Annotated in this window: 65 protein-coding genes, 2 pseudogenes and 2 riboswitches (2 of these 69 running past the window's edge); of the genes and pseudogenes, 53 read left to right on the forward strand and 14 right to left on the reverse strand. The window is 38.7% G+C overall.

From position 1 onward, the window contains the following. From OU989_RS10040 to OU989_RS10060, 5 genes and pseudogenes are all read left to right on the forward strand, one after another. Positions 1–443, forward strand: partial view of an arsenic transporter gene (locus tag OU989_RS10040; protein ID WP_274797315.1) — the end only. The gene continues 907 nt to the left of window position 1, outside the view; the window shows 443 of its 1350 coding nt (coding positions 908–1350); its start codon lies beyond the left edge, outside the window; its stop codon occupies positions 441–443. 13 nt (positions 444–456) lie between these two features. Beyond that, positions 457–1134, forward strand: a complete 678-nt coding sequence (locus OU989_RS10045) for a DUF2642 domain-containing protein (RefSeq protein WP_274797003.1) — start codon at positions 457–459, stop codon at positions 1132–1134. Between the two features lie 386 nt (positions 1135–1520). Next, a complete protein-coding gene (locus OU989_RS10050; protein WP_274797004.1) occupies positions 1521–2786 on the forward strand; it encodes an S-adenosylmethionine decarboxylase related protein in 1266 nt (421 codons plus the stop codon). A 449-nt stretch (positions 2787–3235) separates the two neighbouring features. Beyond that, positions 3236–3883 carry a class I SAM-dependent methyltransferase gene (locus OU989_RS10055; RefSeq protein WP_274797005.1) on the forward strand — a complete coding sequence of 216 codons (648 nt, stop codon included), beginning with the start codon at positions 3236–3238 and terminating at the stop codon, positions 3881–3883. Beyond that, positions 3884–4168, forward strand: a pseudogene (locus OU989_RS10060) (HD domain-containing protein); the annotation flags it as partial. A 224-nt stretch (positions 4169–4392) separates the two neighbouring features. Here OU989_RS10060 and OU989_RS10065 read toward each other — a convergent pair. Then, positions 4393–4728, reverse strand: a complete 336-nt coding sequence (locus tag OU989_RS10065; RefSeq protein WP_274797006.1) for a hypothetical protein — start codon at positions 4726–4728, stop codon at positions 4393–4395. A 239-nt stretch (positions 4729–4967) separates the two neighbouring features. Here OU989_RS10065 and OU989_RS10070 point away from each other — a divergent pair, with 239 nt between their 5' ends. The 6 genes from OU989_RS10070 (at position 4968) to OU989_RS10095 (ending at position 8128) form a co-directional block, all read left to right on the forward strand. After that, entirely contained in the window at positions 4968–5366 is a 399-nt protein-coding gene (locus tag OU989_RS10070) for a MarR family winged helix-turn-helix transcriptional regulator (protein WP_274797007.1), read from the forward strand. Then, on the forward strand, positions 5366–5713 hold the full coding sequence (locus OU989_RS10075) for a DUF3147 family protein (protein WP_205443261.1): 348 nt from the start codon (positions 5366–5368) through the stop codon (positions 5711–5713). The genes OU989_RS10070 and OU989_RS10075 overlap by 1 nt, the downstream gene beginning before the upstream one ends. A 16-nt stretch (positions 5714–5729) precedes the next feature. Further along, complete coding sequence (locus OU989_RS10080) at positions 5730–6215, forward strand: GNAT family N-acetyltransferase (protein WP_274797008.1); 486 nt, start codon at positions 5730–5732, stop codon at positions 6213–6215. 47 nt (positions 6216–6262) lie between these two features. After that, entirely contained in the window at positions 6263–6727 is a 465-nt protein-coding gene (locus tag OU989_RS10085) for a hypothetical protein (protein WP_274797009.1), read from the forward strand. Between the two features lie 134 nt (positions 6728–6861). Further along, positions 6862–7368: a hypothetical protein gene (locus OU989_RS10090; RefSeq protein ID WP_274797010.1), complete on the forward strand. Its 507-nt coding sequence runs from the start codon at positions 6862–6864 to the stop codon at positions 7366–7368. A 313-nt stretch (positions 7369–7681) separates the two neighbouring features. Then, the gene (locus OU989_RS10095; protein ID WP_274797011.1) at positions 7682–8128 is read left to right on the forward strand and encodes a DUF6241 domain-containing protein; all 447 of its coding nucleotides are present in this window, start codon (positions 7682–7684) and stop codon (positions 8126–8128) included. Between the two features lie 63 nt (positions 8129–8191). Here the strand turns inward: OU989_RS10095 and OU989_RS10100 are convergent, their stop codons facing one another. Next, positions 8192–8674: a hypothetical protein gene (locus OU989_RS10100; protein ID WP_274797012.1), complete on the reverse strand. Its 483-nt coding sequence runs from the start codon at positions 8672–8674 to the stop codon at positions 8192–8194. A 134-nt stretch (positions 8675–8808) separates the two neighbouring features. Here OU989_RS10100 and OU989_RS10105 point away from each other — a divergent pair, with 134 nt between their 5' ends. The 3 genes from OU989_RS10105 to thrS all read left to right on the forward strand — a co-directional run bounded on the left by OU989_RS10105 (position 8809) and on the right by thrS (position 12417). Continuing rightward, positions 8809–9408, forward strand: coding sequence for a hypothetical protein (locus OU989_RS10105; protein WP_274797013.1), 600 nt, complete (start codon positions 8809–8811; stop codon positions 9406–9408). Between the two features lie 12 nt (positions 9409–9420). After that, positions 9421–9777, forward strand: a complete 357-nt coding sequence (locus tag OU989_RS10110) for a hypothetical protein (protein ID WP_274797014.1) — start codon at positions 9421–9423, stop codon at positions 9775–9777. Between the two features lie 723 nt (positions 9778–10500). After that, positions 10501–12417, forward strand: coding sequence for a threonine--tRNA ligase (gene thrS / locus OU989_RS10115; RefSeq protein ID WP_274797015.1), 1917 nt, complete (start codon positions 10501–10503; stop codon positions 12415–12417). A gap of 128 nt (positions 12418–12545) precedes the next feature. On the opposite strand, the gene OU989_RS10120 is transcribed toward thrS, so the two are convergent. Together OU989_RS10120 and OU989_RS10125 are read right to left on the reverse strand one after the other, a co-directional pair. Continuing rightward, entirely contained in the window at positions 12546–13019 is a 474-nt protein-coding gene (locus OU989_RS10120; protein WP_274797016.1) for a hypothetical protein, read from the reverse strand. A gap of 162 nt (positions 13020–13181) precedes the next feature. Then, entirely contained in the window at positions 13182–13352 is a 171-nt protein-coding gene (locus tag OU989_RS10125) for an aspartyl-phosphate phosphatase Spo0E family protein (protein WP_004230265.1), read from the reverse strand. A 521-nt stretch (positions 13353–13873) separates the two neighbouring features. On the opposite strand from OU989_RS10125, the gene OU989_RS10130 reads away from it, so the two are divergent. Continuing rightward, positions 13874–14398: a hypothetical protein gene (locus OU989_RS10130; RefSeq protein ID WP_274797017.1), complete on the forward strand. Its 525-nt coding sequence runs from the start codon at positions 13874–13876 to the stop codon at positions 14396–14398. Positions 14399–14423: 25 nt separating this feature from the next. Next, positions 14424–14981, forward strand: coding sequence for a histidine phosphatase family protein (locus OU989_RS10135; RefSeq protein WP_274797019.1), 558 nt, complete (start codon positions 14424–14426; stop codon positions 14979–14981). Positions 14982–15028: 47 nt separating this feature from the next. On the opposite strand, the gene OU989_RS10140 is transcribed toward OU989_RS10135, so the two are convergent. Then, complete coding sequence (locus OU989_RS10140; RefSeq protein WP_274797021.1) at positions 15029–15580, reverse strand: GNAT family N-acetyltransferase; 552 nt, start codon at positions 15578–15580, stop codon at positions 15029–15031. Between the two features lie 192 nt (positions 15581–15772). Here OU989_RS10140 and OU989_RS10145 point away from each other — a divergent pair, with 192 nt between their 5' ends. Genes OU989_RS10145 through OU989_RS10155 form a run of 3 tightly spaced genes read left to right on the forward strand, consistent with a single transcriptional unit; the run spans position 15773 to position 17274 of the window. After that, the gene (locus OU989_RS10145) at positions 15773–16357 is read left to right on the forward strand and encodes an SMI1/KNR4 family protein (RefSeq protein ID WP_274797022.1); all 585 of its coding nucleotides are present in this window, start codon (positions 15773–15775) and stop codon (positions 16355–16357) included. Further along, positions 16358–16855, forward strand: a complete 498-nt coding sequence (locus OU989_RS10150) for a GNAT family N-acetyltransferase (RefSeq protein ID WP_274797023.1) — start codon at positions 16358–16360, stop codon at positions 16853–16855. Then, complete coding sequence (locus OU989_RS10155; RefSeq protein ID WP_274797024.1) at positions 16843–17274, forward strand: GNAT family N-acetyltransferase; 432 nt, start codon at positions 16843–16845, stop codon at positions 17272–17274. Before OU989_RS10150 ends, OU989_RS10155 begins: the two co-directional genes overlap by 13 nt. 14 nt (positions 17275–17288) lie before the next feature. Here the strand turns inward: OU989_RS10155 and OU989_RS10160 are convergent, their stop codons facing one another. Beyond that, the gene (locus OU989_RS10160) at positions 17289–18026 is read right to left on the reverse strand and encodes a class I SAM-dependent methyltransferase (RefSeq protein WP_274797025.1); all 738 of its coding nucleotides are present in this window, start codon (positions 18024–18026) and stop codon (positions 17289–17291) included. Between the two features lie 310 nt (positions 18027–18336). Here OU989_RS10160 and ccsB point away from each other — a divergent pair, with 310 nt between their 5' ends. Both ccsB and OU989_RS10170 read left to right on the forward strand, forming a co-directional pair. Next, on the forward strand, positions 18337–19521 hold the full coding sequence (gene ccsB / locus OU989_RS10165; protein ID WP_274797316.1) for a c-type cytochrome biogenesis protein CcsB: 1185 nt from the start codon (positions 18337–18339) through the stop codon (positions 19519–19521). Between the two features lie 16 nt (positions 19522–19537). Beyond that, positions 19538–19876, forward strand: a complete 339-nt coding sequence (locus OU989_RS10170; protein ID WP_274797026.1) for a hypothetical protein — start codon at positions 19538–19540, stop codon at positions 19874–19876. 405 nt (positions 19877–20281) lie between these two features. Here the strand turns inward: OU989_RS10170 and OU989_RS10175 are convergent, their stop codons facing one another. Both OU989_RS10175 and OU989_RS10180 read right to left on the reverse strand, forming a co-directional pair. Next, the gene (locus OU989_RS10175; protein WP_274797027.1) at positions 20282–21472 is read right to left on the reverse strand and encodes an amidohydrolase; all 1191 of its coding nucleotides are present in this window, start codon (positions 21470–21472) and stop codon (positions 20282–20284) included. Positions 21473–21484: 12 nt separating this feature from the next. Continuing rightward, positions 21485–23014 (reverse strand): AbgT family transporter, encoded by a 1530-nt coding sequence (locus OU989_RS10180; protein ID WP_274797028.1) that lies wholly within the window; start codon positions 23012–23014, stop codon positions 21485–21487. A 150-nt stretch (positions 23015–23164) separates the two neighbouring features. On the opposite strand from OU989_RS10180, the gene OU989_RS10185 reads away from it, so the two are divergent. After that, positions 23165–24478: a hypothetical protein gene (locus OU989_RS10185; protein ID WP_274797029.1), complete on the forward strand. Its 1314-nt coding sequence runs from the start codon at positions 23165–23167 to the stop codon at positions 24476–24478. 126 nt (positions 24479–24604) lie between these two features. Here the strand turns inward: OU989_RS10185 and OU989_RS10190 are convergent, their stop codons facing one another. The 3 genes from OU989_RS10190 to OU989_RS10200 all read right to left on the reverse strand — a co-directional run bounded on the left by OU989_RS10190 (position 24605) and on the right by OU989_RS10200 (position 27815). Then, a complete protein-coding gene (locus OU989_RS10190) occupies positions 24605–24805 on the reverse strand; it encodes a cold-shock protein (protein WP_274797030.1) in 201 nt (66 codons plus the stop codon). Between the two features lie 216 nt (positions 24806–25021). Continuing rightward, positions 25022–25648, reverse strand: coding sequence for a response regulator transcription factor (locus OU989_RS10195; protein ID WP_274797032.1), 627 nt, complete (start codon positions 25646–25648; stop codon positions 25022–25024). Next, a complete protein-coding gene (locus OU989_RS10200; RefSeq protein ID WP_274797033.1) occupies positions 25623–27815 on the reverse strand; it encodes an ATP-binding protein in 2193 nt (730 codons plus the stop codon). Before OU989_RS10200 ends, OU989_RS10195 begins: the two co-directional genes overlap by 26 nt. A 189-nt stretch (positions 27816–28004) precedes the next feature. Here OU989_RS10200 and OU989_RS10205 point away from each other — a divergent pair, with 189 nt between their 5' ends. The 22 genes and pseudogenes from OU989_RS10205 (at position 28005) to OU989_RS10310 (ending at position 47043) form a co-directional block, all read left to right on the forward strand. After that, entirely contained in the window at positions 28005–28925 is a 921-nt protein-coding gene (locus OU989_RS10205; protein WP_274797034.1) for a hypothetical protein, read from the forward strand. Positions 28926–28999: 74 nt separating this feature from the next. Continuing rightward, on the forward strand, positions 29000–29977 hold the full coding sequence (locus tag OU989_RS10210; RefSeq protein WP_274797037.1) for a thymidylate synthase: 978 nt from the start codon (positions 29000–29002) through the stop codon (positions 29975–29977). A 105-nt stretch (positions 29978–30082) separates the two neighbouring features. Further along, positions 30083–30346 (forward strand): hypothetical protein, encoded by a 264-nt coding sequence (locus OU989_RS10215; protein WP_274797038.1) that lies wholly within the window; start codon positions 30083–30085, stop codon positions 30344–30346. Between the two features lie 44 nt (positions 30347–30390). Continuing rightward, positions 30391–30597 carry a thymidylate synthase gene (locus OU989_RS10220; protein WP_274797039.1) on the forward strand — a complete coding sequence of 69 codons (207 nt, stop codon included), beginning with the start codon at positions 30391–30393 and terminating at the stop codon, positions 30595–30597. A gap of 104 nt (positions 30598–30701) precedes the next feature. After that, positions 30702–31115 carry an Rrf2 family transcriptional regulator gene (locus OU989_RS10225; protein ID WP_274797040.1) on the forward strand — a complete coding sequence of 138 codons (414 nt, stop codon included), beginning with the start codon at positions 30702–30704 and terminating at the stop codon, positions 31113–31115. A 69-nt stretch (positions 31116–31184) separates the two neighbouring features. Further along, a complete protein-coding gene (locus OU989_RS10230; protein ID WP_274797041.1) occupies positions 31185–31814 on the forward strand; it encodes an NAD(P)-dependent oxidoreductase in 630 nt (209 codons plus the stop codon). A 277-nt stretch (positions 31815–32091) separates the two neighbouring features. Then, complete coding sequence (gene aspA / locus OU989_RS10235; protein ID WP_274797042.1) at positions 32092–33510, forward strand: aspartate ammonia-lyase; 1419 nt, start codon at positions 32092–32094, stop codon at positions 33508–33510. 189 nt (positions 33511–33699) lie between these two features. Next, positions 33700–34959 (forward strand): methyl-accepting chemotaxis protein, encoded by a 1260-nt coding sequence (locus OU989_RS10240; protein ID WP_274797043.1) that lies wholly within the window; start codon positions 33700–33702, stop codon positions 34957–34959. Between the two features lie 438 nt (positions 34960–35397). Further along, positions 35398–35700 (forward strand): urease subunit gamma, encoded by a 303-nt coding sequence (gene ureA, locus OU989_RS10245; RefSeq protein WP_012294325.1) that lies wholly within the window; start codon positions 35398–35400, stop codon positions 35698–35700. A 14-nt stretch (positions 35701–35714) separates the two neighbouring features. Continuing rightward, a complete protein-coding gene (locus tag OU989_RS10250) occupies positions 35715–36083 on the forward strand; it encodes an urease subunit beta (protein ID WP_274797045.1) in 369 nt (122 codons plus the stop codon). Further along, positions 36080–37795 (forward strand): urease subunit alpha, encoded by a 1716-nt coding sequence (gene ureC / locus OU989_RS10255; RefSeq protein ID WP_274797046.1) that lies wholly within the window; start codon positions 36080–36082, stop codon positions 37793–37795. The genes OU989_RS10250 and ureC overlap by 4 nt, the downstream gene beginning before the upstream one ends. A 51-nt stretch (positions 37796–37846) precedes the next feature. Then, the gene (locus OU989_RS10260) at positions 37847–38293 is read left to right on the forward strand and encodes an urease accessory protein UreE (protein WP_274797047.1); all 447 of its coding nucleotides are present in this window, start codon (positions 37847–37849) and stop codon (positions 38291–38293) included. Beyond that, a complete protein-coding gene (locus tag OU989_RS10265; RefSeq protein ID WP_274797048.1) occupies positions 38235–38975 on the forward strand; it encodes an urease accessory protein UreF in 741 nt (246 codons plus the stop codon). The genes OU989_RS10260 and OU989_RS10265 overlap by 59 nt, the downstream gene beginning before the upstream one ends. A 17-nt stretch (positions 38976–38992) precedes the next feature. After that, on the forward strand, positions 38993–39622 hold the full coding sequence (gene ureG / locus OU989_RS10270) for an urease accessory protein UreG (RefSeq protein WP_274797049.1): 630 nt from the start codon (positions 38993–38995) through the stop codon (positions 39620–39622). Next, positions 39615–40421, forward strand: coding sequence for an urease accessory protein UreD (locus tag OU989_RS10275; RefSeq protein WP_274797317.1), 807 nt, complete (start codon positions 39615–39617; stop codon positions 40419–40421). The genes ureG and OU989_RS10275 overlap by 8 nt, the downstream gene beginning before the upstream one ends. Before the next feature lie 27 nt (positions 40422–40448). Then, positions 40449–42035 carry an ABC transporter substrate-binding protein gene (locus tag OU989_RS10280; RefSeq protein ID WP_274797050.1) on the forward strand — a complete coding sequence of 529 codons (1587 nt, stop codon included), beginning with the start codon at positions 40449–40451 and terminating at the stop codon, positions 42033–42035. Beyond that, positions 42025–42993: an ABC transporter permease gene (locus tag OU989_RS10285; protein ID WP_274797051.1), complete on the forward strand. Its 969-nt coding sequence runs from the start codon at positions 42025–42027 to the stop codon at positions 42991–42993. Before OU989_RS10280 ends, OU989_RS10285 begins: the two co-directional genes overlap by 11 nt. Then, positions 42990–43808 (forward strand): ABC transporter permease, encoded by an 819-nt coding sequence (locus OU989_RS10290; RefSeq protein WP_274797052.1) that lies wholly within the window; start codon positions 42990–42992, stop codon positions 43806–43808. The genes OU989_RS10285 and OU989_RS10290 overlap by 4 nt, the downstream gene beginning before the upstream one ends. Beyond that, positions 43801–44550 carry an ATP-binding cassette domain-containing protein gene (locus tag OU989_RS10295; protein WP_274797053.1) on the forward strand — a complete coding sequence of 250 codons (750 nt, stop codon included), beginning with the start codon at positions 43801–43803 and terminating at the stop codon, positions 44548–44550. Before OU989_RS10290 ends, OU989_RS10295 begins: the two co-directional genes overlap by 8 nt. 12 nt (positions 44551–44562) lie before the next feature. Next, positions 44563–45288: an ABC transporter ATP-binding protein gene (locus OU989_RS10300; RefSeq protein ID WP_274797054.1), complete on the forward strand. Its 726-nt coding sequence runs from the start codon at positions 44563–44565 to the stop codon at positions 45286–45288. A 189-nt stretch (positions 45289–45477) separates the two neighbouring features. Beyond that, positions 45478–45657, forward strand: a pseudogene (locus OU989_RS10305) (amidase); the annotation flags it as partial. Between the two features lie 237 nt (positions 45658–45894). Continuing rightward, a complete protein-coding gene (locus OU989_RS10310; protein WP_274797055.1) occupies positions 45895–47043 on the forward strand; it encodes a copper amine oxidase N-terminal domain-containing protein in 1149 nt (382 codons plus the stop codon). A gap of 179 nt (positions 47044–47222) precedes the next feature. On the opposite strand, the gene OU989_RS10315 is transcribed toward OU989_RS10310, so the two are convergent. Then, a complete protein-coding gene (locus tag OU989_RS10315; RefSeq protein WP_274797056.1) occupies positions 47223–47510 on the reverse strand; it encodes a YhfM domain-containing protein in 288 nt (95 codons plus the stop codon). Between the two features lie 98 nt (positions 47511–47608). On the opposite strand from OU989_RS10315, the gene OU989_RS10320 reads away from it, so the two are divergent. Both OU989_RS10320 and OU989_RS10325 read left to right on the forward strand, forming a co-directional pair. After that, positions 47609–47989 carry a PH domain-containing protein gene (locus tag OU989_RS10320; RefSeq protein WP_274797058.1) on the forward strand — a complete coding sequence of 127 codons (381 nt, stop codon included), beginning with the start codon at positions 47609–47611 and terminating at the stop codon, positions 47987–47989. A gap of 96 nt (positions 47990–48085) precedes the next feature. Beyond that, positions 48086–48436, forward strand: coding sequence for a YkgJ family cysteine cluster protein (locus OU989_RS10325; RefSeq protein ID WP_274797059.1), 351 nt, complete (start codon positions 48086–48088; stop codon positions 48434–48436). A 44-nt stretch (positions 48437–48480) separates the two neighbouring features. Here OU989_RS10325 and dnaN read toward each other — a convergent pair whose 3' ends face one another. Continuing rightward, positions 48481–49614, reverse strand: coding sequence for a DNA polymerase III subunit beta (gene dnaN / locus OU989_RS10330; protein ID WP_274797060.1), 1134 nt, complete (start codon positions 49612–49614; stop codon positions 48481–48483). Between the two features lie 169 nt (positions 49615–49783). Here dnaN and OU989_RS10335 point away from each other — a divergent pair, with 169 nt between their 5' ends. From OU989_RS10335 to OU989_RS10350, 4 genes are all read left to right on the forward strand, one after another. Next, positions 49784–50005 carry a hypothetical protein gene (locus OU989_RS10335; RefSeq protein WP_274797062.1) on the forward strand — a complete coding sequence of 74 codons (222 nt, stop codon included), beginning with the start codon at positions 49784–49786 and terminating at the stop codon, positions 50003–50005. 358 nt (positions 50006–50363) lie between these two features. Further along, positions 50364–50975: a C39 family peptidase gene (locus OU989_RS10340; RefSeq protein WP_274797063.1), complete on the forward strand. Its 612-nt coding sequence runs from the start codon at positions 50364–50366 to the stop codon at positions 50973–50975. Between the two features lie 161 nt (positions 50976–51136). Beyond that, positions 51137–51320, forward strand: a riboswitch (cobalamin riboswitch). A gap of 27 nt (positions 51321–51347) precedes the next feature. Next, complete coding sequence (locus OU989_RS10345; RefSeq protein WP_274797064.1) at positions 51348–51476, forward strand: hypothetical protein; 129 nt, start codon at positions 51348–51350, stop codon at positions 51474–51476. Positions 51477–51548: 72 nt separating this feature from the next. Then, positions 51549–52271, forward strand: coding sequence for a hypothetical protein (locus OU989_RS10350; RefSeq protein ID WP_274797065.1), 723 nt, complete (start codon positions 51549–51551; stop codon positions 52269–52271). Between the two features lie 323 nt (positions 52272–52594). Here the strand turns inward: OU989_RS10350 and OU989_RS10355 are convergent, their stop codons facing one another. After that, positions 52595–54532: an elongation factor G gene (locus OU989_RS10355; protein WP_274797067.1), complete on the reverse strand. Its 1938-nt coding sequence runs from the start codon at positions 54530–54532 to the stop codon at positions 52595–52597. A 182-nt stretch (positions 54533–54714) separates the two neighbouring features. After that, positions 54715–54901, forward strand: a riboswitch (cobalamin riboswitch). A gap of 126 nt (positions 54902–55027) precedes the next feature. On the opposite strand from OU989_RS10355, the gene OU989_RS10360 reads away from it, so the two are divergent. From OU989_RS10360 to OU989_RS10370, 3 genes are all read left to right on the forward strand, one after another. Then, positions 55028–56023 carry an ABC transporter substrate-binding protein gene (locus OU989_RS10360; protein ID WP_274797068.1) on the forward strand — a complete coding sequence of 332 codons (996 nt, stop codon included), beginning with the start codon at positions 55028–55030 and terminating at the stop codon, positions 56021–56023. Positions 56024–56082: 59 nt separating this feature from the next. After that, positions 56083–56760, forward strand: coding sequence for an NAD(P)/FAD-dependent oxidoreductase (locus OU989_RS10365; protein ID WP_274797069.1), 678 nt, complete (start codon positions 56083–56085; stop codon positions 56758–56760). A gap of 72 nt (positions 56761–56832) precedes the next feature. Continuing rightward, positions 56833–57671 carry the 5' portion of a S9 family peptidase gene (locus OU989_RS10370; protein WP_274797070.1) on the forward strand. It continues 1150 nt past the right edge of the window, so only the first 839 of its 1989 coding nucleotides appear in the window; it begins with the start codon at positions 56833–56835; its stop codon lies beyond the right edge, outside the window.

A 57671-nucleotide genomic window follows, 5' to 3' on the forward strand; every position in this document is an offset into this window, starting at 1 on the left:
TATTCGCATTTAATATGTATGTGCTTGTGTATGGTCTTAAAAATGTGGGACTGAATGATATTATCATAAAAACTTTTAAGACATCAGTAGAACATGATATTTTAAACGCAGCCATGATTATGGGGCTATTATCTACATTCCTGTCAAATGTCTTTAACAATCTTCCTACAGTGATGATCGGTACATTGTCCATAATGGAGATGGGACTTGACCCTTTATACTTACAAGTAGCTTATTTAGCAAATGTGATAGGTAGTGATATTGGTGCATTATTAACCCCAATTGGTACATTAGCAACGCTCATTTGGATGTTTATTTTAAAAAGACATGGAATCCTTATTACTTGGGGAAATTATTTAAAAGTTACAATCCTTGTTGTTCCAATTGGGTTAATTGTAAGCTTATTTAGTCTATATTTATGGGTTGCCTTAATTTTTGAATAGAGGAGGGGAGACTTTGAAGAATTTGATTCAAGATTTTGATAAAGAAATCGTTAAATTAGAAGTAACAGGGAAAAAAATACTCAAAGGAATCATAATTGATAGCAGTAGTGAATTAGTTGTTTTATTTAACGGTAAAGAATTTTTTTATATTCCTTTTAATCACATTCATGAGATAAAAATAGATGATGTTAATGAAGATGGACTTAAAATTCCTTCATCTATAACACAGGATAAAATATTTAACGATTCAAATGAAGAAATGACGTTTGCAAAAGTTCTAACAAAATCTTTAGGGACATTTTTAGAAATTCAGGTGTTAAATAATCAGCCATTCCATGGATATATCTCCAGTATTTTAAATGATTATATTGTATTTCAATCTCCCGTTTACAAAAAAATGTATATTCCCATTAAACATATAAAAACAATCGTACCTTATAGTCACCAACAGAAGCCGTATCAACTAACAGATGATGAATTTTTAATTACTGCATGTAACGAACATTTCCCAAGTACTTTTGAGGCTCAAATTGGAAATTTAAGAAATAAACTTATAGTATTAAACTTAAGTGAAAAAAACAATTTTACAGGGAAAATAACTGAAATAAAAGGTTCAATTATCCAATTTCAAACTGCTAAGGATATCGTCTATTATAATCTCCAACATATAAAAACTATTCATACTCCATGATGCTTCATTGTTTTTTGTAGGATAAATACAATAGTTTTTATGCAATTGAATTCAATCATATCAAAATAAGAATAATATAAGAGTAAAAAAACAAACGAGAGATAATTTTTCTTGGACTACACAAAATTTTGTATTCTGTGTGGTCTTTTGTATTTTATTTTATCAATGCATTAGGTTTATACATTTAGATAATGTAACAGGTCAATAGACTCACAGCACTATAATGGGAAATTGATTAAGGTAATATGATGCGATAATTACATAGGCATGCATTAATTAAGCTATTTAACGAAAGTGAATGTTTTATTGAAATTAGTTGTTTCATACAAGCATACTCATTCGAAAATTCATAAGCTATGTTAATTATAAGAAAAGGATGTAATGCCGTGGAACAACTTAACCAATATTCTATCACTATCCTTGGAAGTAAGGGCGGTGTTGCTAAGTCAATACTATCTATTCTTAATCATTCCGCTATAGATAAAAACGATCCTATCCATCATGTTATTACAAGTTCGAAACTATTTCTAATAGATATCGAACAAAATCCATTAGATTATTATGATACTTTGTTTCCACATTTAAATGATAAAATTACCCTCTTACAATTTGACCTAAGTGACACAGCTAAGTTTACTGAACATCTACAATCAACAAACACAAAATTAGTTATTGATGTATCCTGGGCTGATACAATTGACATGCTACAATGCTGTAATAAACTGGGTGTTCATTATATTAACTCCGCTTTAGAAAATACTGCGGTAGATCTGGATGAGAGTTTATATGGTTTCCCCTTGACTGAACGCTATTATCGATTTGAAGATATAAAAGAAACACTTACTAATACAAGAGCGATTATTGGCTCAGGTATGAACCCGGGAGTCGTTCAATGGATGGCATTTAAGTTATTGGAAGATCATGCTGATAACAAACCATTAGCTTGTTACATTATTGAACATGACAGCTCTTTCTATAAAGACAAAACGCTTATTCAGCCTAAAACTATTTATTCTACTTGGTCTGTTGAATGTTTTCTGGATGAAGCAATTTTAAGCTATCCAATGTTTGTCCACCACCATTTACCATTATACTTATACGATGACGTCTATGCTTCTGAATTTAAGGTGAAATTGGGGGAAAAGGAATTTTACGGTTGTCTTATGCCTCATGAAGAAGTACTGACATTAGGTGAAATATATGATTTTGAAATAGGATTTATCTATCGAGTCAATGAATATACAACCGAATTAATTAGAAAAAATCTAGATAATGTAGATGATCTTTGGGATTGGAAGCAAAAACTGATTGACCCATCTGATGGAGAGGTGGAAGGAGAGGACCTTGTTGGTGTTCTATTAGTATACAGTGATAAGGAAATTTATATGTATAACTCGATGAAAAGTAGTGATATATTCCCAAAATATAAAACTAGCGCAACTTACTTTCAAGTAGCTTGTGGAATATATGCAGGGACTGCGAGTTTAATGTTAGATAATGTTCCTTTAGGTGTATACTATGTCGATGAATTATTATTAAATACACAAAGTGATTATGGAAAATACTTGAACTATTATATGCAGAATTTCGTCTATGGTGAAAATAACAGTTCGGATGGTTTATTACATCAAAGGATGAAGAGAATTGAATAATCACTAACATACAAATGATACGCTAGCCAAGATAAATAATCTTGTCTAGCATATTTTATAAATTATTTAAAGTTTACCTTTTGGAGAATATAACATTGAATTTGAAAAAAATACTACATACAAATGCAATTTTCTTTTACTTACTTTGTATGAAATTGCTCCAGATTAATAAGGCCAAGTTATGAACAAGACTGCTCTTATTAAAGTGGTCAATAAAAAAATAGCGACCAAAAATGATGCAATATCCAATTACAAATTGAATGAACTCTAAAGGGCTACTTCAATCATTTGATAAATGATAAAGTTCGAATTATTTTCTGAATTGTTCGATATACAAAAAATTGGTATAATAGCATGAATTGGTTAAAGAAGGGAGCGTTTTTTATGAAGCAGACTACAAATCGTACAATAACAAAGGCTTGGAGAATTTATCAATTGTAGGAGGCACTATGATATTAAATAAACAGGGATTCGATTTATGGGCGGATGATTATGATCAAACCGTTCAGCTAAGTGAGGAAAACAATCAATATCCATTTGCAGGCTATAAGGCGATATTAAATAAAATTTTTAACGAAGTAATGGACGTTCCAGCTTCGACTGTTTTAGATATAGGCTTTGGAACAGGCATTTTAACTGCCAAGCTTTATGAGCATGGCCATAAGATCAATGGCTTCGATTTTTCTTCTAACATGATAGCTATTGCGAAAGAAAAAATGCCACAGGCTAATTTAATCGAGTGGGATTTAACGAAAGGGTTACCTACCGTGCTGTTGCAGCAGTCATATGATGCCGTTATTAGTACCTATGCGCTCCATCATTTTACAGATGAGCAAAAGGTGTCGTATATTACCCAATTATTAGAGCATCTAAAGCCCAATGGTAAAATGTTAATTGGCGATGTTGCCTTTAACACAAGGGAGCAGCTAGAACAATGTCGACTGGATAGCAAAGGCTATTGGGATGATGATGAATTTTATTTTGTCCACGAGGAGCTACAAGCTTTATTGCAGGATAGTTGTCAGCTAACATTTGATCCGATATCACACTGTGGTGGAGTTTTTGTCATCACAAACCATGTTAAGGACAATGGTTAAATGCTGATTACAGATGCACTGTATGGATCATTCGAAATTGATGGTGTGCTAGAAGAACTTATTTTAAGCGAGCGAGTGCAACGATTAAAAGGAATTCATCAGGCTGGAGCGAGCTTTCTAGTCAACAGCAAGTGGAATATTTCGAGATTTGAGCATTCGATAGGTGTTATGCTACTGATCAAAAAGTTTGGGGGATCAGTGGAGGAGCAAATTGCGGCCCTATTACATGATGTATCCCATACTGTTTTTTCTCATGAACATGTTGAAGTATGCGAGAATCAAGAGAGTTTTGATTTTCATTTCGGAATAAGGTACGTTTAATTGATCCATTTGTTTATCACGAACAGCAATTATGGAAGGCAAACGAACTATCAGACAATGTAAAATATATGAATACCCAAGCGATTGACAGGTTTAAGAAGGGTGTTTATGTGAAGATTATCAACAGGTAGACGAATTTTCGATCTACTAAAAAAGGGGCTGTCATATGGCAGCTCCTTTTTCAACTTTTAAGCGAACATCGATAGTATATATTTGCCAGATAGCATAAATACGGCATAGACAGCGAGTGCGCTCATGACCGAAATACTTGGCTTCAACCAATTCGTTAATAAAAAGACAAGTACGGTAAATAACAACATACCGACCGCGCCAAATACTGTATTTTGTAAGACGGTATGAAAGGTATCTTCTTTCATATTTTTCATTTGCATCCCCATATTGATGAGCGTCAGAATCGGTAATGCGGTAATAATGCCTGACAAAAATAAGTATTTTGATTGGCTAAGTAGCAGCGCCAGTACCATGATTGTGCCACCAACTAGAAAATAGAGAAAGTATAACATTGGATGCCCTCGATTAAATTCAGAATAGGGTAATAATAATGTAGAAAGTTGATGATGACAAGTACCTATTTCACATCGTTAGCAAGATACGCAGAAAGATAGATGATTATGAAAAATAGATAGAAATTTTAAGAAGGTTGTTGGGGAACTGTCTGAAAATAAAAACTTTAAGGATGTCTCTTTCGTTATGTCGTATTATACGATATAATCGTGTGGAACGATATAAAGGAGTCTAGACGATGATTAAAGATATAAATGACTATTTTACAACGATTTTCTATCATCTACATACAACACATGAGGATGTCATTTCCCATCAAAGCGTCCGTATTTTACAGATGATTCAAAAGGAGGCGGAAGTAACAGTACGTGATATTGCTGGATTACTAAATATTTCTCCCAATACAGCGTCAGAGCATATTAAAAAGCTGGAGCGCCATGGCTGGGTGACAAAGGAGCGGGCGAGTGATGATCAACGGAAAGTTATTCTTCATTTAACCCCAGAAGGGCTACAGGTGCTGAAGAAAAACTCCGAATTAGATGAGGACAAGCTACAGCAGGCACTTCTTCAGCTAACTGAACAGGAACAGCAAGCTATCCTACAGGCATTTAGACGCCTAAGTGAGGTGGCGAAATAATGTATACATTTTTTAAAATTCTTAGCTCGGCGGCGATTATTGGTGTTGTAACCGAGGTAGCACGAAGATTTCCAACCTATGGTGGCATCATTGCCGCATTGCCGTTGGTGAGTATTTTAAGTATTATTTGGCTGACGGTGCAAAGTGAGTCGAGCGAGCATATTCAGCGTTTTACAGTAGGAGTCATCGTTGGCCTGCCAGCAACAATGTGCATGCTTTTTGTGATATACATGGCGATGAAATCCTCAATGCATATCGTCCTTGCTATTGGTCTAGGTGTGCTGTCATGGGCAGTGTTCCTAGGCATTCAAAAGGCGATTGCAGGTGTTTTTCATATTTCGATTTAAAAAAGGGGTTCTAAACATGACATTGACAAAAATTCACCAATTACCCCAACATGAGGTGCTTCATTTTTTTGAGGAGCATTGGGGCAGTACAGAAATGGTCATTTCCAGTGGGATCTATGACTGCAGTCAATTAGAAGGCTTTGCTTTTTTGGATGAGCAGCGAGCGATCATTGGATTGATTACCTATATTATGCGCGAAGAGGACTGTGAAATTATATCATTGGATAGTACAGTTGAGGGGAGAGGCATTGGTTCAGCGCTTGTAAAAGCTGTAGAGCAAGAAGCTGTTGGACAAGGTTGTACAAGCATTTCTCTTATCACAACGAACGATAACTTACATGCCTTGAAATTTTATCAAAAACGAGGCTATTATTTACTCGAAATATTGCGCAATGCAGTCGAACAGGCGAGAGCCTATAAGCCTTCTATCCCTTTCATTGGTAATGATGGTATCCCGATACGAGATGAAATACGTTTACAAAAACAACTTGACTATCAATAGGTCAGGTTGTTTTTGTTATACTGATGAAAGAGAAAGAGAGGGAAAGTATGAAAAAATTACTATTTATTTTTGTATTGAGTGTACTTGTGGTCGGTGCCGTTTTTATGATTTATCTCAAAAGTAATCCGCCACTTGTCATTCAAAGCTATACAAGCAAACAGGACAATGAGGCAGTCAAAATAATAGCGCTTGAAAATAAAGGGCTACGTGAAATTAAACTCAAACAACTTCTTGTGAACGATAAGCTCCCAGACAGCGTAGAGCTTGTCATTAGTAAGTCCGAACCATTTGAGGTAGAAACAAAACTAGAGGGAAATAGCCAAATGTCTTTTCATAAATTATCACAGCGCATAATTTTACCAAGTCGATACATAGATCAACAAGCGATTGGCAAGCAGCCTCAGCATTATGCTGTTCAAGTTCAAGCTTCTGACATTAAGAAAGTAACGATTCACTATGAGTATTTAAAAATACCTTTTACACTAACAGCCGAGCTTCAAGCGGGGAAATAAGGATAAGCGAAGCAAATTTTGTCTTATCCTTTATGCCCGTGTCTATTTCTAAGATTGTTTGATGAAAAGCACCTATCTCTCCTAAATCATGGTAATATTTTAGTAACAGCAATCTTGATACTAGGAGGGACCTAATGGCATTTATCATTTTTGGTATAGTACTATTTATCTGTATTATCACTGTGACGTTAGTGTTAATGAAAAAGCTTTCGAACAATGATATTATGCTTGACGTGACAGCCACTTGTAATGGGAGAAATGAAGACAATCAAACGATAATGAAAATATATTTTATGTATTCAATTGGTCGGGTTGCCAGTCGAAGACGAGAAATAATAGGTAGTATTGAATGGTCTGAAGGTTGGTTGCCAGTTAGCTACAATTTAAAAGAGAACGGTGCTTATCATGAAGAGCGGCTTCTATTTGCAACAACTGAGCAATCCTATTGTACTTTTGACATCAATGCAGCAAAGGCAATTGATGAACAGGGGCGGGGAGAGGGCTATGTAGTTCTTGTGCTGGAAAGTCCGACCCATTCTAATATATCGAGAGCGGGGGTTGTTCTCGCGGTCACAGCCAATATGGTCACATATCAATTATCTGACTCAACGAGCTGGCACAATGATGTTGTAGTCAATTAGCTTAGCTATCCAATGTCTTAGGGCAATGGAAAATACGTTGACGTATCCTTAAAAAAGACAACTAGCAGAAGATTTGAGGCTACTCAGAACGAACCATCGCTTGAGCATTTATGAAATTGGAGCCTTTATTCGAGTTATGGCAAAAATCTATGCTATTGCAAACTACCAAACTCTCATGCATACAAGCATCAACAAATGCTTTGCAGCGTGAATAGACAATTCATAACGTCTCCTACATATGTAGGGGACTTTTTGTGTTTCTATTGTTTGGACGTAATAAATTTGCGATAATTTTTAAAGAGGTGGTTTAAAATTGAAAAAAAGTTATATTTGGGGTGTTCTTTTTGTAGCTGTAGTGTTGAGTATAGGTGTTGCGTTTTGGATAAATGATAAAGAAACAGAGTCCATTGTTGAAGATGATGGGGAAGAATCACTTAAGGAAACGGATTTATCTTGGGTAGACGGTGTTCATGCCGCTATGCTTGATGATTGGCAAAGTGGAGATAAAACGTTTGATGAACGTTTAGTGCAAGAAGTGATGTTAGATATGACACACCAAAAGGTTGATACGCATGTAGAAGAAGGTACAATGGAGATAACAGCGGAACGAATTGATCATTTGATGCAGATAACAGAAGAAGAGGAAGCCGTCTTTTTTCATAATGAAACATATATTGATATATTAAAACGTTGGAAAGAAAATGATTTTTCAACAGTTGAGGATGACCATCAACTACTCCATTCTCTTTATGATCGATGATTTAATTACGCTAATACAGCTTTTGTCCTTATATAGAGGCACTTACACTTGAGTAAGTGCCTTTTATTTTGTTGCATTTACTAAAATACTAAAAAAATCACTATCGTTTACAATGGCATAATTTTCTCGATTATTAACAATATGCAGCGACTTTTTGTCTGAAATAAGATACATTGTATAACCTGTATTTAATGAAATCGTTATTCGGTAATCGTACTCAATGGGGTCTATTGTTGTTTTAGCAAATTTTGCATTCTGAAAAGCTTGTATAAGCTTTTTTTGCGTTTCTTCTGGAATTTCAATTCGTGTAAATATATCTTTTTTATCTGTATCAATGGTATGAACGGTTATAGTCTGCTTTTCCACATTAAAATCAGCGTTTGCTAATATATCCTTTGCGGAGTATTCAGTGTTCTCCAGTACGTCTGTTGTAGAGTTGTTATTTTTCATAACATCTGTTGTAGAATCGCTTTGGTCTTTTTTTACAATTAAAAAACCAACAGTGATAATGATAAGGAAAGACAAGATCATGATGATTTTTTTCATATAGACCCCCCTTTTTTAATTAACTGAATTATAGCAATTTTGGTACTTGAAAGTAAAATTAGGCTGTTTATGGAACCAAATGGTGGGAATATCGTATAGAAAGAAGAAGGATCGTAGGATGGAGGAGGAGTTGGATGTCTAAAATGCCAAGCAAGGGCTACGACGACCCAAGGCTAGAAGAAATAGACGAAGAAATTTGTGTACTGTTGCAACTACGGAAAGAGCAATTCAGTCATACCCCAGGTTTCCCCACTGATGAAACCATCACGGAATGGGCGCAAAAGTATGGCCTTGATGACTTATTTTTAACCATGCTCTTTAGTTTAATAAGATCAGAAAAATACTATCAAGCAAAGGTAGAACCTACAGGCTTTCTTCAATATATTCCCGTATTACAGACAGTTGAAGCGGGAGAACGGTTATATACAGTTTCCTATATTCGCCAATACGAAAATGCAAGTGTGGTCCAGCTATTAATTGACTGGGATGCGCAACAAGACGCTACTCAGCGTATTCATGAAAAATTGGACTGCAAATATTTAAAGTTGTTTATAGATGATCATTACGAATGTCGGAATACGGGTGCGAGCGGCTCGGATGGGCATGAAAGCAATAAGTTTGTGGTGACACCACCCTTACCAGATGACATCCAAGGACTCGACTTCGTGTTTACAGAATATCATGATGTTTTTGAAGAAAAGCCAACAGGATTTACTGTCACTATACATTGTTAGGGGGAAGGCTTGTTGAAAAAATGGATACTTCCACTGGTCCTGTTTATCCTTTTAGCAGGCTGTCAAAGTGAAGAACAAGAGATTCATTACATTGCTAAAAGTGAACATTGGAAAGCGATCTATCATAATAATACCGAGGAAGGCTTACGTTTATATTATCTGGGTGACTCCCATGATTTGGGGCCTTTACAAATTACAATTGAAGGAACAAAAATCACTCAATCGTTGGATGATGCACATTTAAATAAAGAGGGATATTATTCATTCACGAAAAAAGAGAGTGAGAAAATGTTTAAACGTGATGCGAAACCTATAATTCATATGAAATGGCAAACTAAAAGCGAGACTTTAGAAGTGAAAAATCATTAAGAGATAACAAAAATGTGCGAATTGAGCAACGGGGAAATGTAGTGGTCGTGAATAAAGATTAGCGGAACCAAAATACTCCACTTGTGAACGTTATGTCATTTATGATGATACCTTTTATAGTTTTATTTTTCACATGCTGTAATGAGTTGAAAGAGGAAATATGTGATGATCTGCATTGCCGCTACTGTGTACAGCGGCCTGATTACACACTGCCTAGCAATCGTTAATTTTTTCAAATCAGTGTTTGACAAAAAATCCACTATTCGTTATAGTAATTAACAATTTCATGCAAGATGAAATGGGCAATGATAAGGACAAGAGATTTAATCAACCATTTTCAGAGAGGGAGGCAATCGCTGCAAGCTTCCTAATGTCGTGATTTCTTCTTACTACCTTGGAGCCGTGCTTGGAAACTTGCACCGTTTTTTGCAACGTTACAGCAAAATCAATGAGCCGCTAGCAAATAAACTAGTGGGAATTTGGGTGGAACCACGGGTAATAACACATACTCGTCCCTTTGTTGGGGCGAATATGTGTTTTTTTTATTTTGATTCAGCAATTGTTTTTATTTCGAAAACATAGCGACAACGGAATCAAGATAAACGCTCAGGCTGGTGTCATGGATGAATTTTGGAGAGAGCTTTTCGAGCAAACTCCAAAAATCTAGACAGAAACAATGCCGAGGCGCATATTATTACATTTTTACTAAAAGGAGTAGAGAACATGTCAAATCAAGTTATTCACATTCAATTTCCAGATGGTCAACAGCAAGTATTTACGAAAGGCGTGACACTAACCGATATTGCGCAGGCAATTCGTCCCGAGCTTCGTAAAAAGGCAGTGGCAGGAAGTGTTAATGGAACCATCGTTGATTTGACGCACCCGATTATGGAAGATGCTCAAGTTACATTGTACGATGCAAGCTCGAAGGAAGGGATCGAGGTTATTCGCCATTCTACGGCCCATTTATTAGCGCAAGCAATTAAGCGACTATACCCACATGCACAATTTGGGGTAGGACCAGTCATTGAAAACGGCTTTTATTATGATATAGATATTGCCAACACATTAACACCAAATGATTTGCAGCAAATTGAGAAAAAGATGAAACAAATTGCGCAGGAAAATATCCAAATTCACAGGCGTGAAGTATCTCGGGAGGAAGCACAGCGGCTATTTGCACACGATGCGTTGAAGCTAGAGCTAATTGAGGCTATTCCGGTAGATGAAGCGGTAACGATTTATGAGCAGGGAGAGTTTTACGATTTATGTCGAGGCCCACATGTCCCAACTACAGGTAAATTGCAGCACTTTAAATTAATGCATGTGTCAGGAGCTTATTGGCGAGGTGACAGCAGTAAGCCAATGCTTCAGCGCATTTACGGTGTAGCCTTTGCTACAAAAGAAGAGCTGCACAACCATTTTGTCTTTTTAGAGGAAGCGGAAAAGCGTAATCATCGCAAGCTTGGTAAAGAGCTATCCTTATTTATGTTTTCAGAAGAAGCGCCTGGCATGCCATTTTATTTAGCAAACGGTCAAATTTTGCGCAATGAGCTGGAATCCTATTTGCGACATTTACAAGCGAAATATGATTATAGGGAAGTAAGGACACCACTAATGATGAATCAGCGCCTCTGGGAGCAGTCGGGCCATTGGGATCATTATAAGGATCAAATGTATTTTACACAGGTGGATGATCAAAGCTTTGCCTTAAAGCCAATGAACTGCCCAGGACATATGCTCATTTTTAAAAACAGCCTCCATTCCTATAGAGACTTACCAATTCGCATGGCTGAATTTGGGCAAGTACATCGACATGAATTTAGTGGAGCCTTAAATGGTTTATTACGTGTCCGATCATTTTGTCAGGATGATGCCCATATTTTTGCAACACCACAGCAAATTGAGGATGAAATTGCGCTGGCATTAAAGATTATTGACGAGGTGTACAACGTATTTGGTTTCCGCTATACAATAGAATTATCGACACGACCAGATGATTATATGGGCGATTTGGCACTATGGGATCAAGCAGAAGCGGCACTAGAGAACGTGCTAACAAATTTGGGTATTGCCTATACAATCAATGAGGGCGATGGCGCTTTTTATGGACCAAAAATTGACATTCATATTAAAGATGCAATTCAGCGCAGCCATCAATGTGCAACAGTACAGCTCGATTTCCAACTGCCAGAGAAGTTTGATTTAACATATATTAATGAACACAATGAAAAAGTAAGACCTGTTGTTATCCATCGAGCGGTATTTGGCTCGATTGATCGCTTCTTAGGCATTCTTATTGAGCATTTTGGAGGAGCATTCCCAACTTGGCTAGCACCACAGCAAGTACAAGTTATTAATGTTGCAGAAGTGCATCATGACTATGCCAAACAAGTAGTAGAAGTATTACAAGAGCAAGAAATTCGTGTGCAATTAGATGACCGCCAAGAAAAGCTTGGGAAAAAGATACGTGAAGCACAGCTACAAAAAATTCCGTATATTCTTGTCATTGGAGATCGTGAGGTTGAGAACCAACGAGTGGCTGTTCGTAGACATGGTCAGCAAAATTCCGTTGAGCAATCACTACAGCAACTAATAGATGACATCACAGGAGCTATTCAAGAAAAAAGGTTATCTTAATTCCACTGTAGAAAAAAAAGCTTGCTTTGAATGTACGTGTTCAAAGCAAGCTTTTCAATTTTTAGAAAAATTTTATTTCTATTTTTTTGAAATGACTACTAGAATCTACGTGATGTGCATACAATGAATTAAAGGTCCTTGGAACTTTCTAGAAAATGTGAATGTCCAAGTATTACTTCTTGTGTTTCAGCGTCGATGACAAGAAATTTTTGATAGGACTCATCGGTATTGTGCTGAAAGGATGCTAAAAAATAAACTTGTCGATTGGGATGAATAAAAGTATGTTGAGAGAGGTCGATTGTTTCCTGATTACTATTTGTTTGTAAATAAAAGTTTTGTGTCGCATTTTCTACATCTCTAAAAGCCATTTTTTGACGAATATTCAATGAAGCATTAGCATATTCCTCATAAATTGTACGATTAAGCTGCTGATAAAATTCGTCCTCATCACGAAACGATTGAAATTGGTTGTTTGGATATTGATATAGTGTATTGATTTCAGTTGGTGTGCAAAGTGTGGGTGTTGTTTGGTCTACTGAATGTTGAGGTGGCAATAATATTTTAGAAACAACCATAAAAGTTAAGATGAATACTTGCATCATTCAACCTCCAAATGTCTTCTTAAGAAAAACATCGCCTACTTTTACTGTATCTATACATTTCGGCTTGATGAATGAATGCATGCATGAAAGATAAAACCAGCCAAAAAACTTGTCTGGCTTTATCTCAATCTATTCTTTCTTCTATATAGATGCCTCGTTTGATTAGGAAGCTTGAGCTTGTTTTAAATATCTATTAAGTAGGACATCCAATTCTTGACTGTAATCTACTACAATAGGGTGGGTGAAACCAAGATCCTTTGCCTTTTTATACATAATTCTTCGTTTGATCTCAATTTCCGCCTTCAAGAATTGTTTAAGTAATAAGTTTACCAAGATATTTTCCTCCTAATTTTTTATCCATATTCCTGAAATTAATTTCTCATGACCTCGATTCAACTTTTTCATTGTATATCACTTATATTAAAAAAAATGTCATATTGTGTATCGTTTAGCAAATTCGTAATTTAGTCACATGTAGGGACCTTTATCCTGTTTAATAAAATGAAATGTTTTTTATAATGTTGAATAAAATGGTCTATTTAATTCCCTTTTTATAGAAAATTATACCATGCTTAAAACCCTATTCATTGACTTGATAGGGTTATTTGCTTGCTTTTATTTAGAAAAAATTAAGTGAAAAAAAAGAAGGTATTGATCCTTTTATACTATGAAAATAGTTGTGAATAGAAATTGAATTTTCCGATAATTTATCCTGTGATTTTTATCTTGTCACATTTTAGCAAATTCCCTTTTATGTTGTTTAGAATTGTGGACATTTCATTATGTATGGTGAAATGTTGAGAATTTTTGAAATTAATGGAATAATAAAAGATAGATTTGAGGTGATGAAGTGTATGGTGAAAAAGCTAGTTTATGTTGCAGTTATTGCAAGTTTACTAGCAGCATGTGAAGCGAAAGAACCCGCTCAACAACCTACCATTGATGCTGACATCGTCAAGACAGCTGCGACTGACTTTAGTTATGTAGCCAATTTACCATCAGAAAAAAAGGAGCACTATCAGACGTTCTTAAATGACGGCGATATAGCAGTTTTGCAAACCTTTTCGCCAGAGGAGATGGTACTGATAATGCTCGATTTAGTGCACGAAACACGAATAGATGCATTATATGCAATTACTTACCAAAATAGTGCAACTCCTACAAAAGAAAAGTTTGAACAGCAATATATGGATTTACGGGCATATGATTTGTTAGAAACCCATCTAATGTTTCGTTATTATGATCAAGTAGCTATTAATGAAGCGAGCACCCCAGATAGGCAGGTTGTTCAACTGGAAATTTCCGCGAGTAATCACAACTTCGCAAAAACCTTTGCTCTTCAAAGGCAAGATGGTATTTGGAAGATTCTTTTATTTTGATAACAGGGGAGATGAAAAGAATAGGATGACTGTTATGTATTTTGTAAGACATGCTCATGCACATTATTCAGTGGATGAATATCACCGACCTCTCTCGACGCAAGGGATAAAGGATGCGGAGCGTGTTACAAAATTATTTAAAGAGAAACAAATTGAAGCAATCTATGCTAGTCCATATCGTCGAGCAATTCAAACAGTGGAGGGCATTGCGCATGCTCATCATCTACCCATACAAACCGTGGATGCTTTAAAAGAACGGCAGCTTTCAAGTGGAGAGATGACGGATTTTCATGCAGCTATTCAGCGAGTGTGGCAGGAGCCAAGCTTTGCGTGGGAGGGTGGGGAGTCAAATGAACAGGCGACGGCACGTGCTGTCGAGAGCTTGCAATCCATCATTCTTACCCATCCACAGGAGAGCCTTGTTTTAGGGACACATGGCAATATCATGGTATTGATGATGCAATACTTTGATGCCCGCTATGATTACGCATTTTGGCAGCAGCTTACGATGCCGGATATTTATAAACTAACATTCCAAGGTTTAGCACTACAGCAAGTAACACGCATATGGCAAGAGGAATAAAAAAAGAGATACTACAGCAACCATAGTATCTCTCTTGTAGTTATTGGTTAATTTTTCTCCCATTCCGAGCGTAATAAGCCAAACAATAAGATGTCATGAAATGTACCGAAGCGAAAAATTTCTTGGCGTAAAGTACCTTCTTTTGTGAAGCCGCATTTTTCATAGGAGCGAATAGCTGCCTGATTAAAGCTAAAAACTTGAAGCTTGATTTTTTGTACAGCGATGTATTGGAAAATAAAATCTATGAGTGTTTTCATTGCATCAGTCCCATATCCTTTGCCTTGCCACGCTTTTCCGATTGCAATGCCTACAGAGCAAGTACTGTTTTGCCAGTTGACGGAAAAAACACCGCAGGAGCCAATCAGTTGATGGGAGTCCTTTTCATAAATGCCAAAAAAGAATTCCTCCTTTTTTCCACTTATACTATGAAAGAATGCAGTGTGATCCTCTTTCGTTTGAGGAAAGGGAATATCATCATTGGCAAGAAGCAATGTAGTTATTTCACTTTCGTTGGCTACGAAGGCTTTTAAATCAGTAGAATCCATTTGCTGTAGCATAACTGATTGACCAGTTAGAAATGTGTTGACATAGTGTTCCATTTGTTATTCTCCCTTGTATCAGGGCTGCAAGTAGCGTTACAACCCTTTGATTGTTGATAAAACTTTAACGTCTACTGCATTGAACGAACTCATAGGCACAACTCCTTCTTCATGAATACTTCCATAGTAGCATGACGGAATAGTAAAAGTATATTAATGTAAAAAATAAGTTTAATAGAAAGAGGGATTAAAATGCGTACTAGCTATTTTCAACGTTTACTCCAACACTTACCTGAAGAGGAACAACGACAATTAGAGCGTGCAACTGGTGCAACAGATACACAAATTCAGGCATTGCTTGAAGTTTTTCCGGATTGTCCGCAGTCCTTACTAGCATTACTTCAGGATGTCAATGGTACCTATTATTGTAAGCATGGTCAAGAAACAATCTGTGTTCTTGTCCTAGGTTCCGATTTAGGTGACTACCCGTATTATCTGAAATCCGTTGAGCAAATCATTGAAGATTATCATGACAATCGAGAATCAATATATGAACGTTATCAAGAGTTTTTGGAGTATGTCGAAGTCGACGGAAAAATCAATATGCATGTGCCATTAAATGAACGATTATGCTTTGCCGATTGCATGAATAATGGTGGAACATCTAGCCTGTTTCTTGATTTTTCACCAAATGAAGCGGGACAAGTAGGGCAAGTGGTTCGTTATGTGCATGATCCAGATAGCTTTGAGGTCATTGCCTCCTCCTTTGATGATTACTTACAGCAGCTTCAAGAAGGGGACTACGAATTTACAGCTATTTACGAGGAGGAGTACTAAATGTCCATGAAGCTTATGTTCTATGAGGATAGTGCGCAATCTTTAATAGAAGAATATACAATAACAGATGAGCAGCTCCGCTATACAAAGTCACCACAGGAAAATATTGAACTCGCTAGGCAGGATCACAGTCGGCATGCTATTTTAGCCATGGATGGAGACAAGCTGGTAACCTTTTTTGTGCTACATGAAAAAGACGGGGTCAAGCCTTACACTTCTAATGATAAGGCATTGTTAATCCGTTCATTTTCTACTGATTATTACGAGCAGGGTAAAGGCTATGCCAAGAAGGCACTGCAATTGTTACCTGATTTTGTGCGGCAGCATTTCCCTCATATAAATGAGCTTGTGCTAGGTGTAAATGTACCAAATAAAGCGGCGCAAGCCCTTTATACAAAGTGCGGATTTGTGGATGAGGGAAGACGGGTCATGGGATTTCGAGATGAGATTAAGGTGATGAGCTATTCCATGAAGGATGATGATAAATGCAAAATATAATAGAAGCAGGAATGGAGCACTTACAGGTACTTTGTGCGATTGATCAAGAAGTAATTGGCGATCAATCAAGAAGCCATGAAATTCAACAAGCTATTAAAGAGCAACGCTGCCTTTTGTATCAAGCTAATAAGGATGCTGCGGGTTTTCTACTATTTAATAACGACTTTTTTGGTCATAGCTTTATTTCTTTAGTGATTGTCAAGCCTTCCGAGCGGAGAAAAGGGGTGGCGACTAGCTTAATGCGTGCATATTTGGAAGTCGCGAGGACACCAAAGGTATTTTCTTCTACTAATCAATCCAATACAAGCATGCAGCAAGTATTTCAAGCCTTAGGGTTTATTAAAAGTGGCTTTATTGACAACTTAGATGAAGGGGATCCAGAAATTATTTATGTAAAAAAAGCCTCACCACAGGAGTAGGGTGAGGCTTTTACTTATTTTTTAGCTTTTATAAATAAAAAGGACGGACGGCGTAGCTCCTTTTCAAGGGAAGGAAGCTGAAGGATAGCTTCTTTGCTAGGAAGAGGTTCGACTATTTTCTCAATGGTTAACCCGTGGGCAATCAATGTATTGATCATCGTCGCAATGGTACGATGATATTTGACAACCCCTTCCACGAGCCATGTCTGCTCACGCAAGCCCTCTTCATGATAATGATCGATTGCATAGTGAAGACGATTATGCTCGTTATCATAAATCCAATTATCCTCCATTGCTTGACGAGCTGTAGCAATCGGATGCTCGACAGAAAAAACAAAAACACCGTTAGGACGTAGCATTCGAGCTATTCGGTCAATAACCGCATCGAAGTCTTTAACATAATGAAGGGAAAGGGAGCTTGTTATACAATCAAAGCTATTGGAAGGTGCTTCATAATCCTCGATTGCTTGTAGCTGATAGTCAATTTGCGGATGGGCATGCTCTTGTTTCGCCATTGCCAACATATTACTAGAAACATCCAGTGCGGTCACATGCTTGGCCTGATGGTCGATACAATATTTGGCGAACTCACCCATACCACAGCCGATATCGAGAATGTCGCTATTCGTTAATGGTGGTAGTAAAGATTTCATTGTGGGCTGCTCCAACAGACGATTATAATTCAATTCCTTTTGCCTTAATGCTTTGTATTGATGGAAAAATATCGGATTATCATAAATATTTTGTTTCATGGAAAACCTCCAATTTGTGAAACATAACGTTATGTCAATTGTGCGCATCATTATTTTCCCATGGGAGGCAAAAAAGAAATAGACTTTTTTTGCAATTTTTTGTAGGATGTAGATAGAGGCATATCACTTTTTCTATTACCATCTATTTACAGTTAGATGATTTTTTGTTATGCTCTACGTCCTTCAATTCACCTGCTATTTCACCAATTTGTAACAATTCAAAAAAATAAAAATATTTACAGGGAAAACATGGCACCTCTTGCAATCTTGTATCGTTCCTATTAGTTGGAAGCAAATTCCGAAACAGAACATGGGAGGGATTCATGTGAATCAAGAAACCTTATTATCTATTAGCAGCAATTCTTTATTTGTTGCCTTTATCTTACTACTGATTGCAATTGTGCCTTTAGGGCTTGCGGTCAAATCAAAGGGCAAATTATTCGGCAAGCTAGGACTGTTTCTCACGTATGTAGCCTTTGCTTTACAGCTCGTCTATTTTGTGGTGAGATGGATGGCTGTAGATCATGCACCTGTGAGTAATATGTATGAATTTATGACATTCTTTGGCATTATGCTGACAGGAAGTTATTTAATTATTCATTTCCTCTATAAACAAATTGTAGTGGGCTTATTTACTATTCCTGTTTCATTAATCATCCTTGGATATGGAAGCGTTTTCGCGAAGGAAGTATCACCACTTGTTCCTTCACTGCAAAGCCACTGGTTAACTATTCATGTTATGACAGTTGCCTTTTCTAGCGCAATTTTATCAGTGTCCTTTGCTACAGGTTTGATTTATTTATTAAGAACGTTGGATGTCTCGAAGAAATCCATCAGTACATACGGTCTAGAGTTTGTTTTATATTGTTTAGTTGTGGTCATCGGCTTTATCGGTGTTTCCACGACATTTAGCTTTGCCTCAGACGATGTCAAAGTACAATTTGACAATGCGCAGGGACAGTCAGAACAAGCCGTTTACTCGATGATGCCACTTATTGTGACAAAAGGTGCGGTCACAGAAAATGGTGAAGCAGTCGGTATGATTGAAATCACGAACAAAATTGATGCCAAAAAGTTAAATTCCATTGTTTGGGCATTTATGGTCGGTACGATTTTATACGCTGTCATTCGATTAATTACAAGAAAATCTATTAGTGCTTTATTAAAGCCATGGACAAGCCGAGTGCAGCCCCAATTAATGGATGAAATATCCTACCGTGCTGTCGTCATCGGCTTCCCCTTATTCGCATTAGGCGGCCTATTGTTTGCTATGATCTGGGCACAAATTGCGTGGAGTCGCTATTGGGGCTGGGACCCAAAAGAGGTTTGGGCATTGATTACCTTTTTATTCTACGCTGCCTTTCTCCATTTCCGACTATCCAAAGGCTGGGAAGGTGAGAAAACAGCCTGGCTAGCCATCATCGGCTTCGGCATCATCGTATTCAACCAAGTCTTCGTCAATCTAGTAATTGCCGGCCTACATTCCTATGCTTAATTTAGAGTGCACTTGCTTGGAAGTAGACCAACCAGTGCGAGAACTGCTCCAAATCGGGTGGGTAGTGATCCAAAAGGTGAGGGAACCGCTCCAAAGCGAGTTGGAAGTGATCCAAGAGGTGATTGAACCGCTCCAAATTGGGTGGGAAATGATCCAAAAGGTGAGGGAACCGCTCATTAGTGAGGGGAAAGTGATCCAAAAAGTGATCGAACCGCTCCAAAGTGAGTGGGAAGTGATCCAAAAGGTGATCGAACCGCTCCAAAGTGAGTGGGAAGTGATCCAAAAGGTGATCGAACCGCTCCAAAGTGAGTTGGAAGTGATCCAAAAAGTGACCGAACCGCTCCAAATCGGGTGAGTAGTGATCCAAAAGGTGATCGAACCGCTCAATAGTGAGAGGAAAGTGATCCAAGAGGTGATCGAACCGCTCCAAAGTGAGTGAGAGGTGATCCAAAAGGTGACCGAACCGCTCCAAAGTGAGGGGGAAGTGATCCAAAAAGTGATAGAACCGCTCCAAATTGAGTGAGAAGTGATCCAAAAGGTGAGGAAACCGCTCCAAAGTGAGTTGGAAGTGATCCAAAAAGTGATCGAACCGCTCCAAAGCGAGGGGGAAGTGATCGAACTAGTGATCGAACCGCTCCACCAAATCAGGAAATCACACCAATGCAAGGCAGAACCACTTCACCCCGAAGAGAACCTCTTAAATCCTCCGCTTCTCAACAAAAACAGGACGAGATGCTGCATGCATCTCGTCCTATTAATTTTAATTATGCTTTGCGAAGTAGTCTAATGTTGCTTGGCCTAGAACGTTGGCAGCAATTCGTAAGGAGCGTTCGTCGATATCGAATTTCGGGTGATGGTGAGGATATACTTCCTCCCAATTTGGATTTTTTGCGCCTGTAAAGAAGAAGGCACCTGGGATTTCCTCTAAGTAATAGGCAAAATCCTCACCACCCATATTAGGGTCAACCAGTTCAACAGCTGCTACATCTGCAATTTTCTCTGCGGATTCCATAATATGCTCTATCTCTGCTTCATGGTTAACAACAGGTGGATAGCCTCGTACAAACTCATATTCGTAGTCTGCTTTTGTTAAATAGCATGTGGCCTTTAATAGTTCTTCAATTTCACGCTCTAGCAAACTGCGCTCTTCCTCGTGGAAAGTGCGTACAGTACCTTTCATATACACTTGATCAGCAATGACATTGAATGGATTGAGGGCCTCGATATGCCCAATCGACACTACTGCTGGACGTAATGGATTGACGCGACGTGCCACGAGCTGCTGTAAATTCGTAATAAACTGTGCCGCTAAAACAATGGAATCCTTGGTGTCACTTGGGTTGGAACCGTGGCCACCTTTGCCTTTGATTGTTATATAAATACCATCTGCTGCAGCCATTAATGGTCCCTTCGCTGTTTGTACTTTTCCAAGTTCAGTTGGAGCCCATAAATGTGTACCAAAAATAACATCGACACCTTCTAGGCAGCCGTCCTTAATCATTGAAATAGCTCCACCCGGGGCCAGCTCCTCTGCATGCTGATGAATAAAGACGATAGTTCCTGCTAGGTCATCCTTCATTTTGTTGAGGGCCTTCGCTAAAATTAACAGGGAGGCTGTGTGTCCATCATGTCCGCAAGCATGCATACGACCTTTAATTTTTGATTGGAAAGGTAAGCCTGTTTCTTCTGTAATGGCTAAGGCGTCAAAATCCGCGCGTAACGCTACGGTTTTCCCGGGTTTACCACCTACTAGCTTTGCCACAACACCATTGCCACCTACACCTTCATGAACCTCATGACCTAAGGCGCGATGAAAGGCTGCGATTGTTTTCGGCGTTTCTACTTCCTCGAAGGAAAGTTCAGGATTTTCATGGAAATGACGACGAAGCTGAATCATTTCTTCCTCATATTGCTTTAATAACTCTGCTAATTGTTGTTGTAATGCTGTCATGTAAAACACTCCTTATTTTAAGTAAATATAATCACCAGGTCCTAGCGGTAAACCGAATAGGAACCAAAGAGCAAATAAGATAATCCAGCCGATTGCAAAGAATACCGAGAACGGTAATAAAGAGGAAATAAGTGTCCCGATACCGATATTTTTATCGTAGCGCTTTGCAAACGACAGAAGAATCGCGAAATACGGTAACATCGGCGTTATTGGATTTGTAATCGAATCCCCTACACGATAGGCTATTTGTGTAATCGCTGGGGTATAACCTAAGTAGAGGAACATCGGAACAAAAATCGGTGCAAGCAAAGCCCATTTGGCTGATGCACTGGCGATTAATAAGTTAACAAATGCACAAATTAAAACAAAGCCAATCATCATTGGTAAACCTGTAAAATTTAATGCTTGTAACAGCTCAGCCCCTTTTATGGCTAAAATAGAACCAATATTACTCCAGTTGAAGAAGGCGATCATTTGTGAAGCGGCAAAAGCTAATACAATAAATGGTGCCATATCAGCGATGGATTTAAAAATTTTCTCCGCAACTTCTTTATCGTTTTTAACCTCCTTCGCTGCAATACCATAGGCAAGACCAGGTAATAGGAAGAAGAATAACATGATGGGTACAATGCCTGACATGAAAGGTGAATTTAAAAAGCCGCCTGTTTCAGGATCACGTAAAAGCCCATTCGATGGAATAACTGTAATAGCAATGACTAAAATATAAGCTAGCGTTACGATTCCAGCCCATTTTAATCCTCGTTTTTCTAGGGCTGTCAATGGCTCTAGCTTTTCAACCTCTCCGTTAAACGTACCGAAGCGAGGCTCTGTAAACTTTTTCGCAACCCACGTGCCAATAATGACTAGTAAAAATGTCGAAGCAATTAAGAAGTAGTAGTTCATCGTTGCACGACCAGTATACGTAGGGTCTGCTATATGTGCTGCTGATTCGGTAATTCCTAGTAATAATACATCGAGAGAGCTAATCAAAATGTTGGCACTGAAGCCTCCAGCTACAGCTGCATATGTAATAATTAAACCAGCTAATGGATTGCGACCAATACTCATAAAAATCATAGCTGCAATAGGTGGTAAAATGATAAATGCCGCGTCAGCAGCTAAGTTTCCAACTAAACCTGTAAAAATAATAAAAGGTACAATTAACTTTGTCGGTGCTGACATCACGATCTTCTTCATGACAGCCGAAATTAGCCCTGTTTGCTCAGCTAAACCAATACCAATCATCGTCACGATAACTAGCCCTAGAGGAGCAAAGCCTGTAAATGTCGATACCATTTGCGTTAAAATTAAGATGAGTCCTTCTTGACTTAGCAGGTTTTTGACTTCAATGACCTCATCTGTACCGGGTTGAACTGCTGAAATACCTAGCATAGATAGAACCCATGATAAAACTAGTACTATACCTGCTAGAATAATAAATAACGTGATTGGGTCTGGTAATTTATTGCCTGCACGTTCGATTTTATCTAACATGTTGTCAATCCAAGATTTTTTCTTAATTGTTTGTGAATTCCCTTGCATAAATTTCATCTCCTTTTATACTTTATTAGACTTATTCTTTAAAAAATGAATGTCTGTAATTTAAGACATTAAAAATCTATGTCCTTTATACAAAGAAACCGTATTTTCTGACTATTTTCAATATTTATTTTTCAATAAGGAGATATATGTATGTATAAAATTAATGTTTTTACCGCAAAACGTTCGCTTTCTTGGGTTCAGCAACTTGAAAAAATTAAACCCGCTTTTTGTAAATTTCATTACTATGCTTATAACGATAATGCACATTTACATGAGCTTTTAGAGAAGCATTTAGATGGGGGAGATGGAGCACTTTTTAGCGGGCAGATTCCTTATTTCTTTGCTAAAAGCTATTTTCAAGAAGTAACAGTACCCATGCATTATTTCGATATTTCAGAGCGTGATTTTTACCGTACCGTTACGGAGCTTTTTTATGAGAAAAAGATAGCTATGAATCGTATCGCCATCGATTTTTGTTATGAGGAAAACGGCTATCTTGGTATTCATGAATGGTCGATAGGTGAAAAACCGTTTCTTTTTAGCCAAACAATGAGCGAGTTCGCTAGTAGCGATATTATCGACAAAGCTGCAGAATGGCACATACAATTGCATAACGAAAACAAGGTTGAGCTAAGCTTTACACGCATTGCAGAAATACGTGAACGATTAGCGCTTCAAAACATACCGTTTATTGCTTTTTACCCATCTCTGTATGCCATGCAATTAACATTGGATCATTTTGTCAAACAGCTTCAAATTCGCCAGCTTAATCAAAACAAAGTCGTTGTTGTACATATTTTAATTCCGATAGACAAATCGAATCTAGATGACTTAGAATATCGGCAAATCGCCTTATATAAAGCGATTTTAGATTTCAAACGACTATATGCTTGTTCGTTTATCGTGCATCGAGAGGCTTCATTCCTTGCGATTATCACGACATATCAGCAATTCTTATCTACAACAGATCAATATACACATTGTCAGTTAGTTGATTTTTTAAATGATAAGCTATCCTTTCCTGTCAAAATAGGGTGGGGGATTGGTGACTCTCTTATTGAAAGTCAGGAGTTTGCTAAAAAAGCCGCAACCCTCTGCTCCTCAAAGGAAACACAGGGCTATATAATTGAAAATACACGAGAAATCGGACCTTTATTATATGCAACAAAGCTACAGTTTGACGATGAAAAACAACAATACTTAAAAACGTTAAGCACTACCTATGACATTCCTTTATTACAATTACAAAAAATTGACGCTATGCTGGAAAAGCTAACGACCACTATCGTCAGTGGCGAATTGCTCAGCACTCATCTTGGCATAACAGTCCGCTCGGCAAACCGAATTTTAAAGCAGCTCCATGAAAAAAATTTAGCACACGAATTGCCAAGCAATACCTCTTCAACACGTGGGCGCCCAAAAAAGTATTATCAAATTACTTTAACGAACAAGGACCTTAACTAAACTTACTATCAAACAGGGGCTTAGTGGACAGTTCCTTGGAGCTTGTATGATATAGCCTTGAAATATGAAAAAGAGACATCCATTGTAGGATGTCTCTTTATGATGCACGTCTATGTTAAGTGAAGATTATAGTTTCACTACATTCGTTGCTTGAGGTCCACGGCTTCCTTCTTCTACGCCGAATTCTACTTTTTGGCCCTCTTCTAAAGTTTTGAAGCCATCTGCTTGGATCGCTGAGAAATGTACGAATACATCGTTGCCACCTTCAACTGCGATGAAGCCAAAACCTTTTTCTGCGTTAAACCATTTTACTGTTCCTTGTGTCATGTAAACACCCTCCCAAAAAAATTCAACAATCAATTGCTTCCATCACATATAAAAAACGTATTCAAAAGCTTGTATTCCTTGTGTATACGCGTTTTTAATCATCGCAACGAAGTAATGTAATTATTACCTTTATTATAGTACAGAATTGTTTGTATATCCAGTATATTCCGTTTTTAGTAAAAGAATTTTTACAATTGTCATCAAATGGTAATGATATTAATCAATCCATGCTTTTTCCTTGGCCACAATGACGGCCTCTGCTCGGGATTCAACATTCAGTTTGACGAATAGCTTCGATAAATAATTTTCTACCGTGCGCTGAGTGACCCCTATAGCTGAGGCAATGGCTTTGTTCGTACAGCCTTGTGCAACGAGCTGTAATATTTCCTGTTCTTTATCACTTAATAATACCTCTTGCTGAACATTAGGTAGGTTGGTACGTTGCTGGACAAAGTCTAAGAAATCGGCTGCCAGCAAAATTTCGCCTCTTAGCGCTGCTTGGATCGTTTGAATCACCTGTTCCTTCGTTGCAAGCTTTGATAATAAGCCATCAATTTTTTTCTCAATGAGTAGCTCATAATAATCGGACAGCTCGTAGCCTGTATAAAGAATAATGAGTGCTTCAGGTTGTTTTTTCTTAATCATTTCTGATAATTGAATGCCATTGATTGGCTTCATATTAATATCAATTAGGAATAACTGAAAAGCTTCGGTATCCATTCTTGGTAAAACAGCTGCACTATCCTGTTCGGTTTCGATTTTGACATTGGCTAAATCCTGTAACAATGTTTTTGTACCATCTAAAACGACAGGATGGTCATCTATAATAAGTATGTTCATCATATGAATCCCCGTCCTCTTGTATTTGTATAAAAATATGCATGCCCTCATTGTGGCTAGATTGGATGGTAATATTACCATTAAAAGCACGGACACGTTCGCGAATGCCATTAATGCCCATGGATGCAGAGGACTGGATCAAATCGTCTATGTCACAGCCTATCCCATTATCGTCATATTGAAGGATAAAGCCATGGGGAACTGCTTGTAATTGGAGCGAGACCTCCGTTGCTTCGGAATGCTTGATTGCATTATTGAAAAGCTCCTGAACGAGACGATAGACCACGAGATGGAGGGTTACATCCTGGAATTGCACCTGATCTATTCGAGCATCTAATAAAAAGTCGGCACGTATCTTTACCTTTTGAATCAGTTTTTTTAAGGCTATTTGTAAGCCAAAGGTATCTAGTAGAGGGGGACTTAAGTTCTCGCAATATTCTCGTAAGTCCTTCGTCGCATTTAATAGTTGCTCACGAATATCCAGCACGGTTCCTTTGTTAATAGTAGGTGAGCCAGCAAGAACATCAAGCTCTCTAGCTAAATGCAGCTGCTCCTGCAAAATGGTATCGTGTAATTCCTGTGCTAAAATACTTTTTTCTTTCTCAATAATATTCCACAGCAATTTATCGAGCCAATGAAGCGGTGTATCACTGGTGTTTTTAATTTGCTGTATGTCACGAACTAAATCCTCAATTTGCTGTAAATTATTGATGGACATGGACACATACAGCGCGAGCAATTCTAACCAAAGCAGCTCTTCCTTTTGTAAGGCATGTTGTATCTCTAACATAATTTTTTCCTCACCAGCATCATGTAGCAGCAGCCGCGTATAGGAACTGGCAAGCTGTGGGGAATCTTCTGTTATCGTACAGATATGAAAGGCTGTCGTGCCTAGTTTTTCGGTAATTTCATATTTAAAACGGTCTAATAATTCTTGCTGGTTTTTTGCTTTCCCCATACGATGAACCGCCGCATATAAATTATGTACATAATTTCCAGTGGAAGAAAAGATAATTTTTCGATACTTAAAATCAATGCGTTCTTTTACATAAAAGCTAGCAATGATAACCAAAAACAGCAGTAAAAAAATACTTGTCATATGAACAATGGAAAGCTCGCCTAAAAATAATAGCGTAATCCCTGCTGTGGCTAGAAGGGCACTGAAAAAGGCCAGTGTTGAATAATAGCGTAAACGGGATAATTGGTATTCAATATCAAATAATCGTTCGTTCACCTGAATAAACAGAAATGAGAATGGAATAAATAATAAAAATAAAGCAGCTATTTCGGCGTGTAATAACGGCTTATGTCCTAAAATTTCAGGTGCCACGAAAAACAATAAAAATGGTAAAAATGGCACAATAAACGCAATGGCAATCAAACGAATTTTAGCTAGTTTCGTCCGTAAGTAACTCGTTAATAAAATATAAATAGCATAGAGCACAAGAATAGCAAATAAGCTCAAGTTTAAGAGAGGTGTCAACTCACGAACAGTTGGCAAAAATTCTCCTAGTAAATCACAGACCGGAATGATAAGTGGAAACAGATATAGCCATTTACTGTCGATATAGGTCCATTTAATTCGTAAGTAGTTGAAAAAATGCTGTAAAAAGTGAAGGAAGAGAACCATACATAAAATAATACATATGCCGATGACAAACTTGCCAATGACATTCCCTCTTGCAGAAGCGCCTGTGCTAATGTAGGCCAGGGAACAGGTTAATAAAAATAGAATCAATAAAAAAGTGGATAGATTATTTTTATTACGCTGACATAAATAAAGTGCAACAACGAAAGCTAAAAGAAAATAAAAGATAGGAAACAAAATTTGTAAATATAATTCTTCCGGCATATCTCGATGCTTTACAGCAATGGTTTGAATCGCCCCATCAGGTTTTTGAATCGTTAATGTATGGGCACTTCTAATGATGGAATATAGCTGAACAGAGCGGTCTTCCAAAGTCGGCTCTCCATCAATGGCTAGAACGATGTCCCCTTTATTAATATTTTTTTGCTGTGCCCATTGAGGATAGTAGCTATCGATGAAGACAGGTTGTCCATTTGTTATATCAACGCTCATACTAATAAAGGGCGACTTGATTGCAATGGCTAATACATAAATGCCAAGTATAAAATAGGTAAGAAAAATACTATATGTCCATTTTTTCATTATGAAACCTCAAGTTTGCTTATGATAATAATCTCCTATATATTATCGCTAATTATTGATAAATTTGGAATACCGAAATGACGCGTTTCGGAAAACCACTATTATTTTTTCGGAATAACGAAATAGTGTTTTCGGACATGGCTATGATAGGGTAAATTTAATCATTGTGACGAATAGGGGGGCTATTGCGTGAAAAAAGGCATTTTATCACTTATTGTGTTTTTCCTCATCGCTATGATCATGAGTCCGTTGACCACGAAAGCCAAAACGGTAGATCAAGAGAAAGTCGAAGTGGAAATTTGTCTCATCGGTAGTGATAATCATTTTGTTTATAAAATTCCGAAGCGTTTACATAAGGATATACCCTACACTGAAATGAGGAATGGCATTCAAGCTTCCTTAGCTAGTCATTGGAAAATTGAAGAAGCTCATTATGAGGCGAATAATTCAAATGTTGCTTACACCTTTTACATAGGGGATTTATTTCAAGAAAAGCAAGATGGGCAGCTGAAGGTATCGATTCCTTATCGTATTTTACTTGGGATGTTTGGGGAACAGGATCCTATTCAATTGCGTATTTTAGCGAGTAAGTTATCCCATTGGACTGTCAATACAAAGGATTGGACGGCACTTGGCTTTATGGAGCCTTTTACTTTTTTAAGTGAGCGCGAATATATATATGAGGGCGCAGTCGACGATTTATTGAACCAAAGGGTGGGTCATTTTAATGGTACGATTCAGAAAAATCAATTATTAGTATACAGTGTCATTTATTTTAGTTTTATTGGTATTCAATTGCTTGCTTGTCTCATTTTGTCGAGACGCTTAAAAAGAAAAATCATTCAAAATCCAGACAATATGCATCAGTTCCGTAGACTGAATTATCTGTATCAATTACTACCAATTTTAATTATTGTTGCCCAAATCATCTTTCTTGTGATGACTGGCCTTATTACAGCATTCGGGCTTTACTTCAGCCCTGGCATCGATTTATTAGTTATCGTTGGACCTATTTTACTCAATATTATTTTACTTCCTAGCTTTTTCGTCACGGCAGAGAGTGAAATCTCCCGGGAGCTTAACAACAAGAATTCCTACCATTCGAGCTAATAATAGACGTACGAAAATACGCTGTAAAATGGTATAATGGTCAACAGCAAACTTGAAGGAGCTGTTGAAGAAAAATGACGCATCCAGAAATGGCGTACTTAAATTTACTACAACATATATTAGAACATGGCACGAAAAAAGAGGATCGTACAGGGACAGGTACATACAGTGTCTTTGGTTACCAAATGCGCTTCGATTTAAGCAAAGGCTTTCCACTATTAACAACAAAGCGTGTGCCTTTTAAGCTTGTAGCGAGTGAATTGCTATGGTTCATAAAAGGGGATACAAATATTCGTTATCTATTACAGCATAATAATCACATCTGGGATGAATGGGCATTTAAAAAATGGGTAGAATCAGACGATTATACTGGCCCTGATATGACGGATTTTGGTCGCCGTTGTTTAGTGGACGAATCGTTTAATGTCCTCTATCAAAAAGAGCTTGCCTCATTTTGTGAGCGTGTTTTAACAGACGATGATTTTGCACAACAGTACGGAGATCTTGGCAATGTTTATGGCAAACAATGGCGTCATTGGACAACCTCTAATGGAGAAAGCATTGACCAGTTACAGGATGTCATTGATCAAATTAAGCATAATCCTGACTCACGTCGTATCATTGTCAATGCATGGAATCCAGAGGATGTCATTAATGCGGGTGCAAAGGGCAGTAAAGCGGCATTACCGCCATGTCATGTCATGTTCCAGTTTTATGTAGCTGATGGTAAATTAAGCTGTCAGTTAATGCAGAGAAGCTTAGATACATTATTAGGCTGTCCTTTCAATATTGCTTCTTACGCCTTATTAACTCATTTGATTGCCCATGAATGTGGACTCGAGGTTGGTGAATTTATTCATAGCATTGGGGATGCTCATATCTATGCAAACCATGTGGAGCAAGTTAAGGAACAGCTTTCACGTGAGCCAAGAGACCTACCAACATTACACATCAATCCGAATAAAACATCGATTTTTGATATTGAGCTTGAGGATTTATCTATTGAAGGATATGATCCGCATCCTACGATTAAAGCTCCTATTGCCGTATAATACTAGCAGCAGCCATTATGGTTGCTGTTTTTTCTTGCTTTCATCTAGTTCTTACTAATCATTTTAGTAAACGGGTAAATAGTTAGATGACTAGTTAAAGAGAAGTTGATTATATTAATTATGGGATTATTAGCATTATTTGGAACAATGGCGTTCGTCAACATAATGGTAGAGGTGAAAGTTGTGAAGAATACACTAGTACTTCAAGCAGAAGAAAGTGAACCACATCCAAGACATCTAGAACAAAAAATTGGTTTGGAGCAACAAATGTTTTCTGTTAATACTGCAAAATTGTCAGAGCAGCAAGTCCTAGAGATGATGCAAATCATTGAGGAGATTCGGCTGAAAGGCTATAAAGAAACACTATAAATGTAAGCGCCTTCTAAGCTATAATGGCTGTGGAGGTGTTTTTTATGAACGTAATTTTTATCGATTCATTTTCAGGGGAAGAATTATTACATATGGTCTCACAGGATGTAGCGGGTATTTTGGCAGCTGCTCAGGGAGAAAGTGTGACATTTCCAGTAGGTCACTTTAAATATGAATTTCACAATTTAGATTTTTATGAGGACAATGGACAAATCCGTCAAGAATTAGTGATTTATGTGAAAAAAATATAAGTCATGCATGGGAAATAGTTAAAGGGAAACAATATTTACAGGTGACAGTGCTTGACTTTTTTCTGCACCTGTAACTATAATGGTTACAACAGGTGGTGATTCATATGGTGAACAGTCGATTTTCGGTGGCGATCCATATACTTTCGCTCATTGCCACAACATCTGATAAAAGCCTATTAACGTCCGATTTTATTGCTGGCAGTGTGAATACAAATCCGGTTGTGGTGAGACGTATGATTGGTGTCCTAAAAAAAGCGGGCTTACTTTCATCACGATCTGGGATGGCCGGCTACGAGCTATTAGTTGAGCCAAAGGATTTAACATTGTTAGCCATTTATCAAGCAATGGATGGGCCAAAGCAGCTTTTTGCGATTCATGATGAGCCTAATCCAGCGTGTGCAGTGGGACGTAAAATCCAACATACATTGGAAGGGGTTTATACATCTGTTTGGCAGGCAATGGAGGAGCAATTACAAGCACAGACGCTTCAGGACGTGCTAGATCAACTTCGTATTTAGACGGAGATGATCTTTTGTATCCAACCTGTAACTAAAATAGTTACAACTATATTTGAGGAGGAAAATTGAATGAAAATAGCAGTGATTGGTGCAACAGGGAAAGCAGGACAAAAAATAGTAGAGGAAGCGTTACAACGTGGTCATGAAGTAACAGCCATCGTTCGTTCGGCAGCAAAGGTAACAGCCTCTATTCCAGTGATTGAAAAAGAGGTTTTTGAATTAACGCAAGAAGATGTGAAGGGCTTTGATGTGGTGGTAAATGCATTTGGTGCACCAGCAGGTCAAGAGGAGTTACATGTAAAAGCAGGTCGTCATTTGATTGCAATTTTCAACGGAATTGACACAAAATTATTTGTCGTAGGTGGGGCAGGCAGTCTATTTGTGGACCCAGAGAAAAAAGTGCGTGTTATGGATACACCTGATTTCCCAGAGATGTTTTTGGCAACAGCCCAAAATCAAGGTCAAAACCTAGTGGATTTACAACAATCCTCTATTCATTGGACATTTTTAAGTCCTTCCGCATTTTTTGATCCAGAAGGCCCGCGTACAGGACACTACACAGCAGGTATTGACCACTTATTAGTAAATGACGCTGGTAACAGCTATGTAAGCTATGCCGATTATGCGGTGGCTGTATTGGATGAGCTAGAACAACCTCAACATGAAAACAGCCGTTTTACTGTGACATCAAATAAATAATAATGAAATGAAAACCAATAAAGTTGACGAAGAGAACAACTTTATTGGTTTTTTGACTTTTAATTCATGTTTCCAATCCATTTAAGTTAATTTTGACTTTACCTAAGAACAATATAACGGCTAATATTGCTCGACCATTAATAAAATATGCTCGGTTTTTAGCGGATTTTTTGCTTTTTTGAAGGATTTTTTTCGTTTACAGAAAAATGACTGTTTACAATACGACTTTTATTAGCTACTATCAAGTGTGAGTATTACATAAAAGGAGACGACAATAATGTCAACACAACGAATAGAAAAAGATTTTTTAGGTGAGCGCGTATTACCAGCAGAAGCGTATTATGGAATTCAAACACTGCGTGCTACGGAAAACTTCCCAATTACAGGCTACACAATTCACTCTTCACTAATTAAAGCAATGGGGATAGTGAAAAAAGCAGCTGCATTAAGTAATATGGAAGTACACCTATTATCAAAAGAAATTGGTGAGGCAATTGTCGAAGCTGCACAAGAAGTGATCGATGGCAAATGGGATGCAGAATTTATTGTAGACCCAATCCAAGGTGGCGCAGGTACATCCATCAATATGAATGCCAATGAAGTGATCGCGAACCGTGCCCTAGAAATTTTAGGGAAAGAAAAAGGGGACTATCACACAGTAAGTCCAAATAGTCATGTTAATATGTCACAATCAACAAACGATGCTTTCCCAACAGCGATCCATATCGCTGTGTTAAATTTAATAGATGAATTACTTGAAACGATGGATTATATGCAATCTGTCTTCCATCAAAAAGCGGAGCAATTTGCTCATGTTATTAAAATGGGCCGAACGCATTTACAAGATGCAGTGCCAATCCGTTTAGGACAAGAGTTTGAGGCTTATTGCCGTGTGATTAATCGTGATATCGTACGCATTCGTCAAACACGTCCAAATCTTTATGATGTGAACATGGGTGCAACGGCTGTAGGAACAGGCTTAAATGCTTTCCCAGATTACATTAAATCTGTTGATGAGCATCTTGCTGAAATTTCTGGTTTACCATTAAAAGGTGCGACACATTTAGTGGATGCAACACAAAATACAGATGCCTACACAGAAGTATCTGGTGCTTTAAAAATCTGTATGATTAATATGTCTAAAATCGCTAATGACTTACGTTTAATGGCTTCTGGTCCACGTGCAGGCTTAGGGGAAATCCTATTACCAGCTCGTCAACCAGGTTCTTCTATCATGCCAGGTAAAGTTAACCCTGTTATGCCAGAGGTACTGAACCAAGTTGCTTTCCAAGTAATTGGCAACGACCATACAATTTCTCTAGCTTCTGAAGCTGGACAATTAGAATTAAACGTAATGGAGCCTGTATTAGTATTCAACCTAATCCAATCGATTAGCATTATGAATAATGTTTTCCGTGCGTTTACGGAAAATTGCTTAAAAGATATTGAAGCAAATGAAGAGCGTATGAAAGAATATGTAGAGAAAAGTGTAGGGGTATTAACTGCTGTTAACCCTCATATCGGCTATGAAGTAGCTGCTCGCTTAGCGCGTGAAGCTATTCTGACAGGTCGTTCAATTCGTGAGCTTTGTATCGAAGAAGGCGTCTTAACAAAAGAGCAATTAGATTTAATCTTAGATCCATATGAAATGACACACCCAGGGATCGCTGGTTCTAGTATTATGAAATTAAAATAAATCTAGATTTCAAGACTGTAGACATGCTACTAAAGCTGTCTATAGTCTTTTTTTGTGAACAATTATCGGAGATTTAAGGAATGCTTTGTGTCTTTATTCTTATAAAAATAGAGCTTTTCTTTATGATTTTTAGGATTATTCAACTATAATGATGGTATAGAAGTAATATTTTAGTTGGGGGAATTTGTTATGAGTTTACGAAAAAAGAGTTTACTTGGCTTTTCTGTTTTAAATGTCTTAATGATTGCTATTTTATTTATTGATTTAGCCAATGTAACGTCATTAGAATGGCTTTCTACCATTTTAACCATCGTAGGAATCACGATTACACTATCTTACACGGCGTATGTGCACTACAAAGTTATTCAGCCAATTAAACAGTTAACCGAGGCTGCACAAGGGATTACTGCAGGCCATTTAGATAATGTGAACATTGAGGTTCGAGACAATAGTGAAATTTCTCAGCTAGCACAATCCTTTTTAGAAATGAAGGAACAATTACAAACAATGTCACAAAAAATTGCACACAGCTCATCTGATTTATCAGCAAGCATTGAGGAGTTATCAGCAAGTACGAATGAAATTACTCTTGCTGTAGAAGAAGTAGATCAACAAATGGAAAAAACGTCTGAGGGCTTAAAACAGGCTGCCGAGTCGGCTTATTCTAGCGCAAATGCGATGCAGGAAACGGTCGCTGGAATCGAACGAATTACCGTTGCTACACAGGATGTTTTTGATCATGCGAAGGATGCCAATGATATTGCAGGAAATGGTGCAAAGATTTTACATGTTGCGAAGGAGCAAATGCAATTTATTTCCGCTTCAACTGAAAAAACAAGTGGTCTTATGCAACAATTATCAAGTAAAATGACAGATATAAAAGCGATGACTGATATGATTACGGCTATTACAGATCAAACAAATCTATTAGCATTAAATGCAGCCATTGAAGCTGCTCGTGCTGGGGAGCATGGAAAAGGCTTTGCGGTCGTGGCTGAGGAAGTGCGTCAGTTAGCTGAGCAATCAAAGCATTCTGCTACGCAAATTGTGGACTTAGTCGTGGGGATTGAAAGTGATACAAAACAAGTTGCGTCAGCAGTGGAAGATGATTTAAAAAATGTCCAACAGGGTGTTTATGTCATTGATGAAGCAACAACATCTTTTGGAACGATTTCACAGCATGTTCGCGAAATGACAGGTCAGCTTGAGGACATTTCAACGACAGCTGAACAGCTTGCTAGTAGCGCGAATGAAGTGGCATCCTCTGTCACAACGATTGCAGATGACATGGGCAAGCTATCTAATTACACAGAAGTTGTTTTACATTCAATGGATGAACAAACTGCCTCCATGCAAGTAGTCAATCATGTTACACAGGATTTAACCGTGCAAGCTGATAATTTACAGAAGCTAACCAATCGATTTGATTATGAAAAAGAGCGTTTTTAGTCCTGAAATAATTATTTTACATAAAATAAATTTACTAGTTTTTTAATATAATTTTTCATTCGCTTTAGCTAGCAAGACAAGAGGCTTTTTTACAGATGACCAATTTTCTGTAAAATATGCCTCTTTTTTTATTAATTATTTAGCAAACTTGTAAATTCACAGATAAATAAAAATGTTGAATTTTTTAATGTAGTTTCTTATAATGGACTAGCTGTTACCTCTATTACTCACTTCAACTATTGCAACCCGCATTCGCCGGGTCAACAAGTCATTTCTATTTCTCTTCGCAAATCCCTTGCGAAATCATAATTTGTAAGACAACAACTAAATGCACGTACAACTAAATCGTTAGAACATTTCAAACTACTGAAAGGAAGTTATGTCCAGAAAAAATATTATTGAAAGATAATTCTGAATATAGGAAAGTGAGAGATTGGATTGAAGCTATCACCAGTTGAACAAGAAAAATTACTCCTCCATGTGGCAGGAGAACTTGCGCTGAAAAGAAAAGCTCGTGGCTTAAAGCTAAATTATCCGGAAGCTGTGGCACTGATTAGTAGTTTTATTATGGAAGGTGCTCGAGACGGCAAAACGGTAGCGCAGCTGATGAGTGAGGCTAAGCATGTACTCACAGCTGAAGATGTAATGGAAGGTGTCGGGGACATGATTTCAGATGTGCAGGTTGAGTGTACATTCCCAGATGGGACGAAGCTTGTTACGGTTCACCGTCCAATTCAATAAAGGAGTGTTGGAGAATGATTCCTGGAGAAATCCGACCGAAAAACGGTGTCATTGAAATCAATGTGGGTAGAGCGACGAAAAAGGTATTGGTAGCCAATACAGGTGACCGACCTATACAAGTAGGTTCCCATTTTCATTTTATCGAGGTTAATAGATTTCTAGAGTTTAATCGGCAAGATGCTATTGGTATGCATCTCAATATTCCATCAGGGACAGCGGTGCGCTTTGAACCTGGTGAGGAAAAAGAGGTGGAGCTTGTCGAGTTTGGTGGCAAACAGCATGTCTTTGGTTTAAATAGGCTAACAGAGGGCTCTACCCACCATAAGGAAGAAATTTTAGATAAGGCAATTGAAGGTGGCTTTAAAGGAGCGGAAGAAAAATGAAGGTAACACATGAAGCTTACGCGAAAATGTTTGGTCCCACTGTCGGAGATAAAGTTCGTTTAGCAGATACAGACCTGTGGATTGAAATTGAGAAGGATTATACATCCTACGGGGACGAAGGGGTCTTCGGTGGTGGTAAATCATTACGTGTCTCGATGGGGCAAAATGGTAAAAATACACGTGATGAAGGTGTGCTTGATACCGTCATTACTAATGTCATCATTATAGATTATACAGGGATTGTCAAAGCAGATATCGGTATAAAGGATGGACGTATTATTGGTATTGGGAAAGCTGGTAATCCGAACAGCATGGACGGAGTCGATCAGGACATGATTATCGGCGTTGGTACAGAGGTTTATGCAGGTGAAGGGCTAATTGCTACGGCAGGAGCCATTGATACACATATCCATTTCATCAGCCCTGATCAGGTGGAGACGGCCCTACTAGCAGGGACAACAACTTTTATTGGTGGTGGAACAGGCCCAGCAGCTGGCTCGAAGGCGACGAGCTTAACAGCGGGTGAATGGCATTTGCATCGCATGTTGCAAGCAGTTGAGGGCTTCCCAATAAATGTTGGCTTACTTGGAAAGGGAAGTGCATCTGAGCCAGCACCCATCATAGAACAAGTCCGTGCAGGTGCGATTGGTTTGAAAATTCATGAGGACTGGGGCGCAACACCAGCAGCGCTAGATCAAAGTTTATCTGTTGCAGATGACTATGATATTCAGGTTGCTCTTCATTCGGATACATTGAATGAAGCGGGTTTTGTGGAAGATACAATTAATGCGATTGATGGGCGAGTCATTCATATTTTCCATACGGAGGGGGCAGGTGGAGGACATGCGCCAGACCAGCTTGTCATGGCATCATTACCCAATATTTTGCCAGCATCTACAAATCCAACAAAACCGTTTACAACGAACACTATAGATGAGCATTTAGATATGCTAATGGTCTGCCACCATTTAAAGCATGATGTACCAGAGGATGTGGCATTTGCGGATTCCCGCATTCGACCAGAAACGATTGCAGCGGAAGATATTATGCAAGATTTAGGGATTTTAAGTATTATGTCTTCGGACTCACAAGCGATGGGACGTGTTGGTGAGGTAACGCTACGAACGTTCCAAACAGCAGACAAAATGAAGAAGCAACGTGGTCCATTACCACAGGATGAAGGCAAGGATCATGATAATTATCGTGTTAAGCGCTATATGGCAAAGCTGAATATTAACCCGGCGATTGCCCACGGAATTAGCCATGAGGTAGGTTCGCTAGAGGAAGGGAAGCTAGCAGATATCGTCCTTTGGGAGCCAGCATTCTTTGGTGTTAAGGCAGAAGTAGTCATTAAGGCAGGGATTGCGGTCTATGGCATCACAGGTGATCCGAATGCGTCGATTCCTACGCCACAGCCAATGAAAGGACGTCAAACATTTGGCTTTTATGGTCAAGGTCCTCAAAATTGTGGCATGACATTTTTACCGAAAATCGCTGTGGAGGAAGGCCTACCTGAAAAATTAGGCTTAAAACGAATGATTGGTACGGTTTCGAATTGCCGAAATATTCGTAAAGCTGACATGAAGCTCAACAATGCAACACCACAGATTGATGTGAATCCAGAAACCTATGAAGTAAAAATTGATGGGGAACTAGCAACATGTGAGCCTGTGGATATATTACCAATGGCCCAACGATATTTCCTATTCTAAGCCATCAAAGTGAGAGGAACAGCTAAAAATAGAGGATGAGGTGCAGAACTTATGTTAATTGAAAAAGTAATAGGCAATATTGCTAATGAAGAAGAACATCAACAGAAAACAACAGAATGGATTGAGCTAGAGTGGGAGGAATTAAGCAAACGAATTCTTCGTACGACAACGGATCAAGGTACAGATATTGCTTTGCGTTTAGAGGGAGAAGAACCATTACAATATGGCGACTTATTATTTGAGGATGCCGAACGTCGTATTGCAATTCGCACGAAGCTGGAGCCCGTTATCGTTATTACCCCAAAAGACATGTACGAAATGGGGAAATCAGCATTTGAATTAGGGAATCGCCATACACCTTGCTTAATTGAAAACAATGAAATCATCGTACGAGCAGATCATACGATTAATCCATTACTAGATGAAATAGGGGTGCATTATGAAACTACTGAAAGACGTTTCAAGCAGCCATTTAAATACCGTGGACACTCTCACTAATTTATCCTTATTGCATTTATTGCAAATCCATGATTCTGCCTTTCCAATCGGTTCCTATACCCACTCTTATGGTATGGAAACGTATATTCAAGAGGATCGCATTCGCACGAAGGAACATTTAGTTGAATTTTGTCAGGTGTATCTAGAGCAAAATTTAGTGTATGGGGATGCCATCCTTATTCAGGAGGCGTTCCATGCAGCACAAGCCCGAAATGTTACACGCCTTATTGAACTGGATGAACTGTGTGGCGCTATGAAGCTAGCGAAGGAGTCAAGAGATGCTAGTGTCAATGTAGGGAAGCAATTTATGCGAACAGTAGCCCCACTTATGGATAGCCCTTTTTTATTGCAATGGAAGGATCACATTGATCAGGAAGTCGTGAAAGGTCATTATGCAGTTTTATATGGGATTTATTGTGAAGCACTAGGTGTTAACGTTTTTCATGCTGTCATGACCTTTATGTATGCAACAATTAGTGGCCTCGTTCAAAATGCCGTACGAGCAGTGCCGTTCGGTCAAAACACAGGTGTCCAAGCCCTACATAAGCTCCTTGCCTCGGTGGAGGAAGCTGCCAAAACGGTGAAGACGTTAACGCTAGATGACCTTGCCAATAATGCGCTAGGTATAGAACTAGCCTCCATGAAGCATGAGTTTTTATTTTCGAGATTATTTATTTCATAGAAAGCGAGAGGATAGATATGAAACCAATACGCATTGGTATCGGAGGGCCTGTTGGGTCAGGCAAAACATCTTTAGTCGATCAATTAACACGTGTGATGCATGAGCACTACAATGTGGCAGTAATCACGAATGATATTTATACAAGAGAAGATGCCCAATATTTAATCACAAACGGTGTTTTAGCCGAAGAGCGAATTATTGGGGTGGAAACAGGTGGCTGTCCACATACAGCCATTCGTGAGGATGCATCGATGAATTTTGCCGCGATTGATGATTTGAATAAACGCTTTGCCGATTTAGATATTATTTTTATCGAAAGCGGTGGCGATAATTTATCGGCTACATTTAGTCCAGAGCTTGTTCATGGCTATATTTATGTCATTGATGTAGCAGAAGGACAGGATATTCCGCGCAAAGGTGGCCCAGCGTTAACACGTTCTGATTTATTACTAATCAATAAAACGTCATTGGCCCCTCATGTTGGTGTTGATTTAGAGCTGATGGATCAGGACGTGAAAAAAATGCGTGGTGGACGACCATATATTTTTGCAGATGTTCGCTCACAAACAAATGTTGATAAGGTGGTTGAATGGATTCAGCACCATATGCTCCTTGAAGGTGCCGAAGCAGTTGAAGAAAATGCTTAATCAAGGAAGGGTCAATCATTTCGGTAAGTTGGAGATGGCTTTTGAGCCTAGACGGGGTTTTACACGGCTTGTTCATGTGTATCAGCAGCCGCCATTAAAGGCAAGTCGAGAGCTGTATGAGGGCAATCATCCAACTGCCACCGTTTTTATTATGGAGTCCTCTGGTGGTATGGTCGCGGGAGACCGCAATGAAATTTCAGTAAAGCTTGCGCCAGACAGTCAGGTAAGGTTAAAGCAACAATCAGCATTAAAAATTTACCCTTCCCACACTGGCGAGTTTTGTACACAAGCCATCACAGTGGAACTCGATGAACGAGCGCGATTAGAATGGCTTCCTGAAGTGACCATTCCATTTGAACGAGCCAAATTTCAGGTAGATACAACGATTCATCTGAAAGAGAGCTCAACATTGATTTGGGGGGAGATTGTCGCCCCTGGAAGAGAAATGCGAGGAGAAATTTTTGATTATCAAGCATTCCAATCTAAGTACAAGCTCTATGTAGAGGATTCATTGATTGCTTTTGATTCCTTTCATTTCAAGCCACAGGACATGAATTTTTCAACGATTGGCTTGCTTGAAAAGGCGCTCTATATCGGCTCCTTATGGATTGTGGCGCCACAGGTTCAACATCTCAATATACGAGATTTACAGGATCGAATTCAATTGGAACCGTCCGTTCAGGCAAGTGTGACAAAACTAACCGATCAGGCCATTCATTGTAGATGGCTCGCCAAAGAGCAACGAACACTTCACAAAGAAATCAACAATATGTTTGAGTACATCTCAACATTGCTGTAATTTCTGTTGTGATAAAGGAGATAGTAAATGAAAAAGAGTTCCCTATTCATACTTTTGATGATAGTAGCAATAAGTCTTGTTGGCTGTGCCTCTAGTCAGGGGGAAGAGAAACAACCAGCTGCTACATCATCGTCTCAGGCAAATGAGCTTATTTTTGCCTCGGAATCTGAGTTTGCGGGTTTGAATCCGCTGTTGGAGGAAACCAATCTAGATGCATTTTTATTTAGAGGTCTGATGCGCTTTGATGAGCATAATGTTCCGGTAAATGATATTGCTCAAAGCATTAAAATATCTGATGACCAGATGACTTATACAATTACCATTCAACAAGATGTGACGTTCCATGATGGGCAGGCATTAACAGTAGACGATATTATCTTTACCATTGACAGTATTTTAGATGATGAAAACGGCTCCTATTTAAAGTCTGATTTTAACCATGTAGCATCAATGAACAAGATCAATGACACAACAATGACCATTCAATTAGACGAGCCATTTACGCCGATGTTAGATAAATTAACGGTGCCAATTTTGCCAAAGCATGCCTTCGAAGGGCAAGAAATGCGAACGGCTTCGTTTAACCAACAACCAATTGGGGCTGGTCCGTACATGTTTGAGCAATGGGATAAAGGAACAAGCTTAACGCTAAAAGCATACCCAGCCTTCTTTGGCACAAAGGCTTCAATTGAAAAAGTCATTTTTAAATTTATCCCTGATAGCAATGTGCGAGCTTTACAGCTAAAATCTGGTGAGGTAGATATTGCGCTTCTTGACCCGAATCAGGTGGAGGAGCTTTCAAAAGTAGAGCATTTAAAAATGTATGAAGTTGAATCAGCAGATTATCGCGGTCTCTTATTTAATATGAAGTTTCCAATTTGGCAAGATGTGACGATTCGTAAGGCCATTAGCTATGCAACTGATCGCGCTGGTATTGTAAAGGGCATTTTACATGGTTACGGTACGGAAGCATACTCACCATTACAAAAGCATGCCTTTACCAATAGCACGATTGAACAGTATTCTTATGATGTCAAGAAAGCCAACAAGCTCCTAGAACAAGCGGGCTGGACATTAAAGGATGACGGTTTCCGCTATAAGGATGGTCAAAAATTAGCATTTACGATTACGGCTCCGATTACCGATACAGTGCGTGTCAATATGGCTAATTATGCAGCAGAAGGCTATAAAGCGGTGGGGGCAGATGTGAATGTAGCTGCCCTAGATTGGAACAATATTGTCATTGAAGATTCAGAAGCTTTTATGGTGGGCTGGGGTAGTCCATATGATGCAGATCATCATACGTATAGCTTATTCCACTCGGGTGAATCAAGCCACACAAGTGCTGGCTATAATTACGGCAGCTATGCCAATGCTAAAGTAGATGCTTTGCTAGAGGAAGGACGAACAACCGTTGATCCTGAAAAACGTAAGGAAGTCTATGTGGCATTACAAGAGGAACTAGCACAAGATCCACCTTTCGCTTACTTTGCCTACGTGGATGCAGTATATGGCATCAATGAACAGATTCATGGTGTCAAAGAGCGGATTTTAGGTCACCACGGGGCTGGCTTCCTATGGAATGTCGAGGAGTGGAAATGGAATGATCGCTAAATGGATCGGGAAGCGAGTGATAATGGGGACAATGGTCCTCATTATCGTGAGCTTCCTCTCTTTTTTCATGATGCATGCCGCTCCTGGTAATCCAGCTGCAGCTTATTATGGTGGCAATGCGCAAACATTATCCGCAGCTGAGAAGGAGCGTATTGAAAAAGCCTTTGATCTCGATCAACCAGTACTGTATCAATACGGTTCTTGGCTTCGTGGCGTACTACAAGGCAATTTAGGATACTCGGCAAAAGAGGGCAGATCAGTCGCAACAATTTTACAGGAACGTTTACCGAATACACTACAGCTCGTTGTTTTGACTTTAGTTATGGTAACGATTGCGTCCATTTGGCTCGGCTTACGGGCAGGGATGCTGGAAGGTTCATTACTAGATAGAGGACTATCTATTGTCAGTATTGCAAGTTCAGCTATCCCACCATTTTGGCTCGGTATAGTATTTATCATGGTGTTTTCCGTACAGCTAGGCTGGTTTCCTTCATCGGGGATGTATGATGTACGGGGGAATGGAGGGATGGTGGATCGACTATACCATATGGTCCTTCCTTTAACAGTCCTTGTTCTGTCACATGTCGGGATATTCGCCCGCTTTTTACAGGAGAATGTGAAGGCTGAGAACCATAGCTATTATGTCCAAGTTGCACGTGCCAACGGAGTGCCAGAGCGTGAAATTCGTAAGATGATATTACGCAATGCCATGATTCCCTATATCAATTATGTCGGTGTTACCATTCCTTCATTTTTCGGAGGCTCCATTGTCGTTGAAACCTTATTTGGCTGGTCAGGCTTAGGACAGCTTTTGGTGAAATCAGTCATGGTTAAGGATTTTCCTGTACTTATGGGGGCTATTTTACTCATTGGCGTTGTGGTTGTTATGTGTTTAATTCTCATTGATATCCTAATGATTTGCCTGAATCCTAGGTTAAGAAGAGGGGGGCTTGTATGAGAAAAGAAAAACAGCGGAAGATACCCATCTTTTGGTTAGTGCTTCTTGCTTTCATTTTTGGCTTGACCCTTTTCTCCTCTATCCTCGCTCCTTTTGAACCAAATGCGATGGATATGAACCATATTTATGAGGCGCCTACTACGACACATTTCCTCGGAACAGATCAATTAGGCCGAGATGTCCTATCCCGCTTGCTTATTGGTGGGAGGGTGACTCTTTTCATCGCCATTGTTTCCGTTGTTCTAGCCAGTATAATTGGCATTATTTATGGAGGCATAAGTGGTTATTTTGGCGGGGCTATTGATGCCGTGATGATGCGTATATTAGAGGCCTGTTTAACCATTCCTTCTTTAGTGATCGTCCTTGCCCTTCAAGCGATTATGCAGGGGAGCGTTTGGCGCATGGCGATTATTATGGGGGCTACGAGCTGGTTTGTCACAGCACGTATTGTGCGATCTGAATTTATCCGTTTAAAGGAAGCCGAATTTGTACAAATGGCTAAAATGTTCCGTACACCGTTGTGGAAAATTCTTTTTAGCCATTTATTACGTAATAGTTTTCCTGCCATCTTTGTCGTAACGATTTTTAACTTTGCTGGCGCTATATTTACGGAGGTGTCCTTAAGCTTTTTAGGGATTGGGGTCCCACCAGCCATTCCGTCCTGGGGGACCATGCTCTATACGGCACAAAATGATTTACTAGTTGGTGCTTGGTGGATGGGGCTGTTTCCAGGACTATTAATCTTTATAACTATTTTATGTGTACAAGCAATAGGAAGTACGTTCAAGAAGGGAGGGGAGCGGACACATGTTTAAGATGTACAATGTAGCGGTACGAATGAATGAAAAAACAATTCTCAAAGATCTGTCATTCATTGTGCCGAAAGGGCAGATTACCGTGATGATTGGTGAAAGTGGTAGTGGGAAAAGCACGACTATTTCAGCCTTGCTTGGCATGCTTCCTGCTCATGCAACAGTGGAAGGGTCAATTTATTTTAATGGTCAAAATATAATGGAGCTATCGAAACAGGAGCAACTGGCACTACGTCAAAAACATTTCTTTACGATTTTCCAGGATGCCATCAATAGTTTTTCACCGACTATAAAGTTAAAGCAACAAATGTATGCGTTAAGTGCTTTACGGGAGGGTCATAAGAAGAAGGATTTTTTAGCTACCATCCAAGTCATGTTAAAGGACTTTCATTTACCAGAAAATGTGTTAGATTGCTATCCCTTTGAGCTTTCAGGGGGAATGCTCCAACGCTGTATGCTCGCCTGTGCCTTATACAATGAGCCAGACATCTTAATAGCGGATGAACCAACTTCCGCCTTAGATATGCTCCATCAGCAGGAATTTATTCAACTATTGAAAAAGCTTCATACCCGACTAGGAACGACAATACTATTGATTACCCATGATTTAGGTGTTGCTGCTGCCATCGCTGATTTTATTCTTGTAATGAAAAATGGAGAAATGGTGGAGCGAGGGCATGTGAAAGACATCTTTGAACAGCCGAAGCATCCATATACGAAGCAGCTTGTGGCTAATCATTTTTAGGAGGCGTAAATTTTGTTGCTGCAGGTTGACCATGTTTTTAAAAGCTATCGAAGAGGACAGCAAGTATTAAAAGATATTAACCTTACTGTAGGAAATGGTGAATTAGTAGGTTTAGTGGGGGAAAGTGGCAGCGGCAAAAGTACATTGGCTAAAGTTATCATGCAGCTAGAAAAGCCGAACAAAGGAACAGTGCTCTTTCAAAACCAAGCTATTACCAAACATAATCGCACCTCTTTTTATGAAAGATGCCAGCTCATTTTTCAAAATGCTACAGCGGCATTAAACCCAACGTGGACGGTAAGGGAACTATTAAGAGAGCCATTACAGCATCAATCAGTAAATGATACGTATTTACAGACCATGCTAGAGAAAGTTAAACTACCAGCAGATATCTTACATGCCTTACCTACAGAGCTAAGTGGTGGTGAAAGACAACGTGTCAATTTACTAAGATCCATTTTAATTGAGCCGCAATTAATCGTCTGTGATGAAATTGTTTCGAGTCTAGATCGTTTAATACAACGAGAAATAATCGATTTATTAGTCACACTCAATAAAGAAAGAGACATGGCGATATTGTTTATTTCGCATGATCTAAAGGCCGTTTCTTATTTATGTGACCGCATTTATGTCATGAAGGCGGGAGAAATTGTGGACGAGAGCTATAAGGAACAAAATCGCTTTGCTTTCACAAACAGCTATGCCCAGAGGCTGTTTAAGGCGATCCATCATACATAAGCATTTTCCTATAATTTCTTATGTAAGAAAAAGACTGGGAGCACGTTGATGGAGATAAAATGTAATAGGATTTAAGAGAAGAAATGACTATATATGCCATTCAAAGGGCGTTCGAGCAAGGGGGGCTAACAGCCAAAGAACTAGTCATGTATTCATAGCCAGCTTTGATCAAAAAGGACCGTATAGGCTTCCACAATAAGTACCAAAGCAGGCGATCCAACAATTGCTGTCCCAGTAGGTAATATGGCAAGTAGGAGACCCTGTGGTATTGCATTTCCTGCTACTGCATTTAGTGAAGTCACTTTAATTAAGCTAGCCTATTCTTTTGAACAAGCAATAAAATGGCAAAAGGCTCCTCAATGGCTCTAATTAATCGTTAGGGTTCTACATATTAGACCAATCTACTATGTAGAACCCTTTCTTCATTTACTGGTTAGATTACTAACTTTATAGTTTAAAAGAGCTTCGCTAGTTAGAGAAAAAGTATGGACATTAGAGGTAGTAACACCTGACGGAAAAGTGGTACACTATGGATAATACATATATTGGTAACAAAAACCTGTATGCTTCTTTAAAATATAACATTCATTATTGAGAGGTGTAAGAATGAACTTGAAATTTATCCTCATATTATTTACTTTTACATTGTTCCTAGCTTTTGGTTTCACAGCACACGCAGAAAATCTTTATGACTATTATGAAGATGTATCTGAACATGACTTGAAAAATAGTATGATTCTTTCTCCTGAAAGCTCCATGGCATTTATTAATGGGCAGAAAGTATCTACTGTTCAGCCGATTATTAAAGATGGAAGAACATTAGTACCCCTTCGTTTTATTTCTGAAGGATTTGGTGCAAAGGTAGATTTTAATACAAAAAAACAGTCCATTACCATTACATACGCTACTAAAACCATTTCCCTAAAAATAGGAGATAATAATATTTCAATAAACGGTAAATCGAGCGAAATGGATGTGGCAGCAAGCATATACAACAGTTCAACGTATATTCCTTTAAGGTATATTGGCGAGGCATTTAATAAAAAAGTCGTCTACTTAAAAAATGCAGAGATTCAACCATATCGTTTGATTATAATTAGGGACGTTCATGCCACAGCAATTGAAAACCTTAATCTTATCCATATTTTTAAATTACTCTATCAAGGAAAATCCATTGTCTACAGTGATCGATATATGGCAGTCATTAAAGAAAACGGTCACTTAGTATTTAGCAACACCTTTAGTGATTTCGAGCCCTTTGTTTATCAGGAATTAATTGAGGATAAAAACTCGGTTCGATATGGGGATATATGGTTTAATACGGACATGGGCCATTTTTATTTGAATTATTCCTATAACACAACGCAGGAATTTATTTTATATCGTGTGGATGGCGATGCAATTACAAGAGTTGCGATTGAGAAAGCACCAATAAAGTCGGTAAAAACATATCAAAACAATGTCTTTTACTTGACAAGATATGAGCGTGGAATACTCAATGCTGAGGATACAAGCAATTTAAAATCTGCAACATTTACCAATGGACAATGGTTTTCCGATTATTTAGGTAAGCCTGGATTTTATTATGGCTTTGACACATTAGGTAATGTCTATGATTGGACAATTAATGGGAACGGGATCACTACATTTGGCTTTCAACGCTCCGGTGATTTAAGCTCTGATGAAAGAAAAAAAACGTTCGGACATTATAGAATCGATCTGAAGGGGAATCACCATGAGCTGATATCGCCATGAGTAAAAAGGGCCCTTTAGTCTAAATTAAACCATCATTTCTTGTCGTAGCCCTAAATAAACGGAAGTGTTTTTTTATTGCCGAACAAGGGCTATGAGTGCCTCGGTATAATCCTTTGAGATTGTGTAGATCGTATGTGTGTCTTTCGTATTCATGAGCACACTGCTTTGTCCATTCTCACCTAGCCAAAGATATAGCCATATTTGTTGCCAGCAGTATCCACTACTTGCAAATCATATTCAGGTGAAGCCATATCCACAACGCCTTCGTTTTTGACGGCTGTAGAAATGGCTTGTTGGAATAAATCAAGTGATTCCTCATCCTCATATATAACCATAAAATCAGTATTTATTTGACCAAATTCAGCTCCAATTGAGAGGCTGACCTTAGTTAACTCGCCACCTGGTAGCCTCTCTTCATTACAGCCAAAGAGGAATACGGCCAAAAAAGCAACCATCATTACACGCAACTCCTCACCTCCTATAAACTAAATAATACCATCATTTCTTGTCGTAGCCCTTGTATCTTTGTAATACATTAAATAAACGGAAGTGAGAGGGGAAGATCATGGGATTATTTGATGGGTTAATCGGCAATGCAAGTGAGGTCGATTTAGATAAATTACAGCAGGAAGTAAAGGATTTATTAATTACACATGAAACAATCAAAAATGCCTATAAAATTATAAGAGATACGTTTATTTTTACCGATAAACGATTAATCCTCATTGATAAGCAGGGGGTGACGGGTAAAAAAACCGAGTACCATTCCATTCCCTATAAAAATATTGTGCATTTTTCAGTGGAAACAGCCGGCACATTTGATTTAGATGCAGAGCTCAAAATATGGGTATCAGGCAGTTCGTTACCGATTCAAAAAAACTTCAACAAGGCGACAAATATTTATAAAGTACAAAGTGTCTTAGCTCAGTATGTTCTAGGAACCTAATGTATGGTATAATAAGAGTAACATTTACAAAACACATCGTCTAAAGCCCGCATGTATGCGAGGCTTTTTTTGTTGTGCAATGAAAGGGGAATGAAGATGGAAAACTTACCATGTGAAGGGTGTAAGGGGTTATGCTGTGGTCCAGTTCCAATCACAGAGAAGGAATTAAAGAACATAAAAAAGAAGCTCAAATCGATGCCTAGTAAAATACGTTTAGAGCTTAAAAACCAACAACGATTTATGGGTACATGTATTTTTTACGATTTACAAAAGGATCGATGTGGCATCCATGCCGTACGACCTGAAATTTGTAGAATGTTTGGCTATTACAAGGAGCTAGTTTGTTTTCGAAAACCAGCAGTCGCAACTAAAACGATGGATACTTCGACAATAGCAAATCATATCGGTATCTTATCGTTAGATTATACGTGGAAGGATTTTGAGTAGTTATCAATTTATAAGAGATACTAGGCGGGTAAACGCCTAGTCTTCTAATAATACGAACGTACTGGTGAAATAAGGTGAAGGGAAGAGGAATGATCAACCGGTTCAATGAAGATGGGTCTCATTGTACCACCAAAACTTACTTTAATCTCTTCATCTTTTATTACCTTTAAAGCATCCATTAAAAAACTGCCATCCAATGAAATACGTAGGTCACGATCACCGTTAATCGCTTTGATAGGTTGGGTTTCTTCTATTTTTCCTATTTCGGAGGAGTTTGAGGAAATTTTTATTTTACTCCCATCGATAATTTCTAAATTGACATTGTTATTTTTCCATTCGTTTGCAAAAAGGCAAGCTCTATCAATACCCTTTAATAGTTGTTTCCTGTTAAGCGTAATGATTGTCTTCGAATGATTTGGTAAGAGTTCAAAAACATTGGGATAAGTTCCAGCTATTAATCTTGTATAAAGTAAGGTAGTAGTAGATTTAAATATCATATAGTTGTCTATTACAAATAATTGTATTACACCCGATTCGTTATTTATGAGTTTCATCAGCTCACTTAGGCTTGTTCCTGGAACGGTAAATGAGCCATTTATGCTTGATTCTATTACATATTTTCTTAAAGCTAATCGTTGGGAATTCGTTGCAACACACGTCAATTGATTCTCTTTGAATATCATATTTACTCCTGTCAAAACAGGTCTCGACTCACTTTTTGCGACTGCAAACACAGTTTGTTCAATAATTTCCATTAGTACTACACTAGGGATTTCAATATAGTCGGTTTCATCAAATAGAGGAAGACTTGGGTACTCTACAGAATAAAAGCCATTTAAATTTGTTATAATTTCGCCAGATTGAATAGTTACGAATTGTTTTTCATTCACGTTGATATGTATTTTATTAGGCAATTTCTTAACAAGCCCACTTAAAAATTTAGCAGAAATCACAACACTACCAGGTTGATAAATCTCCAGTACTTTTACTCCGTCAATCGTTAGAGGAATCACTCTCTCAATGATCATATCAGAATTGCTTCCGACGAGTACTAAACAATGATCATAAGCGATTATCTTAATACCTGCCAGAATGGGGAACGGTGTCTTTAAAGACACAGCTTTAGTAACGTCCGAAATAGCTTTGTTAAAACATTCATGATCTATGATAAATTCCATACAGAACACCTCATTTAATTGTCTATGAAACTATTTCGACAAAAAACAAGAATATCCTATCACAATCAATAAGGAATTTTTCTGAATAATGGATGATTTCTGACTAAACTATGGTAAAATAAACCATAATAGTAAACAAAGATAATTCCTTTGATTGGAGGTTAACCAGATGGATGAAAAGAGGAAGCGCAAATTTCAGGTCATTGGTATAGTTTTAATGATAGTCCTATTAGCTGCGGCGTTTGTGTTATTTTTCTTAGGTCATTATATGGTGGCGTTTGCCTTATTCGGAATTTTTATGCTCGTTCTGAATTTTGTTAGCAATTGGAAGGGACTTGATAATGCAGATTACGTTTATAGAAAAGTTCATAAGCATAATGAGAAGTGGTAATGGGGTACGCAAAACTTTGGTAAGTTGAATAAGAAGCTATTACATAAAACCGCTAGAGGATATGACCGTCTCTAGCGGTTTCCAGTTTCATCGAGTTTAGTAACTCATTACATAAAAAAGCATCACCAAGGAAGAGGAGTCAATTGGAGTTATTATCATGAGGGAACTATATGGCTTTGGGTACGATGCTTACTTTATTACTAGATATAATGGTAGATGGATACCGTTTGGAATTAAAGAAGGTTGTAAATAAATGTACTTTAATGGGTTCGATTGTTTAATTATGCGCTAACGACGATGCAAGTAGAAGGGCTTTGAATATTGTTGTGATATGGCAGCAAAGCATTGGGGGAGTAGTATGTTTATAATTAGAACAGTTATTTTATGGATTATTATATCAACTATGATAAATGCATATTTAATGACATTTCCTGTTCCTGTTTTACGAAAAAGAGGATACCCGGCTAACTATCTAATTAAACGAAATAATAGAATCGACATACAAAATAACAGGGAATGTGCAGGATTTTCAACAGCGTATGTGTTGCGACATTTTGGAATAGAGGCCGATGGTGAAGCATTATATTCTAGTTTCCCTAGTAAAATGAGGTCAGGTAATGTGTATCCAAAGGGCATCCGGACGGTGTTAAGGAAAAAGGGATTGAAAACAAGCTATTTTAAAGGAACAATAGATACATTAAAGTATGAAGTAAGTAAAGGAACACCCGTAATTGTTTTCATTAAAGTACATAAGGATTTTAATAATTTGCATTTTGTCCCTGTTGTAGGATATGACGAGCAGTTTGTCTATCTTTCAGAATCATTAAGGCAACTGGTGAATTGTAATGATGCTAACAATAGCTATAATCGTAAAGTTACTATTAAGGAATTTAAAAAATTGTGGAATGTAAAAAATATTACTATGCCTCTTTATAGCAATACTTATATAACAGTAGAACCTTTATCTTAACACACCGGTGCGATTAGGGTTACAGGTATGTGAAATAGAGGTTTTGTAAGTAAGTGATAGTTTGTAAAATGTTGTGAAAATTGACTTTTAATTCACAAAGATTTACAATTGGATTTAATAATTTATAAGGAATATGGGAAATACTAAATTCCTTATCAACTAAATAGCGTGTAGTAATAGGTGTAAATTGCGTGCAATTTGCTTAAAAGGGAAGTCGGTGAGAATCCGACACTGTCCCGCAACTGTAAATGTGAGCGACTTTTCAGCATCCACTGTCTTTGGACGGGAAGGAGAAAAGAAGCGATGATCATGAGTCAGGATACCTGCCTGTTACGAGTACACACCATAAACCTACGAGGAATAGGAGGTGGCATGTTGACAAAACAGAATGCTCTGTTCGTCACAGTACGTCAAACGCCCAAAGTTCATGAAGGGGTTCATCATCGGGCTCATTCACATTTACTTCGGGTTTGTTTGGCATTGTGTGATGAAGAAAGTTAATGTAAAGGATTTCCTCAAAGAATAGGAAGTCCTTTTTTGTTTTGAAAAAATGTACGCAAAGGGGATGCACGTATGATGTATGTAGAAATGAACATTTGTAAGCAACCACGCACAGAAACAGCCAAGAAAGCGAAAACGAGAATGGCGGTTGAATCACTGATCGATCAATTATTAGCAACGAAGCTCATTCGCAATGATCGTTTCTTTGAGCAAATTTTATATAATAAAGATATTATTTGGATCCAAAATGGGGAGGTCAATGGTCATCTTTTTGCGAAGGCAGCGGTAACTGATCAACTGAAAACGAAGACCAATAGCTTTATGATGTATATGCCGTCCAATCCAATTGTCTATGAGGTGAATGGGGAGCCGTACCATTTCATAACACGTATTGATTCAACACGGGCAAAGCCTAATCTTGAACGGCTGACATTCGAGCCAAAGCCTATTTTAAGTGCTGCACGAGTGAATGATTTACTATGCTCGATTGTGATGCGTTTTTATGAAACGTATATACAGGATTTAGCACCACAGCACGACAAACTCATCGCATTTGTACAGCAGGAATATGCCCAGTTTATTGAAGCGGTACAAGAATTAAATAATGATCATTTTAACTGGCATCCGCGCGGTAACGGCCATGAGCTTTTGCTGAAATTAATTGATCATTTACAACTTATCAAAAGTCATCCAGGCAAAGTGTTAATTGATTTCACAAACTCGCATGACTATGTAATCGTCCAACCAGCATATTTCGTGCACAAACCAACAAAAAAAGCAGTCGGTGCCCTATAAATATAAGCCCTCCAACCAACGGAGGGCTTATTTTAATTAAAGAATATCGCTGCTTGAGTGAAGAATACCCGCGAAAGGGGAGGAAATACCCGCGTTTGAGCGAAGAATACCCGCGGAAGGAGAGGAAACACCCGCGCAAGAGCGAAGAATACCCGCGGAAGGAGAGGAAACACCCGCGCAAGAGTAAGGAATACCCGCACTAGAGCGAAGAAAACCCGCGAAAGGAGCAAACACCCGCGCTAGAGCTAGGAATACCCGCGGAAGGAAGAATCCCTGCCGCCAAGAGCAAATCCCCACGTGAGCGGTGCCACCCAATCCCAATATTATTGGCAATGCATGGCGGCTTGTGCTTCTTGCCAAGGGACGGTGTAGCCTTTGCCTTTCGCGCAAAAGATGCTAGAGGAACTATATTCAGGGTCGGCATTTTTATCGTAGCCAATTTGTGCAATGACTTCCTCGGGGTTATGGCACACATCATAGCCGTCAAACTGTAGTGTTAGTGCGCCCTTTCCATTTGTATAGGCAGCATAGGTTGTGCTATAGCTCATCAAAGTGGCAACGGGCGCACGTCCTGTTAGCACAACATCTGTTTCCGTCAAGATTGGGTCATCGAATGTACCCGCTGCTTGTTGAATGTCGGTCATCATGCGGCCAATAAAGTCATTAGAGGCTTTCATTTTAAAGCGATAGTATGGCTCCAGTAAGACATTCTGCGCTTGCTCAAGTCCTTGGCGTAACGCTCGGAAAGTAGCTTCTCGGAAATCACCGCCCGATGTGTGTTCATTGTGCCCGCGACCTGTCAACAGCGTAAAATGAACATCGGTTAGCGGGAAGCCTGTCAGTAGTCCATGATGCTCCCGTTCAAATAAGTGCTTTTCAACAAGTCGTTGGTTACCTACTGATAAATCATCCGCATGACAGGCATTGCTAAAAGTTATGCCTGTTCCACGTGGATTTGGCTCCATTAATACATGCACTTCCGCATAATGCTTGAGTGGCTCAAAATGGCCATAGCCTGTAACCGTTGTCGCAATTGTCTCCATGTATAAAATTTGTGGCTCTCCGAAAGAAACGACTAATGAAAAACGCTTCTGTAATACCTCAACGAGTACCTCTAGCTGAATAACGCCCATTATATGCACGTGGATTTCCTGGAATTTTTCCTGCCAGAGAACACGTAATGAAGGCTCTTCCGCTTCTAACAAACGAAAAATTTGTAGCACTTCTTTAATATGTTGGTCGCCTTCATATTGTACCTTTGCCTGTAAGGTTGGGACGAGCTCGTACGGCTGCGATTGTGTAGTACTGCCAATGCGGTCTCCAATAGTTGCCTGACTTAACCCTTTAACAGCAAATATCTCACCCGCTTCAACATGTTGAACGGTTTCAAAGCGATTGCCATTATAAAGGCGAATTTCTGTGATTTTTTCTGTTGTCTCGCCAAAGGTAAATTCATCCCGCACATGTAAGGACCCCTGCATGGCCTTCATAAAGGTTAAACGCTGGTGGCCGTCGTGTCGTATTTTAAAAACCTCTCCCTGAAACGGTGCATCCTGTTCAAAATGAGTATCGGTTAATAGAGGAAGCTGGGCAATAAATTCCTGAATGCCCTCATCCTTTAAGGCCGAGCCTGTAAAGCAAGGGAAAGCACATTCACTTGTAATCATGTCCTTTAGCTGTGCTAGACATTGTTCATGTTCCAACGATTCATTCAAAAAGGCATCGAGTAATTCTTCATCTCGCTCTGCCAGCCATTCCATCATACTACTAGAAAGATAATCTGCTCGAAGCGGTTCATCGATCAACAAGACATCTGGTGAGCAATCTTTACGTAGCTGCTTCATGACTGCCTCTACGTTGGCCCCTTCACGATCGATTTTATTGATAAAAAAGAAGGTTGGGACATGATATTTACGTAACAGCTGCCATACTGTTTCTGTATGACCTTGCACGCCCTCCACTGCACTGATAATAATAATGGCGTAATCCATGACTCGAATGGAACGCTCCATTTCAGGGGAGAAATCGACATGCCCTGGTGTATCAATTAACGTGTATGTATCATCGCCGATGTTCATGCGACCTTGCTCGGCAAATATGGTGATGCCACGCTTGCGCTCTAATTCATGATTATCGAGAAAGGTATCCTGGTGATCGACACGGCCTCGGGCTTGAATACTATTTGTATGAAAAAGTACTTGCTCAGAAAATGTTGTTTTCCCTGCATCGACATGCGCAAGTACACCAATTGTTTTGTACATAACCAATCCTCGTTTCTATCCATTGCTTTCTTCCCATTGTAACAGAATTCTCGTAGAAATATTTCTTGTAAAATAGTTCGTCTTTATGTCGAAATAGTGCTAATATAATGGGGATTATGGATGTCACGCCATGTTCCTCATTGCGTGATTAATCTTCTTCTGCTAGTCTATCAATAGTATTAACCATTATAAAATGTATTGGTGCAAATGGCATTTGTCATTTGCTTAAAAGGGAAATCGGTGTAATTCCGATGCTGTCCCGCAACTGTAAATGGGGAGTCTATACAACGTGCCACTGTAGTGTAGCTATGGGAAGGCGTATAGATGATGAACCTAAGCCAGGATACCTGCCAATATGAACTGTTAACTAAGAACCACGAGGATGGGGATAGTGATAAAGGTGACCATACCATTTTTTCACTATGCTTCTCTCTTGGCGACAAGAGGGTTTTTTTATGCCCTCAAAACTATATTCATAACAAAGGAGATTAGGACATGAAGAAATGGAATAGTTTATGGCTCATCATGGTCATTGCCTTAGTAGCTGTTTTAGGCGCTTGTAATGCAACGGACAACAAAGAGTCTGCAGAACAGGGTGAAAAGGTTGAGCCGTCCGAGACAGCAACAACAGAAGTAACGATCGAAAATAATGATACAACGCAAACATATAAGGAAGCACCAAAAAAAGCGATTAGTTTAAATCAGCATGTAACGGAAATCATGCTGGCATTAGGATTAGAGGATTCCATGGTAGGAACAGCTTACTTAGATGATACAATCTATGAGCCATTACAAGAAGCTTACGATAAGGTCCCTGTGCTTTCAGATCAATATCCAACGAAGGAGCAAGTAATTGATGCAGAGGCGGATTTCTTATATGCAGGCTGGAAAAGTGGCTTTGGTGAAAAGGGCGTAGGAACTCCGGAAGAGCTAGAGGCATTAGGGATTCATACGTATTTACATACAGCTTCCAATATGACAAAGCCGACATTAGAGGATATTTTCACTGATATTCGCAATATCGCGAAGATTTTCCGGGTGGAGGATCGTGGAGAAGCCTTAATTGAGCAAATGACGAAAGACGTAGAAAATGTACAGTCGAAATTACCGAAAGATGATGAAAATTTACGTGTGTTAGTGTTTGACAGCGGTGAAAAGGATATCTTTACAGCTGGTCAAAACTTTATGAATGAGCTAGTGACCATCGCTGGTGGTCAAAATATTTTTGGTGATGTGGAATCCGGCTGGACAACCGTATCAAAAGAAGATGCAGTAGACCGTAACCCAGAGGTGGTGGTTGTCATTGATTACGGTGAAACAACAGCAGAACAAAAGATTCAATTCTTAAAAAATGATCCCGCATTAAAGGAGATGGAAGCTGTTAAAAATGAGCGCTTTGTTATTCTTCCGCTATCAGCAGCATCTGAAGGAGTTCGAGCAGCAGAGGCGATTGAAATTTTAGCAAAAGGCTTCTATCCTGAAAATTTTTAATCTAACAACAATCCGAGCTAGCGTTTTTGCTAGCTCCTTTTTCATAAGGAGAGATATCCATGAATGCATTTCAAAAAAACGTACCAGATCAAACCTTCGAAACACTTAGCCAACAAGGCGAATTTACACGCTTAGCTGTCAGTCCTGGCATTATTAATAAGCATTACACGCCAGCACAATTTCAAAAAATAGCCGAGATTGTTGGAGAAAAGGGGGCAATTAAGTATTCGGCTTCTTATAGTATTATAGTATCCGTCCCGACGAGTGCTGCCGCACAAGCTGTTCAAGCCTTACAGGAAGCGGGTCTACATATTGCACCAGCAGTACCTAATATCGTCATGAAGGCATGTGATTTTTGTGATGGTGAAAAAATGGAGGCAGTGCATATTACAGAACAGCTCTATCATACGTTAGAGAGGATTCAGGTCCCTTCGAGAGTGCGTGTTAACGTGAATGGCTGTGCATCTGCCTGCTATAACCCATCTTTTGATGATATAGGACTCGTTTATCAAAACGAAAGCTTTGATGTTTATTTAGGGGCTATACCGATGGGGGCAAAGGCACAGGCTGGCACATTATTTGCAAAAAAGGTAGGGGTAGAACAGATTGAAGGCTTTGTGCTACAAATTATAAGTCTTTATCAGGAGTATGCACGTCCTCATGAGCCCTTTTATAAATTTTATCGTAGAACAAAATCAACTGAATATTGGGAAATAGTAAAAGATTCTATTAAATAGCAGGAATATTACTTAGGGTGTCGAAGTATTGTAATAAGGCAATAAAAATTACAAATCCAAAGGAGTAAGAACATGACATCGAAACAAGGAATTCAACCAGAAGATCTTTATCACTTAAAATCGGTAGCAGATCCCCAGCTATCACCTGATGGCACTGAGGTAATATATGTAGAGACTCGTATTGATGAAAAGAAAAAAGACTATATATCCAATTTATTTTACATACACTTGAAGGATAGAACGCCAAAGCAATGGACATTTGGAGAGGATAGAACAAGTGCTCCTGTTTGGTCTCCGGATGGCAGTCAAATTGCCTTTTTGTCAACGAGAACGGGGCAGCCCCAAATTTATGTTTTGTCAAAAGCGGGGGGTGAGGCAAAACAAGTGACACATTGTAAAAATGGTGCGTCATCTCCTGTATGGTCACCGTGCGGAAAGAAAATTGCCTTTTCTGTTAAGCTAGGGAAGGATGAATCTATCTTAGACAAGGTGGAGGATGAAAAGAAAGAGGAGAAAGAAGTAAAGCCTCTCGAAATAGACAAGATGAAACATAAATCAGATGCAGGTGGGTTCTTGAATTTGGAGCAGTTTACCCACATTGCCATCGTCGATTTGGAATCGGGTGAGCTTGAGCAAGTGACGGAAGGAAATGAACATTTCCATCTTGATACATGGTCGCCAAATGGACAATATCTTACGTATTTAGCAGATAAAGCGGAGGATTTAGATTTCTCATTTAATATCGATATTTTCTTATTAAATGTAGAGACAAAAGAGACGCGCCAGCTTACGCAAGGAACAGGCATGTATTATCAAACATCATGGTCACCGAATAGTCGCTTTATTTCTTATATAGGAAGTGAAAGAGAATTTGAAAATGCTACGCAAGCTAAGCTATGGGTGTATGATTT

The organism is Lysinibacillus irui (assembly GCF_028877475.1).
In the GTDB taxonomy this organism is placed as follows: Bacteria; Bacillota; Bacilli; order Bacillales_A; family Planococcaceae; genus Lysinibacillus; species Lysinibacillus irui.

Coding starts and splice junctions, on each gene's coding strand:
- OU989_RS10055 (WP_274797005.1), top strand. CDS start 3,236: ATGATATTAAATAAACAGGGATTCGATTTATGGGCGGATGATTATGAT.
- OU989_RS10065 (WP_274797006.1), bottom strand. CDS start 4,728: ATGTTATACTTTCTCTATTTTCTAGTTGGTGGCACAATCATGGTACTG.
- OU989_RS10070 (WP_274797007.1), top strand. CDS start 4,968: ATGATTAAAGATATAAATGACTATTTTACAACGATTTTCTATCATCTA.
- OU989_RS10075 (WP_205443261.1), top strand. CDS start 5,366: ATGTATACATTTTTTAAAATTCTTAGCTCGGCGGCGATTATTGGTGTT.
- OU989_RS10080 (WP_274797008.1), top strand. CDS start 5,730: ATGACATTGACAAAAATTCACCAATTACCCCAACATGAGGTGCTTCAT.
- OU989_RS10085 (WP_274797009.1), top strand. CDS start 6,263: ATGAAAAAATTACTATTTATTTTTGTATTGAGTGTACTTGTGGTCGGT.
- OU989_RS10090 (WP_274797010.1), top strand. CDS start 6,862: ATGGCATTTATCATTTTTGGTATAGTACTATTTATCTGTATTATCACT.
- OU989_RS10100 (WP_274797012.1), bottom strand. CDS start 8,674: ATGAAAAAAATCATCATGATCTTGTCTTTCCTTATCATTATCACTGTT.
- OU989_RS10105 (WP_274797013.1), top strand. CDS start 8,809: ATGTCTAAAATGCCAAGCAAGGGCTACGACGACCCAAGGCTAGAAGAA.
- thrS (WP_274797015.1), top strand. CDS start 10,501: ATGTCAAATCAAGTTATTCACATTCAATTTCCAGATGGTCAACAGCAA.
- OU989_RS10120 (WP_274797016.1), bottom strand. CDS start 13,019: ATGATGCAAGTATTCATCTTAACTTTTATGGTTGTTTCTAAAATATTA.
- OU989_RS10130 (WP_274797017.1), top strand. CDS start 13,874: ATGGTGAAAAAGCTAGTTTATGTTGCAGTTATTGCAAGTTTACTAGCA.
- OU989_RS10135 (WP_274797019.1), top strand. CDS start 14,424: ATGACTGTTATGTATTTTGTAAGACATGCTCATGCACATTATTCAGTG.
- OU989_RS10140 (WP_274797021.1), bottom strand. CDS start 15,580: ATGGAACACTATGTCAACACATTTCTAACTGGTCAATCAGTTATGCTA.
- OU989_RS10145 (WP_274797022.1), top strand. CDS start 15,773: ATGCGTACTAGCTATTTTCAACGTTTACTCCAACACTTACCTGAAGAG.
- OU989_RS10150 (WP_274797023.1), top strand. CDS start 16,358: ATGTCCATGAAGCTTATGTTCTATGAGGATAGTGCGCAATCTTTAATA.
- OU989_RS10155 (WP_274797024.1), top strand. CDS start 16,843: ATGCAAAATATAATAGAAGCAGGAATGGAGCACTTACAGGTACTTTGT.
- OU989_RS10160 (WP_274797025.1), bottom strand. CDS start 18,026: ATGAAACAAAATATTTATGATAATCCGATATTTTTCCATCAATACAAA.
- ccsB (WP_274797316.1), top strand. CDS start 18,337: ATGGGAGGGATTCATGTGAATCAAGAAACCTTATTATCTATTAGCAGC.
- OU989_RS10175 (WP_274797027.1), bottom strand. CDS start 21,472: ATGACAGCATTACAACAACAATTAGCAGAGTTATTAAAGCAATATGAG.
- OU989_RS10180 (WP_274797028.1), bottom strand. CDS start 23,014: ATGCAAGGGAATTCACAAACAATTAAGAAAAAATCTTGGATTGACAAC.
- OU989_RS10185 (WP_274797029.1), top strand. CDS start 23,165: ATGTATAAAATTAATGTTTTTACCGCAAAACGTTCGCTTTCTTGGGTT.
- OU989_RS10190 (WP_274797030.1), bottom strand. CDS start 24,805: ATGACACAAGGAACAGTAAAATGGTTTAACGCAGAAAAAGGTTTTGGC.
- OU989_RS10195 (WP_274797032.1), bottom strand. CDS start 25,648: ATGATGAACATACTTATTATAGATGACCATCCTGTCGTTTTAGATGGT.
- OU989_RS10200 (WP_274797033.1), bottom strand. CDS start 27,815: ATGAAAAAATGGACATATAGTATTTTTCTTACCTATTTTATACTTGGC.
- OU989_RS10210 (WP_274797037.1), top strand. CDS start 29,000: ATGACGCATCCAGAAATGGCGTACTTAAATTTACTACAACATATATTA.
- OU989_RS10220 (WP_274797039.1), top strand. CDS start 30,391: ATGAACGTAATTTTTATCGATTCATTTTCAGGGGAAGAATTATTACAT.
- OU989_RS10225 (WP_274797040.1), top strand. CDS start 30,702: ATGGTGAACAGTCGATTTTCGGTGGCGATCCATATACTTTCGCTCATT.
- OU989_RS10230 (WP_274797041.1), top strand. CDS start 31,185: ATGAAAATAGCAGTGATTGGTGCAACAGGGAAAGCAGGACAAAAAATA.
- aspA (WP_274797042.1), top strand. CDS start 32,092: ATGTCAACACAACGAATAGAAAAAGATTTTTTAGGTGAGCGCGTATTA.
- OU989_RS10240 (WP_274797043.1), top strand. CDS start 33,700: ATGAGTTTACGAAAAAAGAGTTTACTTGGCTTTTCTGTTTTAAATGTC.
- OU989_RS10250 (WP_274797045.1), top strand. CDS start 35,715: ATGATTCCTGGAGAAATCCGACCGAAAAACGGTGTCATTGAAATCAAT.
- ureC (WP_274797046.1), top strand. CDS start 36,080: ATGAAGGTAACACATGAAGCTTACGCGAAAATGTTTGGTCCCACTGTC.
- OU989_RS10260 (WP_274797047.1), top strand. CDS start 37,847: ATGTTAATTGAAAAAGTAATAGGCAATATTGCTAATGAAGAAGAACAT.
- OU989_RS10265 (WP_274797048.1), top strand. CDS start 38,235: ATGAAACTACTGAAAGACGTTTCAAGCAGCCATTTAAATACCGTGGAC.
- ureG (WP_274797049.1), top strand. CDS start 38,993: ATGAAACCAATACGCATTGGTATCGGAGGGCCTGTTGGGTCAGGCAAA.
- OU989_RS10275 (WP_274797317.1), top strand. CDS start 39,615: ATGCTTAATCAAGGAAGGGTCAATCATTTCGGTAAGTTGGAGATGGCT.
- OU989_RS10280 (WP_274797050.1), top strand. CDS start 40,449: ATGAAAAAGAGTTCCCTATTCATACTTTTGATGATAGTAGCAATAAGT.
- OU989_RS10285 (WP_274797051.1), top strand. CDS start 42,025: ATGATCGCTAAATGGATCGGGAAGCGAGTGATAATGGGGACAATGGTC.
- OU989_RS10290 (WP_274797052.1), top strand. CDS start 42,990: ATGAGAAAAGAAAAACAGCGGAAGATACCCATCTTTTGGTTAGTGCTT.
- OU989_RS10295 (WP_274797053.1), top strand. CDS start 43,801: ATGTTTAAGATGTACAATGTAGCGGTACGAATGAATGAAAAAACAATT.
- OU989_RS10310 (WP_274797055.1), top strand. CDS start 45,895: ATGAACTTGAAATTTATCCTCATATTATTTACTTTTACATTGTTCCTA.
- OU989_RS10320 (WP_274797058.1), top strand. CDS start 47,609: ATGGGATTATTTGATGGGTTAATCGGCAATGCAAGTGAGGTCGATTTA.
- OU989_RS10325 (WP_274797059.1), top strand. CDS start 48,086: ATGGAAAACTTACCATGTGAAGGGTGTAAGGGGTTATGCTGTGGTCCA.
- dnaN (WP_274797060.1), bottom strand. CDS start 49,614: ATGGAATTTATCATAGATCATGAATGTTTTAACAAAGCTATTTCGGAC.
- OU989_RS10335 (WP_274797062.1), top strand. CDS start 49,784: ATGGATGAAAAGAGGAAGCGCAAATTTCAGGTCATTGGTATAGTTTTA.
- OU989_RS10340 (WP_274797063.1), top strand. CDS start 50,364: ATGTTTATAATTAGAACAGTTATTTTATGGATTATTATATCAACTATG.
- OU989_RS10345 (WP_274797064.1), top strand. CDS start 51,348: ATGTTGACAAAACAGAATGCTCTGTTCGTCACAGTACGTCAAACGCCC.
- OU989_RS10350 (WP_274797065.1), top strand. CDS start 51,549: ATGATGTATGTAGAAATGAACATTTGTAAGCAACCACGCACAGAAACA.
- OU989_RS10355 (WP_274797067.1), bottom strand. CDS start 54,532: ATGTACAAAACAATTGGTGTACTTGCGCATGTCGATGCAGGGAAAACA.
- OU989_RS10360 (WP_274797068.1), top strand. CDS start 55,028: ATGAAGAAATGGAATAGTTTATGGCTCATCATGGTCATTGCCTTAGTA.
- OU989_RS10365 (WP_274797069.1), top strand. CDS start 56,083: ATGAATGCATTTCAAAAAAACGTACCAGATCAAACCTTCGAAACACTT.